Source organism: Blastomonas sp. 34TW (assembly GCF_059803595.1).
Genome location: NZ_JAPFGW010000018.1, coordinates 1 through 46,377 on the forward strand (window position 1 = coordinate 1; position 46,377 = coordinate 46,377).

Here is a 46,377-nt window from a genome sequence, read left to right on the forward strand (position 1 = left end):
ATCCGGCTGACGCCAGGCTCGTCTGCAAATTCGACAACAAACCGGGCAAAATCGACCTGAGCTTGCACGCCTGGCGGAGTCTCGAAGCGGACCTCGAATGGCTTGGGTCCATTCTCCGGTCGGATCGCAGCCAGATACCGCTTCACAGCGGTGTAGGCACCGACATAGCCCATATCCCGGATCTCCCGCGTCAGCCGTGCCGCTGTGAGATCTGGAAAGGCACTCACCCGCTCGCGCAGGTAATCCAGATAGGGAGCGATCTTGCTCGGCCGCCCTACCTGCCTCGGGCCATACACGGGCGCCTCAATGCCACGTTCGATGTATTTGCGAATGGTCTTGGGGTCTCGTCCGGTCCGCCGCGCAATCGCGGTGATCGACACCCCCTGACGGTGCAGCTCCAATATCATCATCAATTCTCCAAGTCGGACCATCCGCGCACCCTCCCTGCTCCGGAAGGATGGCACCAATGGCGGATTTGACCATTCTGCCGGGGCTCGCCCCGGCAGAATGGTCAGCGGGGACCGCCAACTAGGGAATTTTCAAAGCCCACTTTCAGGGAGAATTGCAGGACCAATGACACCGCGCTGCATGAGCTCGGTCACTGGACCGGCCATGCCACTCGTCTGGATCGCGATCAGAAGGGCAGCTTCGGCTCAGCACCGTACGCCCGCGAAGAGCTGGTCGCCGAGATGGCAGCCGCGTTCACCTGTGCATCGCTCGGCATAGCGCCGACCGTTCGCCACAGCGATTACATCGCATCCTGGCTCAGCGTCCTGCGCGACGATGACAAGGCCATCTTCCGCGCGGCGAGCGCTGCCAGCAAGGCTGCAGACTATCTGCTGAACCTGACGGGAGAGGCGCCATGACGGCGCCTCTTTCTTCCAATCCCACGAGAATGGAGGAAGTTGTCATGCACCTGCAGATGCTTCCAACTTGCCAACATGCCACCATCGCTACAGGGTGAAATCATGCGCACCGATATCGATCATCTGCCTGGCCAGAAGCAGCAGGAGCTGCAGGCTGCCGTGCGCATCCTGTTCGAGGAGTTTGCCGCTGCGATCGGCAACACGACCGCGCCGTGGAAGAAGCAGGGCCGGATCCTCAAGGTCATCCTCTACGGCAGCTATGCACGCGGCGACTGGGTCGATGATCCTGTCGGCGGCTACAAATCGGACTATGATCTGCTCGTCGTGGTCAACGACGAACGCCTGACCGATGTCGTCGACTATTGGGCCACTGCCGACGACCGGCTGATGCGCGAGATGACCATCACGCAGACGCTGAGCGCACCGGTCAGTTTTATCGTGCACAGCCTCAAGGACGTGAACAAGCAGCTCGAGCAAGGCCGCCCGTTCTTCACCGACATCGCCGCGCAGGGCATTGCGCTGTACGAGGCCGAGGGCTTTCCGTTCGCGACACCGACCAAGCTCGCGCCCGATGCTGCTCGCGAAGAAGCAGGGAAGTCCTTTGACCGGTGGTTCTCGATGGCCAGAACGTCCTTCGCCACCTTCAAACTGCAAAGGCAAGAGGGCAACGACGTCTATTGGCGGAACAAGGCGGTGTTCGAGCTTCACCAAACGACGGAGCAGCTTTACCACTGTGTGTTGTTGGTGCTGACGCTCTACAGCCCGAAATCGCACAAGCTCGGCTTTCTGCGTGGCCATGCTGAAGAAATCGCGCCCGAGCTGATCGAGGCTTGGCCGCGCGACGACCGGTTCAGCCGGCGATGCTTCGAGCTGCTGCGCCAGGCCTATGTCAACGCGCGCTACTCGCCGCATTACAAGGTCAGCGACGAAGAGCTGACCTGGCTCGGCGAGCGCGTCGCGATCCTCCAAGATCTCGTTCGCAAGGTGTGCGAGCGCCGCCTTGCGGCCGAGGATTAAGCCGGGCTTCTGGTTCCTGCTTTCGTTGCGCCATCTCCTGTCGTCTTTTCAGCCGCAAAGGCGCGGCTACCGCGCCTGCGCCAGAGCGTGATCTGTTGCGGCCCGCCGGCGTCACGCACTCTGGCCGCAGCCTCGATCAGCAGGCCGTAGATCACCGCCCGGTCATCATCGACCAGCTGATCGACGCCGGACTTCACGATGAGCCCGCCGAGCTCGATCAGCCGCCTGGTCCGTTCGCGTCGCTTCACTTGCCAGTCCCGCGTGTCATGACGAGCTCTGGCCAGCATCAGCCGGTTGCGCTGCACTTGTGTTTTGCGCATCGCCGCCCGGCTGGCCGTCAGCGCTGCCGCCAGTTGCTGCAGATGTCTGCTGTGTGGTTTTCCGTCCACGACGCTGCTGAAAAAACGCAGCGCCCCGCTTGCGCCACGCCTCCTTCCTGGCGGCATCGTCGTTGCCGATGGCGGCAAGCAGTGCACCGGCCAGCACTTCGGAGCCGAGCCCATCGGCACCGGTCGCAATCACCAACTCGCCCAGCTGAGTCAGCCGTGCCGCCTTCAGCGCCTTCGCCTTGTCGCTCAGCGCCTGAAGCTCGGCATCAAAGTCTCTCGGTCTGCGCATGTCGGTGCCCTTCATTGTGCGTGAAGGATCAACCAGCTATGCCAATCCTGGCTCTGCGCCAACAGGCTGGGGCGTTGTGAGACCCCGTCATCCCGAGAGCGATCAAATCGGTTGAGGGCGCGCTTATACGTCGTGCCGACGTTGCTTGTTTGGCGTAAATGGACGATCGCCATGGCGATCTATCACCTCTCAGCCAAGCTGATCTCGCGCAGCACCGGCGCTTCTGCGCTGGCGGCCGCGGCCTATCGCTCGGGCTCCCGGCTGGACGACCAGCGGCTCGATCGTCACCACGACTTTACCAACAAGCCAGGCGTCGTGCACAGCGAGGTGATGTTGCCCGAAGGCGCAGACGAAGCATGGAAGGACAGGGAAAAGCTCTGGAACGATGTCGAGGCAGCAGAGCTGCGCAAGGATGCGCAGCTGGCGCGGGAAATCGAGTTTGCACTGCCGCGGGAGCTGACCCAGCAACAGGCGATCGGGCTGGCTCGGGACTTTGTGCAAGCCGAGTTTGTCGCACGTGGCATGGTCGCGGATCTCAACGTTCACTGGGACATGGGCGAAGACGGGCAGCCCAAGCCTCACGCGCATGTCATGCTGACCACGCGCGCCGTTGAAATCGGTGATGATGGCAGTGTGAGTTTTGGCGCCAAGGTCCGCGCCTGGAACCGCACTGACCTGCTCACCCATTGGCGCGAAGCCTGGGCGAACATCGCGAACGAGCGCCTGGCCTCGCTCGATATCGACGCGCGTATCGATCACCGCTCGCTGGAAGCCCAGGGGATCGACCTCGAGCCACAGCACAAGATCGGTCCTGCTGCCTCGCGAATGGCGGGCGAGGGGCTGAGCAGCGAAAGGCTCGAAGAGCATCACGCCATCGCGCGATCGAACGGCGAAAAGATCATCGCCGATCCCAACATCGCGCTCGATGCCATCACGCGCGGACAGGCGACGTTCACCACGCGCGATCTTGCTATGTTCGCGCACAGGAACAGCGACGATAAGGACCAGTTTGATCGCGTGATGGCAGCGGTGAAGAACGCGCCGGAGCTGGTCGAACTGGGACGTGACGGGAAAGGCAACGAGCGCTTCACCAGCAGGTCGATGCTGGAGATTGAACGTCGCCTGGAGTTGGCCACGACCAGGCTCGATGCCAAGCGCAACCATCCGGTGAAGGACCAGCACAGGAAACGTGCGCTTGACCGCGCAAAACAGCGCGGGCTCGATCTGTCGCCTGAGCAGCGTGGGGCGCTGGAACATGTCACCAGCCCGCGCGGCATCAGCAATGTCATTGGCTATGCCGGAACGGGCAAGAGCGCGATGCTCGGCGTCGCACGCGAGGCGTGGGAACTTGCCGGATACGAAGTGCAAGGTGCTGCGCTGTCTGGCATTGCGGCAGAAGGGCTCGAGCATGGCTCGGGCATCGCATCGCGCACGATCGCCAGCCTCGAGTATCAATGGGAGCAGGGCAGGGAACTGCTCACCGATCGCCATGTGCTGGTCATCGACGAGGCCGGTATGCTGGGCACGCGGCAGCTGGAGCGCGTGATGTCCGAGGCCGAACAGCGCGGCGCGAAAGTCGTGCTCGTCGGCGATCCCGAACAGCTACAGGCGATCGAGGCAGGAGCTGCGTTCCGCTCAACTGCCGAGCGCCATGGCGCTGTCGAAATCAGCGGTATCCGACGCCAGCAAACCGACTGGCAGCGCGATGCCACGCGCGAGCTTGCAACGGGCAGGACGGGCGAGGCGCTGGCCCGGTATGAAGACGCTGGTCACATCCATGTCGCAGAAACCCGCGAAGCGGCTCGCACCGCTCTTGTGGAAGCCTGGGATCAGGATCGAAAGGCTGATCCCAAGGCTAGCCGGATCATCCTCACCCATACCAACGACGAGGTGAAGGCGCTCAACGAAGAGGTGAGGGAGCGCATGCGCGCCAGCGGGTCGCTGGGTCAGGAAATCGACATCAGCGTCGAGCGCGGTTCACGCAGCTTTGCCAGCGGTGACCGGATCATGTTCCTCAAGAACGAACGCGAGCTGGGCGTGAAGAACGGCTCGCTCGGAACCGTGCAAAGCCTGACATCGGTCCGCATGGCAGTGATGCTCGACGATGGCAGGCAGATCGCGTTCGACCTCAAGGACTATGCCCATGTCGATCATGGCTATGCGGCAACGGTCCACAAGGCGCAGGGCATGACCGTCGACAAGGTCCAGGTGCTGGCAACGCCGGGCATGGACCGGCACGGGGCCTATGTTGCGCTCTCCCGGCATCGCGCCCAGGTCGATCTGCATTATGCTCAGGATGACTTTGCCGATCGCAAGGCGCTCACCCGCATGTTGTCGCGCGAGCGGGCCAAGGACATGGCGAGCGATTACGCCCGCCAACCCGACAAAGCCCAGGACCAGCAAAAGGGTAGGGAGGGCAGACAACCGGATCGGGTCATGCCCGAGCGGACGAGGACGATCCGTTCAGCGGCGCTGGCCGATCTGCTCAAGGGAACAGAACGGACACCGCTGGAAAAGGCGGTGCAGCGCTTTGCGCGGGCGTCCGAAGACATCTTCAGGATGCGCGACCAGGGCCTTGCCCCGCTCGACCATCAGCAGACCGCCATGACGGCAGCATCGAAGGGCATGGAAGCGATGGGGCGTGGCTACTCGCATGACCTTGGTCATGCGATGATCAGGGATCGATCGCTTGTCAGTGAGGCGGCCGCCGGCAAGCTCGACCGGACCATGGAAGCGATGCGCAACGAACAGGCAATCCGCATCGAAGCCGAAGCAAGAGCCGACCGGTTTGTCCATGAATGGCAGACGCGCTCGCGACAGCTTCAGCGCCTGCGACAGGATCAGGACTATCTCACCGCCGAGAAGGTCGAAGGCCGTCTCGCGGAAATGGCACACAGCCTTGAGCGCGATCCACAGCTCGAGTCGCTGCTCAGAAGCAAGCGTCCGGAACTGGGGCTGGACGCCATGAGAGGCAGATCGCTGTCGCAGGACCTTGCAGACTGGCTCAGCCCCTCGCGCTCGCGTGGGCTCGGGCTGTAGCCATGTGTCCATGGCCGAACAGCAGACCGATGATATCCCGATCGAGCAGGCGCTGGAACTGATCGCCCAGCGTCTTGCCCGGCTCGGCACTTCGATCACTGAGCTGTCCGAGAGACAGCAGGATCTGCTTGGAGGTGATTACAGCGCTGAACTTGGGCATATCCGCAATGCGACCCGGGCGATGGGGGAAGGGATCAGGACGCTCGCTGCACGGCCTGCCCTGACGCTGACGCCTGAGGTGATCGCCCGGCAAATTGAGGTTGCAGCGACCGAGGGCCGCAGCGCCGATCAGGCCGCGTGGGCGAGCGCGCGGAAGGATATGGAGAGCGCGACCGCCAGACTTGCTGCCGTGACGGCATCGCAAAGGACGGCCCGCCAGCAGAACCGCTGGCTCGCTGTAGCCGCAGGCCTTGCGCTCGTGCTCGGATCGATCGGTGGATGCACTATCCCGCCGGCGGTCGACTGGATGGTGCCGGAAGCCTGGCACTGGCCGGAAGAAAGGGCGACATCGGCGCTGCGCCGCGATGGATGGGCGGCGGCGGAACGGCTGATGTCCGTCAGTGACCCTGAAGAGTGGCGAGACGTGCAGGCGGCGGTTCAGCTCTGGCAGGAGAACGCAGAAGCCATAGGCATATGCGCAAAGCGGGCCGGGGGGCGGAAACTGAGGAGCGTTGGCTGCGCAGTTGAGGTGCGGGGGCGCCCGAATTGAAGCGGCAGCTTTGTGCACTTTCATTGGTCTTGGCAATTGGCCCGCCCAAGCTCGAAGACGGCCATTGTTGCCAATCGACCCGGCTGCCCATTCTGGGACAAACCCGACGTTCCAAGGCCGCAGGTTGAGCGTCATCTCTTGCCGGATGCCGACGTCCAGCGCTGTTCCTTTCGCAAAGCGCAAGCCGAATTGCCCCGCGCGCTAGCAACGTGAAGACGGCTCTGCTGTTGTAGACGAAATCGCGGTTCGATCGAACCCACAATTCGCTCTCAAGAGATGAGATCGCTTCTGCCTACGCGATCCGTTGCGGTATTTCTTTCAGTGCTGTATTCATGTTGTGTCGCCATTCATTCTGGCAACGTCGCGTTGGACCACGTCGTAGATGCCCATATTCATCACGAGAACACTGCCGTCACCAAGCTGATCGAGCTCTACGAAACCAGCCCTCTCGAAGATCAGCCAAATGTTTCGTTCGCCGCGTTCCAGCCAGATCTGAATTGCGAGGAGCCGCCGGCGCATCAGGCGACATCCATTCTCGTCGAGCTCGCCTGGCCAGGCACCCTCGTGGAAGAGGCGATGTACGAAGTAATCCCGCTTATCCTTGATCCATTTCAGATATGCGATATCGGCATCATTGACCTCGTGGCGTTCGAGAATCTTGATCAATGATCCCAACGTGGAACCTTCAAGCAGAGCTTTTTTTGCTACAGATCGTTCCCAGGCACCCTGGTCCGGGCCGAGCGCCTTCTGCAACTTGACCCGGTCGCACATGTGCATTGCTGAGATCAGCATGCTCTCGAACCTGCTGACCGCGAGATAGGTTCCGGCCATCTCCTGGCAGTAAAGGAAGCGGGCAATATCAAGGTCGGACATCGATCCAATAATCGCCGATAGCTCTTTCCTGTCGACTACAGTCTTGAACACACTGGCCTCGATTTCTTTTGTGATCTGTAAGGCTACCATGCCGACGTACTTCAATCGACTCGGATCAGACCTGTCGACGAGCTGCCCTGCAGCCTGCTGGGTCCCAAACTGCATGCCCTCCCGACGGTGGCAAATACGACGAACATCGGTCCGACGAGCTGCTCGGGGGGGGATGCGAATCTTCCGCCCCGAACGACTCGAGTCGATCACTGGGTCGATAGAATCGTGGTCTCTGTCAGATATCCTTTGGGGCGTCGGCGACCGATGGGCGGACAGAGGAAATTTGCCGTTGATCCAGGTGTTTAGTGAATTTCTAGGCGATGAAAGCGCGAATATCACTCCAAAATACGTGATACTGTTGCAATTATGGTGTACCTCTCTTACACTGAATTTCATAATGGAGGCGACTCGTGGGTGATAACGAAAAGAGGACGAATTTTGTGCGCCTGGCGGAAGGGCGCACGCAGATCGCGTTGGACGCGATCCGCAAGCTTGGGAATCTTTCGAACCGTCGGGCCTACGAATTTAGCGACACCGATATCCGGAAGATCAGCAAAGCGCTGAAGGAGGCGGTGTCCGACCTCGAGAAGCGTTTCGGGTCCTCCAACGAGCCTTCGGATAGCTTCAAGCTCTAAACAGGGACGATACCATGCGGCCGGAACACCTCGGAATTGGTGACAAGACTTTCCTGATCAACCGGCTGATCCAGCAAGCGCCGATCAACACGCTCATCCGCGAGTTCTTCAAGAATGCCGATGAAAACGCGGCGCTCGCCCCCGAAGGCAAGCGGCGCGTCGACATCTTCCCGACCATGATCGAGGGCGTGAGGAAACTGACTTTCTGGAACACCGGCGTCGGAATGAGCGCGTCCGAGCTGCGGCGCGCGACAGATCTCAGCTCATCGGTCAACAAGATGATGGCGCTTGATGGAAACTTCGGCATCGGCGCCAAGGTTTCAGGGCTCGCCGCGTCGCCTGACGGCATCCGTTATAGGTCTTGCAAGGATGGCGAGGTCAACGAGGTTACGATCGGCTGGGACGAGTTAGAACAGACCTATGTTCGCTTTTCCGTGCAACTGGCCGATGGCCAGACTGATACGATCTACGATGTCACCTCTGTCGTCCAAGCCGCTGGGACACCAACCGATTTTGACTGGACGGAAGTCGTGCTGTTTGGCGAAAGCCGTGACCACGATACCGTCGCCGAGCCGATTGGCACGGGCGTCCCTGTCGATCGCAGCTTCATCGCCACTTCCATTTTTAGGCGCTTCGTTTCTTTCTCGCCTGGCGTGCAGGTCCGCATCGACGTCGCGATGACCAAGGGCGGCGGCAAGGATGAAACCGGCAGGTTTCGCCAACTACGCACGCTCAATGAAATCCTCGATCGGCTTCCACGCCACGAAGATGTCGTCGATGCAGAGACGGGCATTAGCGTGCGTTACATCCATGATCCCAAGCACGAAGGGTCCGGCCATACCTATAGTGCCCGGGCCAACGCTGCCACTGGCTCGACAACGTTTCTCGCGCTGGTCTACCGCGATGAGCGGTATGACTTTCGCACGCAGAAAGTCTGGTCCTCAGTCGCACCCACGTTCGGCATTCCGTTCGGTTCGAAGGTGCTCACGGTCGAAATCCGGCTGCCCGACGATGCGGCATTTCCAAACCAGTATCGCGATGCTTTGACATGGCGTCACGATCGTTCGCCACTGACTGCCGACCAATATGCATATCTGGTCCGCCAGCTCATGCCTGACTGGGTGAAGGACATCATTCGGTCGGAATCCCCGGACAGCGCCGATGATCTAAACGACCTTCAGTCGGACCTTCAATCGCTGCTCGATGAGCTTCGCGTGCCAACCAATGTCGCCAAGAAAGCGCCGGAGCAGATCACGCGGTCGGAAGCCAATGACGCTGGGCTTGCTGAACCTGAGCCGACAACTCTTCAATCGGAGGAGGACGAGGAGAAGATCCCTGGCCTCAAGCCCCCGCCGAAACGGACAGAACCCCGGGCATCGACTTCGCGCGTTCGCATGGCGCCAGAAGGTGCGACCGCTTCAAAGCTCGCGCGGGCGCTTGAGCGCGCTCCCGAGATCAAGATCCTCACGGAAGCCGACGAGATCGCCGACCGTGACATGAAAGGTCGGGCTGCGCGATTCTATCCGGAAGTTCAGACCTTGTTCGTCAACGGCATGTATCCGATCGTCGCAAAAATGGCGGACGAGCTGGCAAACGAGTTCTCCGACGCCGAGGATCCCGACGCAGCGCGCGCTACAGCGTTGCAGGCGTCACAGCGAACTCTAGCCTTCAGGGTCGGAAAGGCGACCTGCTTCGCCTTGGCGAAGCGGATGCTGGATGACTGGTCGACCGAGGATCTGGAGCGTGCGACTTCGCCGGAATCGCTTTCGATGGCGGCGGACGATTATCGCCAAAGCCTTGCCTCCGCACGCAAATGGATCAAGGACCGAGTCCGTATCGCCAGCGTCATCGCGCTGAGATGATCGGCATGTTGGACCAACCTCTTCGGGGCAACTTGACCGGCGCACGCTACGACCGCTGACCAGTATTCCTATGGGATCTCGGCAAGAAAAACCGTCGACACCAGTGCCAGCTCGCCGTTGCGAGAGGTGCAGGGCGCGCGAATGGCTTCCTCTATGGCGCTAAGCCGACCGGCTGGTTTGCACGACATCAATGGCGAGTTTCAGCAGGAGCCTCCGCTCACATTAACGACGCTGAATGTCTTGAGCTGGTCGCTCTCTGCCGAAACGGGGACGCCGTGTCTTGGGACTTCCCTGCACTTACAACGTGAGTCGGCAAACCGTCGGTTTTGATATAAGCGGACGTCCAGCGCTTCCCCGTTGAGCCATCGGAGGGCGACTGGAAATGCAGGTCGTCTGCCCAATAGAAGGTTGTGAAGTTCGTTGCACGACGGAGGTATGCGCCGTTTTTGCCATGAGCCAAGCGGCGACGCGGGAGCCCGCCTTTTTCAAGGTCGGTGAAGTCAGCATCAGAAATAGCTCCGTATCCATCGCTGGTATTAGTGGTTCGCCCGTCGCAATTGGTTATATTGCTAGCATGGCAAATCACGAACATCCGACCATCAACGATTTCCTCGCCCGGCTCTACACGATCCGCGACGATGCTGGCGCTCGCGCGAAGGCGGAAGCGAACGCGATCTTGACGCGCAACGCCGCGCGGGGCTTGCTCCGATCAGGAGCTACGCTGAAGGCAATGGCCGAGCTGATTGAGAAGGAGTTCGATGCGGCCCTTAGCGAGATGCTGGCGACGCTCCGTCATATGAAGTCGGTGCCGGACATCGACTATCAGGCCTGCCGGGATCAGGCATTCCTGCGGGCACGCGACCTTCTTCCCTTGCTACGCGGTGCAGCCGAGCTGGATAAATGGATCGACATGATGGGGCGCGGCACGGCCGGAGATGTCATCAACAAGCGCATAGAGGCTCTGCTTCCCAAGATCGATTACCGCTTCCGGCAATTCGAAGTCGGCCTGGATCAGGTCGGGGTTTTGAGAGCTGAGCCGCCGGCGTCGGCAGCGTCACCCGGGCTACCAGCTGACCCGCCAGTCGCCGCCCCAATCGAACATGAGCCCGGCCCTTATCAGGTGGCGCTGTCGTTCGCGGGTGAGCAGCGCGAGTATGTGCGCGAAGTTGCCCGCGCTCTAGCTGCTCGCCACGTCGCCGTCTTCTATGATGAGTTCGAGGCCAATACCCTATGGGGCAAGGATGGCGCTGAGCACTTCCACCAGATATACTCGCGCGGCACCCAGTATGTGGTGATGTTCATCTCGGCCGAGTACGTTACAAAAGCATGGACTCGCCAGGAGCGGCGCTCTGCGATCAGCCGTCAGATAAAGGACGAGGCTGAATATATCCTGCCTGTCCGCTTCGACGACACGGAGGTGCCTGGACTTCCCGATACGATCCAATACCTCTCGGCGGGACGCTACACACCGGTCGCGCTCGCAGTGGAAATTGCGAGGAAGGTCGGGGTCGGACCGACGTCGGGTAAGGCGTCCGAAGTACCCCCGCCTGCGTCCGGGGCCATGTCTGGCGAGGTGACGTTTGACTATGGCGCGTACAACGGCCGGTACGTCATCGGAAACGACGCGACGACATTCGAGACCCAATGGAGCAAGGGAAGCGACACCAGCATCCACCTCTACAACGAGCCGCAATCGATCCATGGTATCGCTGTTGCGCGCGGGGCGACCGCCATCGAGCAGATCACCGATGCGTCGGCTTATGACTTCACCTCCCGCTCCCGCGCCCTCCAGACCGGTGAAATTGCAATCCTTCGCAATACCGACGGCTTCTTCGCGGCGGTCCAGATCCTTGCAGTCGATGACATCACGCGGGGGGCTCCGAGTGATGCGCTAACTATGCGGTATTTAATCCTTCCCGGAGGGGAGCATGATTTCAGAGCGTGGATTGGCGCGGCGACGATAGCCTGAGCGGATGAGTGGAGGATCACAGGTGTCGACAGCACGCCGATCGATTGCCGAAACCGTCGCCGGCATGACGAGAAAAGCCGATGAGAGGCGTTCGCCGCCTCGCTTGAGGTCCGTCAGCTTTTAATCTCGGGCACGACTTTCTCACGCCGCTGTACGAGCAACACGGCCTCGTAAGGCGAAGACCAGTTATCAGTATTTTTGGCGAACACGATACAGCTCGCGACATCGGCGCGGTCCAATGCCTCCGCTGCGAAATGCTCCATATGCTCGCGCCGCAGGTTGGCATGCCCCGCCTTATGGACATAGAAGCCGACCGTAGCCTTGCGATTGAGCGGCGGCACGATCTCCATGAAGCAATCGTGGCCCGCTTTAGCGTTCTTGCGCGTGACCGACTGCCTGAGCCTGTTCAGTCCGCGCTCGACCTTGGGCTGCTCCTCCGGACTCGCGGAGCTGAGAATGCAAATTCCCATAGTGGTCCATCCGCCAGGCTTAGTTCGAGCCAGTTTGTCGATGATTTCTTTGTAGCTTCGGTGGATCATCGGCGCGGGCTTCTTCAGCTGCAATCCGGCGTCGCGGGCGTTGAAATACCGATCGATTATACCAGACATTCCCGACACCATCAGCCGACGGAAATCTTTTCGCTTCGCCCCGAGATTGAAGCCTGTGGACAGATAGACGCCGAGGAAATCCAGCTCGTCTCCGAAAATTTCAAAATGCTTCTGGAAGTGGAAGCGCTCCGAAAAATAATGGAGGAACGGGATTTCCTCATCGAGGATATGCGCGATGCAGCACAGGTCGGCGATATGCATCGCCGGAGCCAGATTGTGCCCTTCGGGGATGAGCCCGGCTTTGGCCAACTCTTCTTCCGATGAACTAAGAACTGAGAGGTCGTCGAGCGTCAGCGATATCCGGATGATCTGATCGACCTTTCCCGCATCCAGACTGAGAGACTCCGTAATTCTGAGGCTGTCCGCATCGCCCGCGCGCGCTGCGACGATGTGCCGAGCTAGCCGCTCGGATTGAATGGAGGGGGCGACCACCATTTCATTCAAATGGCGCTTAAGACGGTCTGGCGCGCCCCGCAGTCCTTGTGGCGTCAATCGATGAGATTTCGCTTCAGCAAGAAATATTGTTTTGTCAATGACGGCGATGATATCCGTCTCGAACTGTTGAGCGCCGACCACCCATTTGGCATTTTTCGTGATTGTTGCCGTAGGCAGGACCGACCGGATCACTGATTCCGTTTTGTCTTCGAGATAGGTTGCGCCGCGATCCGACAAATCGCTTTCGATCTTCGCTGAAGTCGCGACGTTCCACATGATCTCATTGATGTGGCTGAAGATCGCCTGTGGCATAACGAACATATACCCGTCACCCAGATAAATTCCGGGGCGGGCCCAGACTGGATTAGAGAGAAACATGTGTTCAATTCTATAGTCGGCAAGTTCTCCTGGTTCGATCGATAGCATCCGCAAAATGCGCTCGACAGGTTCTTCCTCCTTACCTGTCATAGCGGCGATCTCCGCAGCGGTAACAGACATATCCGCTGAATGCCGCAGGTCCGCATACGACATCAAGAAGCTCATAACGCCCTCGCGCGAAGTTCCTTCCGGTATCACATCAAGCAAGCCTTCTGGAGTGCCGACGCAATCAGGGAATTCACGGAAATAGCCTTTAACCATAGCCTCGATATCTCGCGCGCTGAGCACCCGCTTCAAAGCGTCCATGTGGTCGTTACCGCGCTGCTCGATCGTCGTCAGGATGCTCTCGGACACGTCGAGAATATCGCTGAAGGTATATCCCGCCGCCGCCTCCAGTTTGGTGTCCAGCGATGCGTACAACTCGCGGCAAATCTGTTTGACCTCGCTGAAGTAACCCCAGTTTCTGACCGCCTGTGTGTGCAGCCTAATTTTCTCCTGAAGCGCCAAAAGGGCCCTTTGGCCGTCATCCACTTCGTCTGCTTCAGCGATCAGGCGGCGTTTGAAAATCGTATCGGATATCTGCGGAACGCTATCGAACACGGTCTGCAAAACGTCGGCTGTGGAAGGGGCTTTGCCCCATTGTGCGACCGGTAAGGTGAGAGCCATCCCCTGAAGCAGCTCGATGTGATGCTGCTCGATACCGTTGGTAAGCGAATGGGTTTCGCCATGTTGTTTATCGCCGCGCGGGTGCCGTAAAACGCGAATGTCGATACGACGCTTTCTGGCATGCGCTCTTTCAGGACACCGAACAGTTGATCGACAAGGGCCGGATATTTTTCAACATCCTCGCGGGCGGATCTAAGGATAGCATGCTTAAACTCCTCGTGCCGCTCACCGATGCCGAAATCCATTTTCTGAAAGACTATCTTATTTGGATTGCTGGTTGGCCGGGCTGCGACCCGCTTTTTAGGCTTTCGCCCCCGCGACTTCGGCATCTCTAATCCCCCGCTACGATCGCCACCTCTTGTGCTGGGCCCCTGGAAATTTAACCCGCCTTGTGTTTAGGGCGGTGTGCAGAAATAGCACCTCGTAGCCGGGGTGTCAGCTATCGAGCTGTCGTTGCTCCAGAGCCCACCCAGCAGAATGTCCCAGTCCGGTAGTGTGGCTGCAGCCCGCGAACCTCCGCTTCGGGGCATCCAGAAACTTCAATTGAGCAGCAGCAATTGGCGCATCGCTATCGGTCTGTTTCACAGCGTTCTATGGACCGATTCTATTCGGAGCCGACCTTCAGTGAAGCTGGTCCGAGCGACCGGATTTGGGTCGATTCTGTTGAAAAAATCGGCCTTGCAATGGTGCTAAAGTATTGATTCTATGTTTTTGCGGGCAGGCGGATACGACCGATGATGGGCGAACGGACGGAGGCGCAGGAAGCGCTGTTATATAGCTTCAACCTGGAGCGGCATGTGCCGCAGGATCATCTGCTCCGCTCGATAGACCGGTTCGTTGACCTGTCCGGCATTCGCGAACATTTGCGGCCTTTCTACAGCTCGACCGGTCGGCCTTCGGTTGATCCCGAGTTGATGATCCGGATGCTGATCATCGGCTATTGCATGGGCATCCGTTCCGAGCGGTGGCTATGCGAGGAGGTGCATGTGAACCTCGCCTATCGCTGGTTCTGCCGCCTCGGGCTGGAGGGCGATGTGCCCGACCACTCGACCTTCTCGAAGACCCGGCATGGTCGCTTCCGCGACTGCGATATGCTGCGCCAGCTGTTCGAGGCGACGGTGGCGCGCTGCATTGCCGAAGGCTTGGTCGGCGGTGAAGGCTTCGCGGTCGACGGCAGTCTCGTGCGGGCCGATGTATGCCGCCAATATGCCGTCGATAGCGCTGACGCCTTGCCTGATGCGGCCACCAGCCATTCCGTTCGAGAGTATCTGGCCGTACTCGACGATGAGGCCTTTGGAGGAGCAACCCCGGTGCCGCCCAGGCAACTGGCAGTGGCCGATCCCGCAGCGCGCTGGACAGCGGCAAGCCGCGAGCGTGCCCTCTTCGCCTCTGCAACCAATTATCTGGTCGATCTCCAGCACGCGGTGATCGTCGATGTCGAGGCGACCACCGCTATCCGCCAGGCCGAGGTCACCGCGCAGCGCCGCATGATCGACCGGACGCAGGACCGCTTTGGCCTGTGGCCCGAGCGGCTTGCCGGCGATGCTGGATACGGCGATGCGAAAAACCTGTCCTGGCTCGTCGATGAGCGCGGCATCGCGACAACAGGGATGTGCGGCTCGCCATTCCAGTCGCACTTATGATAGTGCCAGAAACGCGCAGGATGTGCCGGTTGCGAACAATCAACTTTGAGATCGAATGTCGCAGGAGCACAGAATAGCCAAGCCGATTCGTCAGGAGGCTTTAGTGGCGCCGTCTGGATCACTCTAGTCCAGTTTTACCAATTGACTGCTTGCTTCATCATGCTCTGAAGTCCTAAATTTCTGAGCTTAAGAGCGATGGTAGAAGACTGATCGATTGCACCCTTTCGATGCAAGGCATCGTTGTATACAACTCCTAGCAGAAGGCATGCTTCCGGAACAAGGATACCTAAAGACTCGGCAAACTCTAGTTTGTTTGTAGTGCCGTTACACTCGAGCAAAAATTTCTCTCGCTCCGGCTGAGTCAGAATTTTGGAGTAAGTGCACTGCTCAATCTGCACTCGGACGTAGGCGCATACTGCGAAAGGGTCGTAGCTTCCGCTGCCAGCAACACATTTTTCCCACTCTTCTTTCAAAAACGCATAGAAGCCATGACTTTTACCGTGTATTTTTGGCAGGCCGTATGTAGTATTGAATATCTCTGAGATGTCATAGTTGTCGGGATGGTAGTGGAGGAAGTATCGCGACAAGTACTGTGACCAACATATATCATCCCTGTGTGAAATTACCTTTCGCATGGTCTGAGTAATTTTCTGTGTTGTATCTCCAAGGTATACGGTCTGCTGACGCTTCAGTGCGTAACCTTTGAAGTATAGTGGGTCTAAGTGGGTTAGGAGGCAAATGTAAATCTGCCTCCCCTCTTCCCGATACGCATCAATTAATTTGCTCAAAAAATATTGAGCGACAACAATGTTCGCATCATCAAGATAATCAAATACCTCATCGATAAAAAGAATACAGGGTTTCGTGCTATTTGTATCCCGCGTTCTGAGCAAATTGCAGCCGAAGTACAGTAGATCGCGCTGTCCATTTGAGAGTGATGAGGCGTCGGGGAAATTGACTAGGACACGACCTTTATTTTCCTTTATCTCAGCAGTTACCCAAGCTCCATTGATGTCTCTGATGAATTCCTTCAAAGATTGGAGGCGTCGGCAATATACGGCGTATTGCAACCATTTCTTCAGGTTCGATCTGTCGGAGCGATTCAAATCCATCAGCATGTAGCATATGATGGCATTATCAAGCCAATTATTACTTTGTACGTGCTTCATCACCACATCAAATACGGCCTTAAGATGCGGTAGTTCTTCAACTTTTTTAGCGTATACGGCCGCGACCTTGTCGCTAATTGATGCCTTTGTTCCACTTAACCCCTTTACCATCTCAATCATTTCGTCAAAAAAATCAGAAGGCTTTTTTTGGTTAAGTTTGTCAATAGAGGTGATGATATTCCATAATTCGCTTCTCAGAATTTCACCCTCACACCGTGTCGATAAATTTGGAACGACTTTGGAATTAACCCCAAATAAAGGCCTGTATTTATTTATGTCAAAATTTATTTGCTCTTTATATAATACTGGGCCAAGATCAAGTGAGGGTATCTCTAGATATGGCTTCGCAACAGTGAAGCCATTTATTTTTGGTAGCTTTGCCTTTGGTTCGACGTTTGACTTAATTACATGAATATCAAAAATTTTTGATATTTCATTTTCGTTAGAATCCGCATTAAGCGTGTTTCCATCGCACTCAATAGAAAGACGTGATGCCGCCGCCTCATTCTTCTTGTACTTTTCTTTTTCATCAACGCTGAGTTTGCCGCCTCTAGCGCAGTTGAAAGCTGTAGATATACTGCTCTTACCAAAACCATTTGGGGCAACAACGATATTAGTACAATTTGGACGAAGATTAACCGTCAAACTCACCTTTTCAAATCCACGAATATTTTCTATGTGAATTTTCGAAATCGTCATGCCGCCTCCAAGGAATCATCAGCCACTGTAACGGTTCAGGCTTAAGACGAATTGCCGTGCGTCTGCAAGTGACATGTGTGTTTTCAATGTTCCCTGCAGTAGGCCGTTGAGAGCCCTTTTGTATGCGGTTACTAAGCGTCCTCTAATATCGAATGTCGTGGTTGGATATTTAAGGGTGTGAAGGGTCGACGACCGCGTTTAGGGCGCGATGCTGCCCTTCGCTAGCGCATCGACAAACTCGCGCTCTTTGTCGGCGCCGCCGCACTCTGACCCTTGTTGAAGACTGCCGCGACGCGCATATATCGAGATATGGGGGATGGGAGTGCCTATGGATATTACATCGGAACCCACAGTCTTGAAAGAAGCGCGCCAGCGCGGGAAGAAGAATATCTTCTCGCCGATCGACGAGAGCGTTGAGCGTAAGAATTGCAAGACAACGATCATCATCGGCCGCGACGGCAAGGCGACCGAAAGGGTGCGGCTTTCGGTCAGCGATCCGGCGCATCGCGAGGAACTCATCCTCCGCCACTATATTCGCCACTACGCCAACGTTTTCGGCTTGCTCCCTGTCGGTATAAACATATGGGGCCGCGACAATCCCTGGGACTTTGACATCGAGCTCAACGACCAGTACCGTTTCTTTGTCGAGATCACCGCGCTTGGTGACAGCGTGTTCCAGTTCGAACGCGAAAAGCGCGAGGAGAGGCTCGCGAATGAATCGATGAAGCCCGAAATCCGGCTCGGTGATCTTCGCAAGGTCCACAAAATGTTCTCTCTCGACGGCATCGACGATCTCATCAAAGGCTTTGCGAAGGAACCCGCGAGCTTAAAAGTCGCGAATCCGCTTTTTGGCGACCCGTCCAGACGCTTGCTCACTGGTCCGATCATGCACCCCGACACGCGCCTCGCCGACAAGATCGTCACTGCCGTAGACGCGAAGGCCTCCAAGAAGCATGGCGGCAAGGAGAAAACTGTCCTCATCCTCGACTACCGGACCAACTTTCCGACCAAAAAGGGGCTCATCGAGGCGTTGGCCGAGCTTTCGGACTATTTCGCCGCAAGCCCGTTTCCCGAAATTTGGCTCTATCATGGCTATTTCTCGGACGACGATGGCAATAATGCCGAATTCTCCTTCGCTGCGCTGAAGCTCCAGGAGGAGCAAGCGTTGCGGTTCGGAGAGCTGGCCGTGCAACGCGGGGTCGACGAGCTCGGTCGGATCGTATGGTAAGCACGGGATAGGTGGCTTCGGAATCTGGCAATCAGTCAAGATTTGTCTGCTTTTTGGGCTTTGCTAGGTATTCCTCAAACGACTAGGAGCGGGGCGCAAAGCTGCCGCTGTGCTTTATTCGTGGATATGGGAGCTTTTGTCAGGAGCAGCCACTCCCGGCCGCTGCCGTCAATGGCCGGGTTTAGTCTGATCGCGACATTTATGGCAGGATGGAGATATCCTCGTCGAGATAGGCTCCGATCACTGTACCGGAGTTGATCCTAGCGCTTGTGCCCGTGACAAAAAATCCTGCCAGCGGAACCAAGGCGATCGAGCCAACGACACCAGCCGTACCAGTGACACCCTTATCGTCAAATGTCCCAGACAGGCGCACCTGACGGCCTGAGACAGTCGCGTAAAGCACACGTGCCGTAATGTGTCCGGACTTTCCCCACATACCCTTGTTCCGGACTGAGGTTATTTCACCTTGGACCGGCGAACCTGCGGGAATGACTATCTTTCCGTTCAACATCACCGGCTCTGCAATTTCCATGCGGAACCGTTGACCAACGCGCGCCAATTTCTTCTCTGTCGTCAGCTCCTCTAGCAAACGCACAGATACCGTCGCTCCAGCCCTCAACGTGTTGTCGGTGGCTGGCGCAAGGGTTGCGACGATCGGCTGCTGAGATGGCTGAACAGGTTGTGGGGGAGCAACAGTATCAGCTGGAGCTGGCTCAGCAGTGGTTTGTGCAAACCCTTGCGCGCTCAATAACGCTACCCCCACCGCAAGTGCGACCCTCATACCTACCCCCATTATATCCTTCGGACTCGCGCCCATGTATCGATGCTAGACGCTTCAGTGGAAAATGCCAGCCTTAACCGGGATCGGCAAGAACGCGTGGACCGATGTCATCCGAATCGACGTATTTCAGGTCAGATTTTTTGGCATTGAACTCTTCGATAGTTGAAGGAGCAAGGTTCGGTCGCCCTGCCATTATCCCCATTCTGATGGAACATTTGACGACATAGCGTTCGCCTGCATCCACTTCGAGATTGAGGACATCCTTAGCCTCACTCTTGGCGTTGAACTCGTGTGCGCCGGGTTCAATGTTTAGGATGAAGTATTTTCCCGCGCCCAGGGCACTGATGCGCTCTTTGCCAATGTTGACACCGCATCCCATTGCACCGCCCATCATGGTGCCAGAACGCCAGAAGACGATCTGGCCCTTGCCTTCGGGTGGTGCTGGCAGCTCCGCAGGTGCCGGACGCCCGGATTCAGCAACGGCCGGAACGGCAATCGTGGTCAGGGCCAATGCGGCTGATAAGACAGAAATTCGGATCATCGGAACTTTTCCATTGGCTAGTGAAACACGAAACTGGTGCGGCTACGGGGCTACGGCGAAAGGCTCGGCAGTCTCTGCGACGATGATCCCGCCCACCGGCAAATCGACGCTGGTGCCGGTGACGAAAAGGCCAATCACAGGTGCCGCAATGGTGGTGGCGATGGCAGCGCCAGCGTTGTCAGACCCGGCGGAGCTGAATTTGGTTTTGCGCAGCACTATGCGCCGCCCTCCAGCCTCAAGGTATCTGGCTGCCACGATAAGCTCACCAGCTCTCCCGCCAAAGCCTTTCGGAGATGCATGCACGACCTGAGCCATGCCCTTGGTCCCGGCCAGAATAACCGGCGTCGCACCGAGATAGATGTCATTTACCAGCTCGATTTCGAACAGGTCACCTCGCTTAGCAGTGCGTGAACTGACTGGCTGCTTGATCCGCAGAGTCACGGACGTGCCAGCCGGGATGCTGGCCTCCTGGCCTTTACCGATTACCGATGTTGGCTGCTCTTCACTGGACGGAGTCTGACCTAAGACAGGCGGCACAGACAGTGCGAAAGCAGCCAAAACATTGGCTGCAGCCCCCCTTTTAATCACGACACCCCCTGCTGCGAACTGTCAAAATCTAACATAAATTATTAAACATGCTAGCTTTTTTAGTCTCCGAAGCATCCCGCGCAGGAAGTCCAGTGTCAACCCCCTTGAAATATGGGATCGCTCCAGCAACCCAGCGATCAAGCTCCGGGAAAAGCGGCAAAGGCTCCGGCGACTGCATCGCACACCGGCAGGCGGAACTAGCCGACACCGCTATCCACCCATCTTCGATTATCAGCGTGACCGATCGCCGATCTCAATAGCAGCCTGGTGGCTTTCGGCGGAAACAGACGTTCAGCGCGGCAGCCGCGAACGACTGGGTCTGAGTCGCTTGCTGCCGGAAGCGGAACACCGCTTTCTGGGACCTGGCTCACCGGGCTCGTAGGTTTTTAACGGAATGAATACAGCACAGAAGGAACAAACTCGGTCATTTGACTGCTGACTGGTTTCCATCCCGAAGACACATCAATGCTTGAAGCAGTGCTCGCGGTGCCAGGCAAGAAAGGCAGGGTGGGGACGCTCCAGCCGTCGCAGCGGAGGGATGGCAAAGCGGGTTTCATTGATCAGCGAATGGATGCTGTCAGCGTCATTGGCTTGTCGGCTCACGAGGATTTCTAGATCGTCGTTGAAGCCGATCAGGCCTCGATCGAACATCCAGTGGACGGTCCCAGACAGAGCAATCCCGTTGGTGACGATGTCTGGTCCGCCTCGATCCACTGGGCGAATATGGGCTGCCTCGACTTCAGCACGCCCACCACCATTGATCAGCTTGAGGCCAGTCACCGCACAGCGGGCGTCATAAGCTTCTACCACCCGGCGGCGGAAGAGCCTGTCACGGACAAGTCGTGAGCCCAGGTTCGCCACACGATCCCGTTCGACTTCCAATGGTAACGGGGCAGGCACCTCAGCTTGCACGATCTCGCAGGTCGCGTCGATCCTTGGCAGGAAGCTATCATCTTCCGCCAACCCAAGGTCAATGATGCGATTAAAGTCCTCTGTCGAAAGCCGCCGGACGGCAGATTGCGCCCGACCCGAAATTTTGCCTTGCTCATTCAGAACGCCACGTTCGACAAGCCCCGCAGGGCCATTGAAAGATACCCGGTTGGGGAAGTCCAGATATGTGCCCGGTTCGATCAAGGCGAGATACATGTCCCTAGCGGTCGGGTCGGGGACGACCTGCGCGACTTTGGCTACTGCAAAGTACCCGCGCGTGTCGCGAACCTTTCTGGGCTCGTAGTAGATAATCCAGTCGCCAATGCAGGCACTGACCCTGGTCAGGTATTGTCGTGGAAACTGGTACCGCTCCGCAGGACTGTCGGCATAAATCGAGTCCGTCCGATGAACGAAAATGCCTTTAGTCATGAGGTTTTTGTCCCCGCTTTGCAGAACCATCGCTCACAGAGCTGATTGTTACGTCATCTGCTTGCATCCCTGCAATGACCGGCTCCACATCAGAAACTGTGTGTAATCCAAATCATCAGTCCATCGTGATCGTGCATTTCGAGGTCGCCGGACAAGACACCGTCACAGTCATAAACAGCCAACGGCTCTGCCGCAGTCCAAGTGGATTGCGGCTCGGGCTGGTAAGCTCAATGAGCGTCCCAACAAGGCGGTCGTTTCGTTTTGCCGAATCATCAGTTGTGCCAGTCGCTGACGCCCAGATTATAACCTTCGGGCCGGAGTGATGGGTGCCGGTTGTTCGTGCCGGCATGACGGCGACCGAAGCGTGAATTCTTGATCAAGGCGCTCAATCATGGGGGCAGGAGGGGCCACCAGGCGGATCTGTTGGCAGCATAGCTTTGGGATCATAGTCAGCGAGTCGGGATTTTCGGCAGTAGATGCTGTCGTCAATGGCATGCTCCGAGCGTAACCGCCTGGGTTCGGCAAGCGGTAGATAGAGTCCAAAGAGCTTGTGCCGTCGCGTCTCGCGATATTTGGCTCGCTTCGGCAGAATTTCGAGTGGCATCCAGGCGCGACCCAGCGAATCATGCATCAGCCCAAGCGCACTGGGCCTGACGTATTGATGCTGTGCCATTGGACCTGACGTTCGTGCGCCGGGTCTGGGCTCGCCATAGGCGAGGTGTCGATGCGTAGCAGGTGTAATGACCAAGCCAGCCTTCTTTGCTTCCTCCACCATCCAGATCAGCGGAATCTTTGAAAGCGAACTCTCGCGCTCGGGATAGCCGCCGCCGACATCAGAATGAACTCCCGGGAACCAGCGTTGTTCGATGTCCTGTGCAATCTTCTGATCTGGCTCGAAACGGTTCGGGACATGGTCCTGAGGCTGCTTCCATTCTGCGACACGAAACATCCGGCGTCGCTCATCGAGCGCCAAGGCATGCCGGAAAATTCTCACGGAAGGATTGGCATCAGTATATGGAAGAGTTTCCAGGCTCGGCAGCCACATCCGATCGGAGCGAGGCACGAGCACAGAGGCAACTGTGTCCCAGCAACCCATGAAATGGATGGTCGGCGCTCGCGTGCCCATAACCCGCGCAAAATGCCATGCGACGGGCATCGCGTTTTCTTTCGCTGCGCGCTTGTATGTAGCTAGCGCATTGTCGCACAGATTGATCTGTGACGAACGGAGAAGCCCGATCAGATGGAGCAGTCCGGCGAGCACACGCACCGTCCATGCACCGCGGCTGAACCCGAAGAGGAAGATGTGATCCCCTTCCTCCCAGTTCTCGACAAGGAATCGATAGGCACCGAGGACATGGTCATCGAGCCCGTAACCGGTCGCAAGGCCGATGACGCTTTCCGTCTTCTGGCTGAAGCGAGTCAGCCAGTTTGGGCGGCCGACGGTGCCGATGCCCTGCGCATAATAGACGAGCTGCTTTTTGCCTTTCTGCGCGATTCGGAATAGTTTCAGCACGTTCGATATTCGGAAGTCTCCGGCATCTTCAGTGAGCGCTCCGCCAAGCTCATTGCCCGTTCCGTCGCACATAATGACGATGTTGCGTGGTTTTGGCTCGCGCGGCTTCCGGGCCGTTTTCTCTGCGACAGATACATCGGGAATGCGAGCCATGTCATTCTGTCCTTTGGTTTGCGTCAGTCGACGAGACCAGAGTAGCCGGCGGTGATCGAGCCGTAACCGGTGACGCTGATCAGGATATTGTCACAACCACCAGGCGTTTCGTCCGCATCGGGTCCGATCTTGCGGTCGCGCATCTCGCAGGAACGAGCATCATCGTCGATGCGGAAGTCGTCTTCTCGGTCGGTGCGCAGTACCTGCCCGCGCCGCTCAAGCTCGTCCACGATTTCTTCATCGGGCAGGCGGACGCGATGATAGGGATATGGCCCGGAAGAGATGGCGTAGATTTTTGCGCCAACCGCATCAAGGAAGCTGGTCCGGGACGATGTCAGGCTGCCGTGATGCCCGACCACGAGCACATCGGCTTTGAGGTCGCTCGCGCAACATGCCAGAAGTTTCGCTTCGATGCTTCGGGGGCTGGGAGGGCTCGCAGGTGGTTCGCGTTCCCCACCTTCGGCATCGCCGGCGAGAAGGATGCGCCCGTCGGCAAGGTCGAGCCTGATCACCACGCTGTTGTCATTGGGATCTGAATAGGGATGAGCATCCCGAAACAGAAAATGCATGCGGGCGTCGGCGCCCAACGCAACTGGTGCGGCTGTCATCATGTCGGACTGGCGGACGGTCACAGTGCCGTTGCACCCGCTGCCGGTGAACGTCACTGCGCGACTGCTGTTGGCGGCGATAGCATCATGATAGCGCGAGCTCGGCTCGGCCATGGCCGCTTTCAGAAAGTGGCAATAGCCGTCCGTTTTGTTGACGCGCCCGGATTCCCAGACGTTATCGATCTGGAAAGCCGAGAATACGCCAGGCATAAGCTGGAGATGGTCCTTGTGCGGATGGCTGAGGATTAGGTGGTTTATCCGGGTCAGGTCGGGCCGCGCCGTGCGTATATAAGCGACGACGCGGTTTTCTTCGCCGTCATGCAGATCGTCCTGGCTACCCGCATCATAAAGGACAGTGTACCCCGGGCCTTCGACGAAAACTGCCAGGCCCGTGCCCACGTCGATTACGTGTACCTTGTGTGCCGAACCGATAAGTGGCGCGGCGCCTTCCTGAGGCAGCACGATCGTCCACGCCTTGCTCACATAGCCGCGCGTTCCGTCTGGGAGAGCGACGATATACCAACCGCTGACTTCGCCGACCAATCTCGCGCTATCTCCCGGACGGAGCCGGGCGAGAATGGCAGTATCAGTGGATGGGCCCTCGCGGACCAGTACCGCGCTGGATACACGTGAGCTTGGCGCGACATCATCGGCTTTGGCAGGCGCCGTGACCATCGACATCAGGCAGGCCAGCAGGGCGGCTATGCAGGAACGAAGATTCATAGGACCTCCTCCACCCTCCGATTGTAGTCGGTATCGTCCCGTCTGGACAGCGATGCCTCTACAAGGAGGCAGCGAGACTGATCCATTTTGGAGGCTTTGCCATCTTGGCGGAGGGCTATGGTCAGTGCCGGTAAAAGTTTGCCGTTGGTTATGCCTGTGTCAGGGGCAATCGCGAGAGAAGTGCAGGCTGTTAAAAGCCGCCGCTCGAGGACAGTGGAAGCTTTCAGCGATGACAGGTTGTCAGTCGAAATTTCCGATTCGGTTTGCCATGAGCGTCCAATCGATGTAGTGAGGCAACAAGAGATAAATAAAAATCGGGACACAAATCTTCCAATTCGTTGTTTTATGTGCCATCAATTGTGCCACTGAGAAAAATCAAATTATGTTTTAAAAATAGTATCAAATTTTTATTTGATGTTATTGTGTTCTCTTCTGGCACCAGACACCCATTCGCTGAGCGCCTCGCGAATGGGCTAAAGCCTCCGAAACCTTGCGTTTTGCCAGCCCCAGTTCGGACTGGTGCCGTCTGAGCTGCGTATTCGCGGATGCTGGTTTGGCAATCCCAACAGGCCCTTCGCAGCGGGCTGCTGACCGCCTCGATATGGGTGGCAATGGACTTTCCCGGCGTCCGAAGCTTCGAGGAATTTGTCCGCTACAGTTCGTCGCTGATCCAGATGCTGTGGCTGTCGATCAGGATGCGGGTGATGGCGCGCAGCGCCTCGGTGCGCGCCTGTATCTCTGCGCGGAACATGTCCTGCGTCTGGCGCTCGGCGAGCAGCAGGTCGGCCAGATCGATCGCCCCCAGATCATAGCCCTTGCGCATCTTCAGCACGGCGGCGACTTGCGCCCTGGCGCCATCGCGGCTGCGTTGCCAGGCGGACCAGGCAGCATCGGCCTGGACGACATCGGTATCGGCCATTTCCTTGACGTCGAACGCGACCGCCATTGCCATCGCCTCGGCCGCCGCCGCCTCGCTGCCCGCCCGGTCGGCAAGCGCGCTGCGATGCCGCCCGCCGATCGGGATCGTGGCGATCAGGCCGATCCCGGTTTCCTGGCCGCTGCGCTCGCTGAAGGCGCGAACGCCGACGCTGGGATCGGCGATGCGGTCGCGCCGCGCGCGATCGGCCAGCGCCTGCATCCGCTCGGCCTCGGCCCTCGCCGCGCCGATCTCGTGGCTGCGCGCGATGACCAGGGCGCGCAGTTCGGCAAGGCTTGCCTGCGGCATCTCGGGCAGTGGGAGGTCGTCCGGCGCGGCAGGCAGTGCCAATCCCGGGAACTGCGCCGCGATCCGCGCCCTGGCCAGCTCAGCGCGGCCCGCCGATTGCTGCATCTGCAACCGTGCCGCACCCAGCGCCGCCTCGGCCTGATCGACCTCCATCGGTGCGGCATCGCGCAGTTCTGCCCGGCGGCGGATGCTGGCCAGCGAGCGTTCCAGATTCTGCACCGCCTGCGCGTCGATCTGCTGCTCGGCCGCCGCGCCCAGCCAGTCCCACCAATAGTCGGCGAGCAGCAGCGCTGCCTGGTGGCGCGCGTCCTCCATCCGGTTTTCCGCCGCCGCGACGCCCGAGGCTCCCGCCTGCCGGTCGAGCCGCGCCTTGCCCGGCAGCCGGATCGGACGGCTGAGCGAGGCATCGAACTCGGCATAGCGGCCTTCGCGCTCAACGCTGCGCTGGATCGCGCTGGTGGTCAGCTGGAACTCGTGCGGGCCCGCGCGCAGCGCCTCCCCATCGGCGCGTGCGGCCGCGACTCGCGCCATCGCGGCGAGCACGGAAGGATGCTGATCGAGCGCCTCGCGGACCTGCGGCTCGGGCGGCAGGCCAGGCTGCGCCAGCGCAGGCATGGTGCTGGCGAGCAGCGCGGCGATCAGGACGAACCGGCGCTTCATGCAGCCTCTCCTGCGGCTGTATCGAGTGCGCCGGCGTCGCGCTCCGCCCGGCTCTCGCCGAAGCGCTGATAGAGAATGGGGAGCAGGATCAGTGTCAGCATCGTCGCGCTGACCAGCCCGCCGATCACCACGATGGCGAGCGGGCGCTGGATTTCCGATCCGGGCCCGGTCGCGAACAGCAGCGGAACCAGCCCGAACGCGGCGATCGTCGCGGTCATCATCACGGGGCGCAGCCGCCGTGCCGCGCCCTGGCGCACCGCCTGTTGAAGGCTCAGACCGTCCTCGCGCAGCTGCCGGAAGCAGGTGACCATGACGAGCCCGTTGAGCACCGCGATGCCGAGCAGCGCGATGAACCCGACCGAGGCGGGGACCGAAAGATACTCACCCGACAATGCCAGCGATATGATGCCGCCGACCATCGCAAAGGGGATGTTGACCAGGATCAGCAGCGAGGCGCGCACCGATCCCAGCGTCGCGTAGAGCACCAGGAAGATCAGCACGAGCGAGATCGGCAGCACCACCATCAGCCGCGCCGAGGCACGCTGCTGGTTCTCGAACTGCCCGCCCCAGACCAGCCGATAGCCCTGGGGAAGCTTCACATTGGCCTCTATGTCGCGCTTCGCATCGTCGACATAGCCGACCAGATCGCGCCCGCCGACAAAGGCCTGGACCATCGCGTAGCGCGATCCGTTTTCATGCTCCAGCTTCACTGGGCCCGCGACCTGGCGAACATGCGCCACATCGCTTGCCCGCACCAGCTGGCCCGAAGGCGCGCGATAGAGCTGATCGGCAAATTGCGCTGGGTCCATGCCCGCGCCGCCGGTGCCCTTGATCATTACGGGCACGCGGCGTCCCGCTTCGGTCACGGTACCTGCGCGCACGCCCTCGACATTGGCGCGCATCATGTCCTGCAGCAGATCAACGGGCATCCCGGCGCGTCCGGCGGCCACGCGGTCCATGTCGAGCTGCAGATAGTCGACGGTGTCGTTGGCGACGGTCATCGCCTCGGTCGTGCCCTCGATCTTCTCCAGCCGCCCCTGGATCTCGCCGGCCAGGCGCGAGAGCTCCTTGAGGTCGGGCCCGAACAGCTTGATCACCAGATCGCCGCGCGCGCCGGTCAGCATCTCGGAAATGCGCATCTCGATCGGCTGGGTAAAGGTCGGCTCGATGCCCGGAAAATCGTGCATCACCGCGCGGATCTGATCGGTGAGCCAGGCCTTGTCGGCCCGGCGCCACTCGTCGCGCGGCTTCAATTGCAGGAAGCTGTCGGTCTCGTTGGGGCTCATCGGGTCGAGCCCCAGCTCGTCGCTCCCGACGCGCGCGATCACCGCCTCGATCTCGGGCACATCGGCGAGCAGCGCCTTCTGCACTTTCATGTCGCCTGCGGTGCTGTGATCAAGGCCGATGCTCGGCAGCTTGCTCAGCTGCACGATGATGGAACCTTCGTCCATGGTCGGCAGGAAGGTCTTGCCGGTCAACGCATAGGCCCCGCCCGCGAGCACCAGAGCGGCGCCAGCGCCGATGAAGACCCGGCGGGGATGCGCAAAGCTCGCATCGAGCAGCCGGGCATAAAGCGGTGTCATCCACCGCATCAGGACCGGCTCATGATGCCCCTCGACGCGCTTGAGGCCATAGAAGGCGAGCACCGGGACCAGGGTCAGCGACAGGATCAGCGCGGAGAGAAGCGCGAGCACGATGGTCATCGCCACCGGCGCGAACAGCTTGCCCTCCAGCCCTTCGAGCGTCAGCAGCGGCAGGAAGACGAGCGCGATGATCGCCATGCCCGAGGCGACCGGGGTTGCGACTTCGGCCGTGGCGACGAATACCGCGTTGAGCTTGGTCGCGCCGCGATGCTTCGGATCGGACAGCCTCTCGACGACATTCTCGACCACCACCACCGCGCCGTCGACGAGCATTCCCACCGCAATGGCAAGCCCGCCCAGGCTCATCAGGTTCGCGGTCAGGCCGATCGAACGCATCCAGATGAAGGTCATCAGCGCCGCCATGGGGAGCGCGAGCGCGACGATCACCGAGGCGCGCACATCGCCCAGGAACAGCAACAGCAGGATGACGACCAGCACCGTCGCTTCGAGCAGTGCCTTTTCGACCGTGCCGACCGCGCGGCCGATCAGGTCCGACCGGTCGTAAAAGGGCGCGATGGTCACGCCTGGCGGCAGCGTCGGCTGCAGCTCTTCCAGACGCTGCTTGATCCCGGCGACGATCTTGCTCGCGTCCGCGCCGCGCAGGCCGATCACGAGACCCTGCACCGCCTCGCCCTTGCCGTTCTTGGTCACCGCGCCATAGCGGGTGAGGCTGCCCATGCGCACCGTCGCGACATCGCCGACGCGCACCACCGCACCGCCCGCGCTGCGCACGACGACCGACGCGAGATCGTCGAGCGAGGCAATCGCGCCGACCGAGCGCACGATCAGCGATTCCTCGGCGACGCTCAGCCGCCCTGCGCCATCATTGCGGTTGCTCGCCTCGATCGCGGCCTTGAGGTCCTCGATGGTCAGGCCTGCAGCGGCGAGCGCGGCCCCATCGGGCTGCACCTCATAGGTCTCGACCATACCGCCCAGCGCGTTGACATCGGCGACGCCAGGCACCGTGCGCAAGGCGGGCCGCACCGTCCAGTCGAGCAGCCGCCGCTTCTCGGTCAGCGACAGCGGCCCTTCGATGGTGAACATGAACATGTCCGACAGCGGGGTCGAGATCGGGGCCATCCCGCCCTCGACCGTGGCGGGAAGGTCCGCCGTCGCATTGGCCAGCCGCTCGGCGACCTGGCTGCGCGCCCAGTAGATGTCGGTACCGTCGGCAAAATCGATGGTGATATCGGCAATCGCATATTTGGCGACCGATCGCAGCACCGTCTGATTGGGGATGCCCAGCATCTCCATCTCGATCGGAGTGATGACGCGGCTTTCGACCTCTTCGGGGGTCATGCCCGGGGCTTTCAGGATGATCTTGACCTGAGTCGAGCTGATGTCCGGAAACGCATCGATCGGCAGGTTGACGAACGACCATGCTCCGAGCGCTGCAATCGCAAGCGCAAGCCCGGCGACAACAAGGCGAAAATGGAGCGAGGCTTCGACCAGCTTGCGCAGCATCGGATCAGTTCCCTGCCAGCAGCATCTTGAGCTCGCTGATGCCCGATACCGCGACCTTTTCACCCGGCTTCAGCCCATCGGACAGGATCGTCCGGTCGCCAGATTGGCCTGCAACTGTCACGGCGCGCGGCGCGAAGCCCTTGCCGGTCTGCAACAGCACATGCGGTTTGCCGTCGATGGTGGTCATCGCACGCGAAGGCACGCTGACGCCGGGTTGTGCGCCGTCATGATGGATCACCACCATCACCGACTTGCCCGCGACCAGCGGCGGCGTGCCGTCGATCCGCGCCTTGGCGATGATCGACCGCGTCGCCGGATCGAGCGAACTGCCCACCGACAGGATCGATCCGGTCAGTTCCGACATCGCACCCGTTGCCGGGACCGCGATGCGCATGCCGGGGCGCACCTGGCCCGCCAGCCGCTCGGGCAGCTGCAGATCGAGCGCGAAGGCGCTGCTGTTCTCGATCACGAAGGGCGCCGAGGTCGCCATCACCGGCCCGCCGACCTGCGCGGTCATGGCCGCGACGCGACCGCCGATCGGCGCGCGCAGCGTGACCTCGCCCGATGCGCTGGCGCCTGCCTGACGCAGGATGCGCGCATTTTCCGCGACATCGGTTCGCGCGACGCGGATCGCGGCGTTCATCTCGTCGGCGCGCGCGCCTGCGACAATGCCTTCATCGACCAGCTGGCGGGTGCGCGCGGCGCTGGCCTCGGCCAGGCCCAGCCGCGCCTGGGCGCGCGCAAGCTCCGCGCCATATTGCAGCGGCTCGCGGCTCTTGACGGTCGCCAGGGCTTGCCCGGCCGAAACCTGCTGACCCTGGATGACATGCAGCCGGACAATCGCGCCGTCGAACGGGGCGGTGACCGCCACCTGTGCTTCGGGAGGCAGGGTTATGGCGGCGGGGACGGTGCCCAGCGGCACGTCCATCGCGGCCTCAGCCGCTACAGTCTGGACGCCCAGGCGCCGCAATTGCTGTGCGTTCAGCATGCCGGGGGCTACCTGCATGTCGGCCGTTTCCTGACCGGCACCATCGGGCTGACCCGATCCCCCGAGCAGCCGATAGCCAGCGAAAGCGGCAACAATCGCCAGTGCCGCGAGAGTTGCGTAGAGAATCTTTGCCCTGTCCATCCCGACCTCGTGACGGGCAAAGCTGACGGTTGCCTGACAGCGGCTGCTATTGCCGGAAATCGAGGATCAGGCTGCTCGAGGCTGGATCGGTGCGGATCGATCCGCGATGCACCTGCATGATGCGGTGGACGATGGCCAGGCCCAGGCCGGCGCCATCTGGACTGGCGTGATCGGCGCGCGCCGTGCGCCGAACCATCCGTTCGAGCTGCTCTTCCGAAAGCCCCGGACCCCCGTCCGACACGCGGATGACGGCGCTGCCATCCAGGATCACCCGCACCGTGCCGGCAGGAGGCGTCACGCGCACGGCGTTGTCGATCAGATTGCGCAGGGCGGCCCCGATCGCCTCGCGGCGTCCACGCAGGCTCGGCGGCTGGCCCTCGCTGACCAGCTCGATCATCCGGCCCGAGGCGATCACCGTCGGCGCGGTGCGGGCGATCACGTCGCTGGCAAGTTGGGCCAGATCGACATGGTCGGTCGCGGTCGCCGCAGCCTCCTGCGCGTCCATCTGCGCCAGCAGCATCAGCTGGTCGATCAGCCGCCGCATCGCCGCGACATCGCCCTTCAACCGCGCCGCCGGCTCCCCCTCCATCCCGTCGAGTTCGAGCATCATCGCCGCGAGCGGCGTGCGCAGTTCGTGCGCGACATCGGCGGCAAAGGCCTCCTGCTGCGCCGCCGATTGCTCCAGCCGCCCCAGCAGCGTGTTGACCGCCGTCGTGAACGGCAGGATTTCTGCGGGCAGATGTGCGTCATCGACACGGATATTGCGGTCCTGGCCCGATACCGCGTTCAGCCTGTCGGTCGCCTCGGCGAGCGGCTGGAGCGCGCGTCGCATGACGAAATGCATCGCCAGCATCATCGGGATCGCCAGCGCCAGCACCGGTAGCACGACATGTTCGGCCATCTCGCGCAGCGCGGACCGCAGCGCGTCGGGCGCCGACATCGCGGCGAAACTGCTCCAATATTCGAGCAGCACCGCGCCCAGCAGCAGGAACGTTCCGCCGGTGACGACGACCGCCAGGCCGCGCGCGAGCGAACGGAAGATCGACGGTGTCGGCCGCTCCATCACCCGCTCCGCAGCATATAGCCGACGCCGCGCACGGTATGCAGCTGCCCGGCGAGCCCCGCGTCTTCGAGCTTGCGGCGCAGGCGCGAGACGATCGCCTCGACCGCATTGGGGGTCACCGGCTCGTTGAAGCTGTACAGCGCATTCTCGATCGCATCGCGCACCACCACGCTGCCCAGCCGCCGCATCAGCAGCTCGAGCAGATCGGCCTCGCGCCGCGACAGGTCGATCACCCGATCGTCGAGCCGCGCCTCGCGCGTCACCGGGTCGAAGCGCAGCGGACCGCTCTCCAGCACGCTGACCGCGCGCGGTCCGGGCCGTCGCAGCAGCGCCCGGATGCGCGCCGCCAGTTCCTCGATGTCCACCGGCTTGACGAGATAATCATCCGCACCAGCGTCGAGCCCGGCAATCCGGTCCTCCAGCCCACCGCGCGCGGTGAGCATCAGCGCGGGCACCAGCTGGCGCAGGGCACGCTGATGCTGCAACCAGGCGAGCCCGTCGCCATCGGGCAGTCCCAGATCAAGGATGATCGCATCGAACTCGGCGCCCGCCAGGCTGTCTTCCGCCGTGGCGAGGTCAGGCGCAATGTCGCAAATGAACCCGCGTCGTCCCAGTCCTTCGGCGATCAGCCCCGCGAGCCGCTCATTGTCCTCGACGATCAGAAGGCGCAAGGGGCAGCTCCCGGATCAGTCTTCGTCATGATCATCCTGACCGACGATGCGCAGGGCGCTGGCGGATGCATGATGTTTGGCATGTTCGGCTTCTTCGCGCGATCCAGGCATGAAGGCGTCGCGATCATAACGGGTGATGCCGAACACGGACAGGCCGACGATCATCAGCGCTGCGAGATTCGCCATCACGCGGCGCACGCATGGTTCGTGCGCGAAGCGCATCCCGGGTCCGGGCTTGCGGCCGGTGACCATCGCCCTGGCCAGATTGTCGCGCGTCAGAACCGACATCACCACCACGCCGATCACATGGACCACGATCAGCCCGAGCAGCGAGAAGGCGAGGATTTCATGCAGATCCTCGTTTCCGCCTCCCGTCGTCATCTGGATGCCTGTGCCGACGACCGTTGCCGTGCCGACAAGCAGCGCCAGCACCGCCAGACCGCCGAGCGGATTATGTCCCAGCGTGCGCCGCGGTCTTCCGGCCAGCAACTCCCGGACATGAGGCAGAACCGCGGCGGGCTTGACGAAATTTGCGAACCGGGCCTGGGCATTGCCGATAAAGCCCCAGCACAGGCGAAACACGATCAGCACCGCCGCAACATATCCGGCGGCCATGTGCCATGGGGCCAGGGGACTCGCTTCTTCCGACGATGCAAAAGCGATCGCAATCGCTGCCACCAGCGACCAGTGAAACAGCCGGATCGGGAGATCCCAGACGGGTACCGTAGAATGCGGGGGATGAAAGGTCTTTGTCATGCCAGCCTCCTGTCCATGCCGTTCTGCCCAGGCTGGCTGACGGCAGCCTGACGACATGGTGCCAGGAACCAGACTGTTCGGGGGAACGCCGCGCGTCGGAACCTACCCCCCTAAAATTTGGGGGGAGGGGCTGAACCTAAACCACTGGTTAGGCATTTGCGCTTAGTCCCATAGGTTCTCCACACTGCGACCAGGAGAACATCAATGATTCAGCATTTTACCGCCCATGCTCCCATCAGGCGGAAGTTTGACACTCTGATCATGCTGCTGGGCGTGCTCGCCGCTATCCCGCTGGCGGTGACCCTATCAGGGGTCGGAGGCCTGCTGGCCATCGAATTGGCCGAGGTTGTCGCGCTGGTTGCGGCAGTCGGTGTCATGCTGGCCGCAAAGAAGCTCATCTGCGATCCCTATGTGACCACTGTTGTCCGCATGGAGGGGCTTGCTTCGGGCGATCTCACTTCGCCGATCCCCTATGTGCATTTCGAGGATTGCGTCGGCCGGATGAGCCGCGCGATGCTGATCTTCCGCGACAATGCCAAGGCTCGTGAGGAATCGGATGCGGCACTGCAGGACGTGATCGGCGAGGTTACCTCGGCGCTTGGCCATCTGCGCGATGGCGATCTGGGCTATGCGATCAAGATCAACGCTGCGCTGGGCGAAAAGGCCAATGCCATCAGCCATGCGTTCAACGATGCGACCGCCGCGCTTTCGGCGATCCTGTCGAAGGTCGCTGAGACCGCCAGCAACGTCCTGAACGGAGCGACCGAAATCCGCTCCGCGTCGGACGATCTGGCCCAGCGGACCGAGCAGCAGGCGGCGAACCTTCGCGACAGCGCGCTCGCCATGGCAGAAGTCACACAGATGGTGCAGCAGACCGCGAAGAATGCGGGCGAAGTCGGCACCCAGGTCGCCGAGGCGCATGTCGCCGCAACCGACGGGGGCGCCGTTGTGCATCGCGCGGTCGATGCGATGCACGCCATCCAGAAATCGGCGAGCGAGATCACCAACATCATCGATGTCATCGACGGCATCGCCTTCCAGACCAACCTGCTGGCGCTCAACGCCGGGGTCGAGGCCGCGCGTGCTGGCGATGCTGGCAAGGGATTTGCGGTGGTCGCCAACGAGGTGCGCGCGCTCGCCCAGCGCTCGGCCGATGCCGCCAAAGACATCAAGGAATTGATCCAGGCTTCGACCGCCAGCGTCTCCGATGGCGTTGCGCTGGTTGACGAGACCGGATCGGTGCTGTTGCAGATCGGCGACCGGGTGGCAGCCGTGAACAGCCGCATCGCGGAAATCTCGGCCTCGGTGCAGGTCCAGGCGAGCCGTCTGCAGCAGGTGAACCTTGCCGTCGGCGAAATGGACAAGATGACCCAGCAGAATGCGGCGATGGTCGAGCAATCGACTGCCGCTTCGCGCAGCCTGGCAGACGAGGCCAATGATCTGGCGATGGTGGTGCAGCGGTTCAGCGGCACTGCTGTTGCTGCGACCGCCAAAGCCAGGCCCAGCGCTCCGACGCAGCGTACAAGGCCGCGTGCGGTGCCGCAAATGGCGGGCAATCTCGCCTTGCAGACGGTGCAGGACGAGGACGACTGGTCGGAATTCTGACCTCGACTGGTCGGGCGCTCATCAGGGGCTGCGCGCCGGTCCTGGCTGTGGCCTTGCGCGTTGTGCGACTGGCTGATTGACCGGACAGAGCCGCGTTCGCTCTCTCAGACGGTTTTGCCCGATCAGCTGTCGCCTGGCATGGGCGATGCCAGTCCGAGCCACGCGACGACGGCGATCACCGCCACCGCGAGCAGCAGCTCGACGAGCAGCGTTCGACGCATGGTCTGGAGCGCTTGCTGATCCGGGGCCGGGCCAGCGTTCCAAGCCTCCGGGATGCTTCGCGCTGTCGACCGATTGGACCTGGCGCATAGCAGCATGAGCGCGACCAGTCCGAGTTTCACAACGAGCAGCTGACCATAGCGTGTCGAAAGAACGGGCAGGGCCTGGCCGAGGCCGAAGATCATCTGGCTGTTGACGACGCCCGTCAGCGCCACCACCAGCACAAGCGCCGCGCCGACTGGTGCAAAGCCCTTGAGCGCCGCCGCAAGCGCCATGGTGCGCTCCGGATCGGATCCGGCATGGGCGCGCAGCACGAGCAGCGCGAACCAGCCGATCGCACCCAGCCAGAGCCCTGCGGCGAGCAGATGGGCTGCGTCATTCAGTCGGTGCAGCCAACCGGCAAAACCCTCGCCAACCGCGGCATGGCCACTCCAGGCCAGGGTGCCGAGCGCGGCGCCATAAAGGCTCGCGGCGATGCTGCAGCTGGCGCGCGATGGCCGGAAAAGCAACGCCGGCACCCATGCGAGGACAACCGTCAGGACACGTACAATCCCGGCCCGTCCGAAATCGGTGGCGCCGACGAGCGATGCTACCGCTGCCCCGTCAAGATCGAGGGGCGACTGCCCCATCATCGCCGCGATATCAGTGGCCAGGCTGAACGCTACGGCCACGGGGGCCGCCATGGCTGCGAAGATCACCCAGTTGCGGCGATCCTTGGTGCGCGCAAAGGCATGCGCGGTCATGGCATGGAAGGCGAAGCCGCCGAACAGGCCGAGCAACAGGGCATATTGCACGAAGCGCATGCCCGGCTGGACCAGCTCCATCGCCATGGATCATTTCACCGTGAAGCTTGTCTTGCCCCGCATGCGATGACCGTCGGCTCCGGCGGCCTGCCAGCGAACCTCATAGCTGCCCGGACGAAGCGGCTGGCGCAGGTTGAGCGTCATGGTCTTGTTTCCGTTCGACCAGGCGGTGGTGAAATTGCGGATGGTCATCTCGCCATGATCCTTGACCCCCGGCATGGCGGTCATGACGATGCTGGTGGCGGCCGTCGGCGGCAACAGCGCCTCGTTGAACGTCAAGGTGACCGTTTTGGGCTTGGCCACGACGGCATTGTCGGCTGGCGTCGAAGCGACGACCTTGGCATGGGCGAGCACGGCCGGAGCGGCGGCAATCATGGTGCAGGCGAGGGCGAGGCCGGTAAAAAGGGTTCCAAGACGCATAACAAGCTTCCTTATCGTCAAAACCAGAAACGAATGCCCAGGACGAAGTTGGTGACGCTGGGGTCTTCTCCAGCGGCGCGCGCGAAATCGGCGCTGCGCCCGGTCTTCCAGACCTGTTCGACACCGATATAGGGCGCGATCTCGCGGATGATCTCGTAGCGCAGGCGGACACCAAGCTCGAAACTGTCGATGCCTGCGCCGATCCCGAGCTCGGGCACGTCCTGCGCCGCAAGGTTCAGTTCGGCGCGCGGCTGGATAAGGATGCTCTGCGCGATGCGCTGGTCGAGCTCGGCCTCGATCCGCGCGGTCAGATCGCCCCGGTGCGAGAGGAATAATGCGCTGTCGAGCTCGAACATATAGGGCGCGAGCCCCTGGATGCCGATGACCGCATAGCTGGTGTCCGGCCCGGCGAGATCCTGTCGGAATCCGGCCTGCAGATCGAAGAACGGCGCGATCGCGCGCGAATAGAGCGCCTGGATCTCGAGCGCCTCGATCGGTTCGCCGAAAGTGCCTTCACCCTCGCTCTTGAAAAAGAACTTGTCGGTGGTGTTGCCGTAAAAGCCCTGCAGATCCCAGAGATAGCCGTTGCGGCCGTCGCGTGCCTGAAATTCGGCGCGGTCAGCCTGGAACCAGAACAGGTTGAAATCGCCATGGGTTTTCTGCAGGTCCTCGCGCGAGGCGCGCATGGCATCTGCGCCCCAGACGGCGTCGGCCGCGCGCGGCGCGCCGCTTCCGGCTTCGGGCGGGGGCGGGGTTTCCATGTCGGGGCCGGGTGAGGCTGCCGCAGCCTCCGGCGCGCCATGGCCCATGGCCGAATGATCCATGGTGCTATCGTCGGCCGCGTCCTGATCCGAAGACCCGTGATCCATCTCACCATGGTTCATTTCGCCATGGTCCATGCCCTGATGCGGATCGGCGGGCTCGGCGCTGTCCTCCACCTGCGCGCCATGGTGTCCGGCGTGCGGGTCTCCGGCCTGATGGTCGCCATGCCCCTGATGCGGCTGGGCCAGCGCCGGGCTGGCGAGCGGGATCAGCGCGGCGGCGACAAGAGCTGCGCGCCTCATGCTGATTGGTCCGGCCCGGCGACCGTCACGGTCTGCATCATCCCGCCGTGCATGTGATAGAGCAGATGGCAGTGAAAGGCCCAGTCGCCCGGCTCGTTGGCGGTGAGATCGAACTGCGCGCTCGCGCCCGGCTGCACGATCATGGTGTTCTTGCGCGGTTGCCGGTCGGGCGCTTCGCCATTGACCATCTCGAAGAACATGCCGTGGAGATGGATGGGGTGCGCCATCATTGTGTTGTTGACCAGCTTCACCCGCACGCGCTCGTTCCAGGCAAAGCGGATCGGCACGTCGCTGACCGCCGAATACATGCGCCCGTCGAACGACCACATATAGCGTTCCATGTTGCCGGTAAGGTGCAGTTCGAGCAGCCGGGTCGGCTCGCGCGCATCGGGGTTCGGTTCGGCCGCAGCCAGCATGCGATAGGTGAGCACGCGGTGCGGCACATCGCGCAGGCCCAGGCCCGGATCGCCCATCTTGTCGACCGGGGCCATCGAGACCATGTCGATGCCGGGCCCGACCTTGACGTCGGGCGGCAGCAGCGTGGTGTCGCGCATCTTCATGCCCTGCATGCTCATGCCGCCCGACCCATGGCCCATGGAACCATGGTCCATTCCAGCGTGATCCATCGCGCCATCGCCATGGTTCATGCCCATGTCGCCCATGGTCAGCAGCGGCGGGTCGCGCAGTGCCGGCACCTCGGCGCGCAGCCCCGGCGCGCTCGCCAGCGTCGCCAGCGCCATGCCCGACCGATCCATCGATTCGGCTACGATGCTATAGGCAGGCGCGGAGCCGGGCTCGAGGATCACGTCATAGGTTTCCGCTGTGCCGATCTGCAATTCGTCCACCTCGACCGGGCGCACCCGCTGGCCATCGGTCGCGATCACGGTCATCGGCAGGCCGGGGATGCGGATGTTGAAGAAGGTCATCGCCGCGCCGTTGATGATGCGCAGGCGAATGCGTTCACCGGCCTTGAACAGATATTCCATGCCCTCTTTCGGGCCGCGCCCATTGGCCAAGAAGGTATAGGTCTTGCCGCCGATATCGGCGATATCGGTGGGCATCATCCGCATCTCGCCCCACATCCGGCGCTCGTCGCCCGACATCGGATAATCGTCGGTCCATGTATTCTGCTGCCGGTTGAAAAATCCTTCGCCAGTGCGCAGCCGCTTCATGATGAAATGCGGGTCGAGCGTGGTAAAATCGCTGACCAGCAGGATATAGTCGCGGTCGATTCGAACCGTCTCGCCGCCCTTCGGCTCGATGATCATCGGTCCATAATGGCCCGACTGTTCCTGCAGCCCCGAATGGCTGTGATACCAGTAGGTGCCCGACTGGCGCACGGGAAATTCGTAGGTGAAGGTCTCGCCCGGCCTGATCCCCGGAAAGCTGATGCCCGGCACGCCGTCATACTGGAACGGCACCAGCAGCCCGTGCCAGTGCACCGAACTGTCGACATCGAGCGTGTTGGTGACGTTGAGGCGCACCGTGTCGCCTTCGGTCAGCCGGATCAGCGGGCCCGGCACGCTGCCATTGACCGCGATGCCCGGCCCGCGCCGCCCCTGGACGATGCGATGGCCGCTGCCGATCGAGAGATTGACCTCAGGCCCGCGCACCTCGTCGAACCCCGCAGGAATACGCGGTCCGCCGCGCCCGTGGCTGCCGCCGTGCATGCTGTGGCCCTGCGCCCAGGCTGGCACGGCGGCCAGACCAAGGGTGCCGCCGATGCCGGTCAGGATGGAGCGTCTGGAAAAATCTCTGCGCATGGTTCTTGCTTATCCTCTGTGGCGCACATACTATACCCCCCTATGGTATGCAACGCCATTTTGGAGGGATCAGCATGGCCAAGGACAGAACCGCAATCCTCAACCGCTTGAAACGCATCGAAGGTCAGATGCGCGGCATCGCGCAGATGGTCGAGCAGGACCGATATTGCATCGACATTCTCAACCAGATGCAGGCGGTCAAGGCGGCGCTCTCCAAGGCCGAGAGCGAGATCCTCAAGGATCACGCCGCGTGCTGCGTGTCGGAAGCGATCGCATCGGGCGATGCGGCCGAGCAGCGGATCAAGTTCAACGAGCTGATCGAGCTGTTCGAGAAGATCAAGAAATGACCGCGCGCAAGACCGCCGTGCTCCATCGCATGGTGATGGACAAGCATGTCTGCCCCTATGGCCTCAAGAGCAAGTATCTGCTCGAGAGCCAGGGCTATGCAGTCGAGGACCACTGGCTGACGACGCGCGAGGAGACCGATGCGTTCAAGGCGAAGCATGGGGTCAAGACCACGCCGCAGACCTTTATCGACGGGGTGCGGATCGGCGGGAATGACGATTTGCGCCGATATTTCGGCAAGAAAGTGAAGGACGCGGACGCGGTTTCCTATGTGCCGGTGATCGCGTTGTTCGCGATGGCCGCCCTGATGGCGGGCGCGACCAGCTGGCTGACCATGGGCACGCTCGTGTCGATGATGACGATCGAGACGTTTATCGCGGTGGCGATGTGCCTGCTTGCGGTGCCCAAGCTGCAGGATGTCGATGCGTTCGCGACGATGTTCCTGGGCTATGATCTGCTGGCCCGGCGCTGGCTGCCTTATGCCTATATCTACCCGTTTGCCGAAGGGCTTGCCGGGGTGCTAATGCTCGCGCGGGCGCTCGACTGGGTATCGATCCCGGTAGCGCTGTTCATCGGTTCGGTGGGCGCGGTGTCGGTCTTCTACGCGGTCTATGTGCAGAAGCGCGACATCAAGTGCGCCTGTGTCGGCGGCAGCTCGCGCGTGCCGCTGGGCTTCGTCTCGCTCACCGAGAACGTCATGATGGTCGCCATGGCGCTATGGATGGCCAGCGGCGGCGCCATGTGATCCGGCCTCAGGCCTCCGGCGCGTGGCCGGTGCTGACGGGTCGGTAGGCGCTGGCGATCCATTCGAGCCGGCAATTGGCGAGCGACTGCGACAGGTCCTCCGATTCCAGGATCTCGGCGATCGCGACCTGACGCTGCGCCAGCAGGTCGATGTCCTGCAGCAGCGTCAGGTTGCGGATTGCCGTTTCCTCGTCCTGGCAGAGCGACGAGCCGACCTGTTCGGTCAGATGGCCGGTAGAGCGCAGCAGATCGGCAATGACGCGCAGGGCCGTGCGGTCATGCAGCATTCTGCGTCGCCTCGTCGGGCGGGCACAGACGTGCACCGAATTCCGCCGGGGGCACGAAGTTCATGATGCCCTTGGCGATGGCGGCGCCGATCATTTCGGGGATCAGCGCGGTGTCGGGCGACTGCAACAGGCAGGTGCCTTCCGCGGCGCGCAGCGCGCCCATGCCGGCGGCGCCATCTTCACCACCGCCCGAAAGCAGCAGGCCGACGCCTTTGGCACCGACGGTCTTGGCGAGCGAGGCCATCAGCAGGTCGGCCGAGGGACGCGCACCGTTGACGGGATCGCGCTCGACCAGACGGATGCGTCCATTGGGCCAGCTGTCGATCACCACATGGTAGCGCGGATCGACCGCGACATGGATGATGCCCGGCTCGAGCAGTGCGCCGTCTTCGGCGATCTTGATCTGCGCGCGGCAATCCTTGTTGAGATTGGCGGTCAGCGAGGCCGAGAGCGCCTCGTCGATCGCCAGCGACACGATGGTCGGCGGGCAGTTGGTCGGCAGGCTGGTGACCGCGACGGTAGCCGGGTCGATCGATCCCATTCCGCCTGCGATCGCGATAACCTGGCCGTTCCAGCGATAGTTGAACGAGGCGCTGAGATCGACCGCGTCCTTGGCCTTGGCGCGCGCTTCCAGATTGGTGCGCGCAGCGGTCAGCACGGTCTTGCACAGCTTGCCCGAGATCTTGGCGAATTCTTCCGCCGTCGCCTTTTGCGGCTTGGGGAAGCAGTCGACCGCGCCCAGCTCGATCGCGCGCAGCGAGATGTCCGCGCCCTTCTGGGTCAGCGTGGAGAGCATCACCACCGGAATGGGGCGCTCGGCCATCAGTTCGGCCAGGAAGTCGATGCCGTTCATGCCGGGCATTTCGACGTCGAGCGTCAGCACGTTGGGGCGCAGTTCGGCGATCATCTCGCGCGCCTCGATGACGTCGCGGGCGGCGCCCAGCACCTCGATATTCTTGTCCTTTTCCAGCGCGCTGGTGAACAGCGCACGCATGGTGATGGAGTCATCGACGATCAGAACACGGGCGGCGGCAGTCATTGGTTTGACCCTTCAGTTACGGGAAATGAGGCTGCGATCAGGCAGCGTCGGCATATTCGATTTCATGGGTGAGGGCGACAAGGTCGAGCACCATCACCATGCGGTCGTCGAGCGAGGCAAGCCCTTCGAGGAAGGGCAGCACCGAATCGCCCGTGGTCGGCGGCGGCTGCAGCGCGCTCTGGTCGAAGGTGACGATATCGCGCACCGCATCGACGATCATGCCCTTGAGCTGGCCGTTGACCTCGGTGACGATGATGACGTGCCGCTCGCCGGGCTTGGACTTGTTCCAACCCAGGCGCGCCGCCAGATCGATCACCGGCAGCACAATGCCGCGCAGGTTGACGACGCCGGCGACGTAATCGGGCACGCGCGGCAGGCGGGTGGTGGGCGACCAGGCGCGGATTTCGCGGATGCCCATGATGTCGATACCGAAGGTCTGGCCTTCGACTTCAAACGTGATCAGCTGACGGTTCATCATTCTTCCCCCAACAACAGGCTAGCAGGATCAGTGCGTGACGCGGCGGACGGCAGCCGCGAGCTTCACAGCGTCGAACGGCTTCACGATCCATCCCGTCGCACCGGCCCGGCGCGCCTGTGCCTTCTTCTCCTCGGACGCCTCGGTCGTCAGCACCAGGATCGGGCGATTCTCGTGAATCGCGCCCTTTCGCAGGTGCTCGATCAGGCCGAAGCCGTCCATGCGTGGCATGTTGATGTCCGTAATAACGACATCGCACTCGTTCTCCTTAAGCCAATCGAGCGCGGAAACGCCGTCATCGGCCTGGTCGACATGGAATCCCTCCGCTGTCAGCGCATGCTTGAGCAGTGCGCGCATGCTGGGACTGTCGTCCACAGTCAGAATGCGGGTCTTTTCTTGAGCACAGGTCATTTTCGGGGTCCTTCTCTCAGAACAGCTCAATATCGCCGTGATCTTCACGAGGCTTGGGTGTGGGCAGGTCTTTGGGAGCCTGCGAGTTGTCGACGATGCGGCAACGCGCCTGGCCATGATAGGGGCGGAAATCGACGCGCCGGGCGGACGGACCGCCGACCGACTGGCTGACCAACGGAATCCCCTCCGCCTTGAGGAACGAGGTCGCGAATTCAGCATTGGCCGTGCCGATCCAGCTCATTCCGCTGGACATGTTGGCACCGCCATAGAGATGCGCGCGCAGCATCCGGCGGTCCGCGCCATAAGCCAGCATCTCGTTGATCAGCACTTCCATCAGGTACACGCCATAATGTTCGTCCAGCCCGGCATCATTGCTGGGGCTGGCGAGCAGGAAATGGTTCATGCCCCCGATATTGTTCGAGGCGTCATACAGGCAGCATGCGATGCAGCTGCCCAGCACGGTGGTCAGCTCGAGCCTGGGATCGCCGCTCACCCGCGCCTGGCCCTGCATGACCATCAGACGCACCCGCTTGTGCTTGGAAAAGTCGATGGTTTCCATCAGCATAGCGCAACACCTCCGAAGGCGACCTGCGCGATGCGGTGGATCGGCGCGACGACGCTGGCAGCGCCCAGCGCGATCGCCGCGCCCGGCATGCCGAACACGACCGAAGTCGCCTCGTCCTGCGCAATGGTCATCGCGCCGCTCTCGGCCATGGCGAGCAGGCCATGCGCGCCGTCATTGCCCATGCCGGTCAGCTGGATGCCGATGGCGTCCGCGCCCAGATTTTCCGCGACCGAATGGAACAGCACATCGACGCTTGGGCGATGGCCGCTGACCTTCGGACCGGGCCGCGCGCGGACATACATGCCCGAACTGCTGCTGCCGCGCACTTCCAGATGCCTTTCGGTGCCCGGCGCGATATAAACATGGCCTGCACGCACCGGCAGGTCGGGCTCGGCGATCATCACCTTGGGCGCGCAGACCGAATCGAGGCGTCGCGCGACGGCTTCGGCAAAGGCACCGTTGATATGCTGCACCACCATGGTGGGCGGGCAATCGGCCGGGAACTGGCTCAGCAGCACGTGCAGCGCTTCCACGCCGCCGGTCGATGCGCCGATCGCGATCAGCCGGGTCTGCGCCGATCCCAGCGTCTGGCGCGGGGCCGGGGCAGGGCGGGCGCGGTCATGCGCCTGCACCTTGGCCTGGGCAGCGTTGCGGATCATCTCGGCAAGGCGACCCTGGTCGGACACGAGGATATTGCCGGCCGCGCCGCTGGGCTTGGCATAACATTCGACCGCGCCGATCTCGAGCGCGCGCACCGTCATCGCCGAGCCGCTTTCCGCGAGACCCGAAACGATCACGACCGGCGTCGGGCGCAGCGTCATCAGCTTTTCGAGGAATTCCAGGCCGCTCATTCCCGGCATTTCGATGTCGAGCGTGACGACATCCGGGTTGAGCGCCTTGATCATGCTGCGCGCCTCGCGCGCATCGACCGCCGTGCCCACGACCTGGATGTCCGCGGCCGGGCGCAAAGCCTCGACCAGCAGCGCACGCATGGTGGGAGAATCATCGACGATCAGGACACGAATGCTCATGCGCCCTCCTTAAGGTAAATAGTCTTACCGATTTGCGTAAGACGGGCAGCGGCAGGGCCAATAACGCGTTCGCTATGGCCAATGTACAGATGCCCGCCGGGCAGCAGCTGATCTGCAAACCGGGCCACCAGCCGTTCCTTGGTCGGCTGGTCGAAATAGATCATGACGTTGCGGCAGAAGATCACGTCGAACTGACGCTTCATCGGCCAGTCATGCAGCAGGTTGAGCCGGTTGAAGCTCACGAGATTGCGCACCTGCGGGTTGATCGTGGTGGTGGCACCGCTCGACTGGGTCCACAACCGGCGCAGTTCGGCGGGCATTGCGGAGATATTCTCGGTCGAATAGCTCGCTGCGCGCGCGGTATTGAGCACGTTGTCGTCGAGATCGGTCGCCAGGATGCGCAGATCGGTGCCCGCCAGCGTCGCCGCCATGCGCGCGTCCTCGCCCAGGATCGTGGTGACGATCGACCAGGTTTCCTCGCCGCTCGAACAGCCCGCCGACCAGATGCGCACCGGCTGGCCCTTGCGCGCCTTGGCGATCAGCACCGGGGCCACTTCCTCGCCCAGATGCTCGAAATGATGGTCCTCGCGGAAGAAATAGGTGTGGTTGGTGGTCAGCGCGCAGATCACCCGGCGCAGCTCCTCCTCATTGCCCTTCAGCGAGGCGAGATAATCGGAAAAGGTGGTGAAGCGCGATTCGCGCACCAGCGGGGCCAGGCGCGAATAGACCAGCATCGACTTGGCAGGGACCAGCACGATACCCGCAGTTTCATGCGCCAGCCGCTGAACGGTGGCGAAATCCTCCGGCGAGTAGACGGCCCGGCTGATCCCCGGCAGCGTCTCGAAAGAGAGGGCTTGCGCGTTCACGCAACCTCCCGGTAGCTCTGCGTGCCCGCTTCGGCAGCGACAAGGCCATCGACATCGACGATCAATGCGACGCGGCCATCGCCCAGAATGGTCGCGCCTGCGACGCATTCGACCGAGCGGTAATTGGCGTTGAGGCTCTTGATGACGATCTGGCGCTGGTCGACGATCGAATCCACCAGCAGCGCAGCCTGGCCTGCCAGCTCGGTATCGACGATGATCAGCACCGCCTCGGTCGGATCGTTGATCTCGCCGTCGAGATCGAGCGCGCGGGCGATGTTCACCACCGGGATGAACCGGTCGCGTGCCTTGAGCATCAGGCGGCCGTTGCCCAGGCGGTGGATCTCGCCTTCGCCCGGACGCAGGTTCTCGACAATGTGCGACAGCGGCAGCACCAGCGTTTGCGAACCCACCGTGACGGTCATGCCATCGGCGATGGCGAGCGTCAGCGGCAGCGTCAGGATGAAGCTGGTGCCGGCGCCCGGCTCGGTCTTCACCGTGATGCGGCCGCCCAGATCCTTCACGTTCTGACGGACGACGTCCATGCCGACGCCGCGTCCCGAGATGCTCGAGACGGTTTCGGCCGTCGAGAAGCCCGGGGCGAAGATCAGGTTGTTGATCTCGTCCGCCGACAGGTTGGCGTCGGGTGCGACCAGACCCTTTTCGACGGCCTTCTTGAGCACCTTGGCCTGATCGATGCCGCGACCGTCATCCTCGATGCGGATGAGGATGCGGCCCGAACGCTGCTCGGCCGAGAGCTTGAGCGTGCCATCGGGCGACTTGCCGTTCGCGGTGCGGGTGGCGGCGTCCTCGATGCCATGGTCGGCTGCGTTGCGGATGAGATGGGTGAGCGGATCGCCAAGGCGTTCGATGATCGTCTTGTCGATTTCGGTCGTCTCGCCCGAGACTTCCAGGTTGATGTTCTTGCCGGTGCTCGCCTGCAGGTCGCGCAGCAGACGCGGCACGCGGCTGAACACGGTGCTGATCGGCTGGGCGCGGATCGCCATCGCGCGTTCCTGAACGTCGCGGGTCAGCGATTCGAGCATGGCGAGTTCGCTGCTGTTGCGCATGCCATAGGTCGACATCTGCTGGCCCAGCATCGCCTGCGCGATCATCATCTCGCCGACGGTGTCGATCAGCTGATCGAGCTTGCGCAGATCGATTCGCACCGATTGCGAAACCGGGGCGGCAGGCGCTGCCGGAGCGGGCTGCGACGACACCAGCGCAGGCTTGGGCGTTTCTGTCTTTTCGGCCGGAGCAGCAGCGGTTTCCACAGGCGCCGGAGCCGGAGCCGGAGCCGGAGCCGGGGCTGCTACGGGTGCGGCCGGCGCGCCGACCGCCAGGATCTCGCCGCGCAGCGCCACCGCCGACCCGAAAAGATCGCCATTGTCCAGCACGGGC

General features: G+C 61.4%; 40 protein-coding genes and 2 pseudogenes. 12 read left to right on the forward strand and 30 right to left on the reverse strand.

Annotated elements, in window-relative coordinates; all coding sequences use genetic code 11:
• A partial coding sequence (locus OPU69_RS17785; protein WP_498512854.1) for a helix-turn-helix domain-containing protein occupies positions 1-431 on the reverse strand: 431 nt, incomplete at its 3' end.
• A gap of 111 nt (positions 432-542) precedes the next feature.
• Between OPU69_RS17785 and OPU69_RS17790 the strand changes: the two are divergent.
• Together OPU69_RS17790 and OPU69_RS17795 are read left to right on the forward strand one after the other, a co-directional pair.
• Positions 543-866 (forward strand): annotated as a pseudogene (locus OPU69_RS17790) (zincin-like metallopeptidase domain-containing protein); the annotation flags it as partial.
• 102 nt (positions 867-968) lie between these two features.
• Entirely contained in the window at positions 969-1,883 is a 915-nt protein-coding gene (locus OPU69_RS17795) for a HEPN domain-containing protein (RefSeq protein ID WP_498512856.1), read from the forward strand.
• Here the strand turns inward: OPU69_RS17795 and OPU69_RS17800 are convergent.
• Together OPU69_RS17800 and OPU69_RS17805 are read right to left on the reverse strand one after the other, a co-directional pair.
• On the reverse strand, positions 1,880-2,131 hold the full coding sequence (locus OPU69_RS17800) for a conjugal transfer protein TraD (RefSeq protein ID WP_498512858.1): 252 nt from the start codon (positions 2,129-2,131) through the stop codon (positions 1,880-1,882). The genes OPU69_RS17795 and OPU69_RS17800 overlap by 4 nt on opposite strands.
• 16 nt (positions 2,132-2,147) lie before the next feature.
• Positions 2,148-2,501, reverse strand: coding sequence for a conjugal transfer protein TraD (locus OPU69_RS17805; protein WP_498512916.1), 354 nt, complete (start codon positions 2,499-2,501; stop codon positions 2,148-2,150).
• A 171-nt stretch (positions 2,502-2,672) separates the two neighbouring features.
• Between OPU69_RS17805 and traA the strand changes: the two genes are divergently transcribed.
• Positions 2,673-5,540: a Ti-type conjugative transfer relaxase TraA gene (gene traA / locus OPU69_RS17810; protein WP_498512860.1), complete on the forward strand. Its 2,868-nt coding sequence runs from the start codon at positions 2,673-2,675 to the stop codon at positions 5,538-5,540.
• A gap of 10 nt (positions 5,541-5,550) precedes the next feature.
• Positions 5,551-6,249: a DUF6118 family protein gene (locus OPU69_RS17815; RefSeq protein WP_498512862.1), complete on the forward strand. Its 699-nt coding sequence runs from the start codon at positions 5,551-5,553 to the stop codon at positions 6,247-6,249.
• Positions 6,250-6,579: 330 nt separating this feature from the next.
• Here the strand turns inward: OPU69_RS17815 and OPU69_RS17820 are convergent, their stop codons facing one another.
• Complete coding sequence (locus OPU69_RS17820; protein WP_498512864.1) at positions 6,580-7,287, reverse strand: hypothetical protein; 708 nt, start codon at positions 7,285-7,287, stop codon at positions 6,580-6,582.
• Between the two features lie 296 nt (positions 7,288-7,583).
• Between OPU69_RS17820 and OPU69_RS17825 the strand changes: the two genes are divergently transcribed.
• The 3 genes from OPU69_RS17825 (at position 7,584) to OPU69_RS17835 (ending at position 11,639) form a co-directional block, all read left to right on the forward strand.
• Positions 7,584-7,808 (forward strand): hypothetical protein, encoded by a 225-nt coding sequence (locus OPU69_RS17825; RefSeq protein WP_498512866.1) that lies wholly within the window; start codon positions 7,584-7,586, stop codon positions 7,806-7,808.
• A 14-nt stretch (positions 7,809-7,822) separates the two neighbouring features.
• Positions 7,823-9,670 carry a hypothetical protein gene (locus OPU69_RS17830; RefSeq protein WP_498512868.1) on the forward strand — a complete coding sequence of 616 codons (1,848 nt, stop codon included), beginning with the start codon at positions 7,823-7,825 and terminating at the stop codon, positions 9,668-9,670.
• Positions 9,671-10,121: 451 nt separating this feature from the next.
• Entirely contained in the window at positions 10,122-11,639 is a 1,518-nt protein-coding gene (locus OPU69_RS17835) for a toll/interleukin-1 receptor domain-containing protein (protein ID WP_498512870.1), read from the forward strand.
• A gap of 113 nt (positions 11,640-11,752) precedes the next feature.
• On the opposite strand, the gene OPU69_RS17840 is transcribed toward OPU69_RS17835, so the two are convergent.
• Positions 11,753-13,726, reverse strand: a complete 1,974-nt coding sequence (locus OPU69_RS17840; RefSeq protein ID WP_498512872.1) for a hypothetical protein — start codon at positions 13,724-13,726, stop codon at positions 11,753-11,755.
• Positions 13,727-14,460: 734 nt separating this feature from the next.
• On the opposite strand from OPU69_RS17840, the pseudogene OPU69_RS17845 reads away from it, so the two are divergent.
• Positions 14,461-15,324, forward strand: a pseudogene (locus OPU69_RS17845) (transposase); the annotation flags it as partial.
• Between the two features lie 179 nt (positions 15,325-15,503).
• Here OPU69_RS17845 and OPU69_RS17850 read toward each other — a convergent pair.
• On the reverse strand, positions 15,504-17,237 hold the full coding sequence (locus OPU69_RS17850; RefSeq protein ID WP_498512874.1) for an AAA family ATPase: 1,734 nt from the start codon (positions 17,235-17,237) through the stop codon (positions 15,504-15,506).
• A 328-nt stretch (positions 17,238-17,565) separates the two neighbouring features.
• Between OPU69_RS17850 and OPU69_RS17855 the strand changes: the two genes are divergently transcribed.
• Complete coding sequence (locus OPU69_RS17855) at positions 17,566-18,465, forward strand: hypothetical protein (protein ID WP_498512876.1); 900 nt, start codon at positions 17,566-17,568, stop codon at positions 18,463-18,465.
• 199 nt (positions 18,466-18,664) lie between these two features.
• Here the strand turns inward: OPU69_RS17855 and OPU69_RS17860 are convergent, their stop codons facing one another.
• The 12 genes from OPU69_RS17860 to OPU69_RS17915 all read right to left on the reverse strand — a co-directional run bounded on the left by OPU69_RS17860 (position 18,665) and on the right by OPU69_RS17915 (position 33,342).
• Positions 18,665-19,246, reverse strand: coding sequence for a hypothetical protein (locus OPU69_RS17860; RefSeq protein ID WP_498512878.1), 582 nt, complete (start codon positions 19,244-19,246; stop codon positions 18,665-18,667).
• A 73-nt stretch (positions 19,247-19,319) separates the two neighbouring features.
• The gene (locus OPU69_RS17865; RefSeq protein ID WP_498512880.1) at positions 19,320-19,787 is read right to left on the reverse strand and encodes a DUF2846 domain-containing protein; all 468 of its coding nucleotides are present in this window, start codon (positions 19,785-19,787) and stop codon (positions 19,320-19,322) included.
• Positions 19,788-19,829: 42 nt separating this feature from the next.
• A complete protein-coding gene (locus tag OPU69_RS17870) occupies positions 19,830-20,228 on the reverse strand; it encodes a hypothetical protein (protein ID WP_498512882.1) in 399 nt (132 codons plus the stop codon).
• Positions 20,229-20,837: 609 nt separating this feature from the next.
• Positions 20,838-21,764 (reverse strand): HNH endonuclease, encoded by a 927-nt coding sequence (locus tag OPU69_RS17875; RefSeq protein WP_498512884.1) that lies wholly within the window; start codon positions 21,762-21,764, stop codon positions 20,838-20,840.
• A gap of 355 nt (positions 21,765-22,119) precedes the next feature.
• Entirely contained in the window at positions 22,120-23,400 is a 1,281-nt protein-coding gene (locus OPU69_RS17880) for a T6SS phospholipase effector Tle1-like catalytic domain-containing protein (RefSeq protein ID WP_498512886.1), read from the reverse strand.
• A 23-nt stretch (positions 23,401-23,423) separates the two neighbouring features.
• The gene (locus OPU69_RS17885) at positions 23,424-24,731 is read right to left on the reverse strand and encodes an MBL fold metallo-hydrolase (protein WP_498512888.1); all 1,308 of its coding nucleotides are present in this window, start codon (positions 24,729-24,731) and stop codon (positions 23,424-23,426) included.
• Positions 24,732-25,383: 652 nt separating this feature from the next.
• On the reverse strand, positions 25,384-26,616 hold the full coding sequence (locus tag OPU69_RS17890; protein ID WP_498512890.1) for a TolC family protein: 1,233 nt from the start codon (positions 26,614-26,616) through the stop codon (positions 25,384-25,386).
• Positions 26,613-29,723, reverse strand: a complete 3,111-nt coding sequence (locus tag OPU69_RS17895) for an efflux RND transporter permease subunit (RefSeq protein WP_498512892.1) — start codon at positions 29,721-29,723, stop codon at positions 26,613-26,615. Before OPU69_RS17895 ends, OPU69_RS17890 begins: the two co-directional genes overlap by 4 nt.
• 4 nt (positions 29,724-29,727) lie before the next feature.
• Complete coding sequence (locus tag OPU69_RS17900) at positions 29,728-30,852, reverse strand: efflux RND transporter periplasmic adaptor subunit (RefSeq protein ID WP_060980202.1); 1,125 nt, start codon at positions 30,850-30,852, stop codon at positions 29,728-29,730.
• A gap of 46 nt (positions 30,853-30,898) precedes the next feature.
• Positions 30,899-31,915, reverse strand: coding sequence for a sensor histidine kinase (locus tag OPU69_RS17905; protein ID WP_498512894.1), 1,017 nt, complete (start codon positions 31,913-31,915; stop codon positions 30,899-30,901).
• Positions 31,915-32,586: a response regulator transcription factor gene (locus OPU69_RS17910; protein WP_498512896.1), complete on the reverse strand. Its 672-nt coding sequence runs from the start codon at positions 32,584-32,586 to the stop codon at positions 31,915-31,917. The genes OPU69_RS17905 and OPU69_RS17910 overlap by 1 nt, the downstream gene beginning before the upstream one ends.
• A gap of 15 nt (positions 32,587-32,601) precedes the next feature.
• Positions 32,602-33,342: a cytochrome b/b6 domain-containing protein gene (locus OPU69_RS17915; RefSeq protein ID WP_060980199.1), complete on the reverse strand. Its 741-nt coding sequence runs from the start codon at positions 33,340-33,342 to the stop codon at positions 32,602-32,604.
• 261 nt (positions 33,343-33,603) lie between these two features.
• Here OPU69_RS17915 and OPU69_RS17920 point away from each other — a divergent pair, with 261 nt between their 5' ends.
• Positions 33,604-34,947: a methyl-accepting chemotaxis protein gene (locus OPU69_RS17920; protein WP_498512899.1), complete on the forward strand. Its 1,344-nt coding sequence runs from the start codon at positions 33,604-33,606 to the stop codon at positions 34,945-34,947.
• 122 nt (positions 34,948-35,069) lie between these two features.
• Here the strand turns inward: OPU69_RS17920 and copD are convergent, their stop codons facing one another.
• From copD to OPU69_RS17940, 4 genes are read right to left on the reverse strand one after another with little or no spacing between them, the layout of a single operon-like run.
• Complete coding sequence (copD, locus tag OPU69_RS17925) at positions 35,070-35,996, reverse strand: copper homeostasis membrane protein CopD (RefSeq protein ID WP_498512901.1); 927 nt, start codon at positions 35,994-35,996, stop codon at positions 35,070-35,072.
• A gap of 3 nt (positions 35,997-35,999) precedes the next feature.
• Entirely contained in the window at positions 36,000-36,389 is a 390-nt protein-coding gene (copC, locus tag OPU69_RS17930) for a copper homeostasis periplasmic binding protein CopC (RefSeq protein ID WP_498512903.1), read from the reverse strand.
• A 17-nt stretch (positions 36,390-36,406) separates the two neighbouring features.
• Complete coding sequence (locus OPU69_RS17935; RefSeq protein WP_498512905.1) at positions 36,407-37,453, reverse strand: copper resistance protein B; 1,047 nt, start codon at positions 37,451-37,453, stop codon at positions 36,407-36,409.
• Entirely contained in the window at positions 37,450-39,216 is a 1,767-nt protein-coding gene (locus tag OPU69_RS17940) for a copper resistance system multicopper oxidase (RefSeq protein WP_498512907.1), read from the reverse strand. Before OPU69_RS17940 ends, OPU69_RS17935 begins: the two co-directional genes overlap by 4 nt.
• A 74-nt stretch (positions 39,217-39,290) precedes the next feature.
• Here OPU69_RS17940 and OPU69_RS17945 point away from each other — a divergent pair, with 74 nt between their 5' ends.
• The gene (locus OPU69_RS17945; protein WP_060980195.1) at positions 39,291-39,563 is read left to right on the forward strand and encodes a metal-sensitive transcriptional regulator; all 273 of its coding nucleotides are present in this window, start codon (positions 39,291-39,293) and stop codon (positions 39,561-39,563) included.
• The gene (locus OPU69_RS17950; RefSeq protein WP_498512909.1) at positions 39,560-40,306 is read left to right on the forward strand and encodes a MauE/DoxX family redox-associated membrane protein; all 747 of its coding nucleotides are present in this window, start codon (positions 39,560-39,562) and stop codon (positions 40,304-40,306) included. Before OPU69_RS17945 ends, OPU69_RS17950 begins: the two co-directional genes overlap by 4 nt.
• 7 nt (positions 40,307-40,313) lie before the next feature.
• Here the strand turns inward: OPU69_RS17950 and OPU69_RS17955 are convergent, their stop codons facing one another.
• From OPU69_RS17955 to OPU69_RS17990, 8 genes are all read right to left on the reverse strand, one after another.
• Positions 40,314-40,592, reverse strand: a complete 279-nt coding sequence (locus OPU69_RS17955) for a hypothetical protein (RefSeq protein WP_498512911.1) — start codon at positions 40,590-40,592, stop codon at positions 40,314-40,316.
• Positions 40,582-41,631: a chemotaxis protein CheB gene (locus OPU69_RS17960; protein ID WP_060980192.1), complete on the reverse strand. Its 1,050-nt coding sequence runs from the start codon at positions 41,629-41,631 to the stop codon at positions 40,582-40,584. The genes OPU69_RS17955 and OPU69_RS17960 overlap by 11 nt, the downstream gene beginning before the upstream one ends.
• Positions 41,632-41,668: 37 nt before the next feature.
• Positions 41,669-42,106: a chemotaxis protein CheW gene (locus tag OPU69_RS17965; RefSeq protein ID WP_023836565.1), complete on the reverse strand. Its 438-nt coding sequence runs from the start codon at positions 42,104-42,106 to the stop codon at positions 41,669-41,671.
• A gap of 30 nt (positions 42,107-42,136) precedes the next feature.
• Positions 42,137-42,517: a response regulator gene (locus tag OPU69_RS17970; protein WP_081096883.1), complete on the reverse strand. Its 381-nt coding sequence runs from the start codon at positions 42,515-42,517 to the stop codon at positions 42,137-42,139.
• A 16-nt stretch (positions 42,518-42,533) separates the two neighbouring features.
• Positions 42,534-43,076 (reverse strand): chemotaxis protein CheD, encoded by a 543-nt coding sequence (locus OPU69_RS17975; protein WP_060980205.1) that lies wholly within the window; start codon positions 43,074-43,076, stop codon positions 42,534-42,536.
• Complete coding sequence (locus OPU69_RS17980; protein WP_060980191.1) at positions 43,076-44,113, reverse strand: protein-glutamate methylesterase/protein-glutamine glutaminase; 1,038 nt, start codon at positions 44,111-44,113, stop codon at positions 43,076-43,078. Before OPU69_RS17980 ends, OPU69_RS17975 begins: the two co-directional genes overlap by 1 nt.
• Positions 44,110-44,979: a CheR family methyltransferase gene (locus OPU69_RS17985; RefSeq protein ID WP_060980190.1), complete on the reverse strand. Its 870-nt coding sequence runs from the start codon at positions 44,977-44,979 to the stop codon at positions 44,110-44,112. Before OPU69_RS17985 ends, OPU69_RS17980 begins: the two co-directional genes overlap by 4 nt.
• Positions 44,976-46,377: chemotaxis protein CheA (locus OPU69_RS17990; RefSeq protein WP_498512914.1), on the reverse strand; the 1,402-nt coding region annotated here is incomplete at its 5' end. The genes OPU69_RS17985 and OPU69_RS17990, both read right to left, overlap by 4 nt.

Excerpts from the sequence above, each read along its gene's own strand:
- OPU69_RS17795 (WP_498512856.1), top strand. The coding sequence starts at position 969 with ATGCGCACCGATATCGATCATCTGCCTGGCCAGAAGCAGCAGGAGCTG.
- OPU69_RS17805 (WP_498512916.1), bottom strand. The coding sequence starts at position 2,501 with ATGCGCAGACCGAGAGACTTTGATGCCGAGCTTCAGGCGCTGAGCGAC.
- traA (WP_498512860.1), top strand. The coding sequence starts at position 2,673 with ATGGCGATCTATCACCTCTCAGCCAAGCTGATCTCGCGCAGCACCGGC.
- OPU69_RS17815 (WP_498512862.1), top strand. The coding sequence starts at position 5,551 with ATGGCCGAACAGCAGACCGATGATATCCCGATCGAGCAGGCGCTGGAA.
- OPU69_RS17820 (WP_498512864.1), bottom strand. The coding sequence starts at position 7,287 with ATGCAGTTTGGGACCCAGCAGGCTGCAGGGCAGCTCGTCGACAGGTCT.
- OPU69_RS17830 (WP_498512868.1), top strand. The coding sequence starts at position 7,823 with ATGCGGCCGGAACACCTCGGAATTGGTGACAAGACTTTCCTGATCAAC.
- OPU69_RS17835 (WP_498512870.1), top strand. The coding sequence starts at position 10,122 with ATGAGCCAAGCGGCGACGCGGGAGCCCGCCTTTTTCAAGGTCGGTGAA.
- OPU69_RS17840 (WP_498512872.1), bottom strand. The coding sequence starts at position 13,726 with ATGGCTCTCACCTTACCGGTCGCACAATGGGGCAAAGCCCCTTCCACA.
- OPU69_RS17850 (WP_498512874.1), bottom strand. The coding sequence starts at position 17,237 with ATGACGATTTCGAAAATTCACATAGAAAATATTCGTGGATTTGAAAAG.
- OPU69_RS17855 (WP_498512876.1), top strand. The coding sequence starts at position 17,566 with ATGGATATTACATCGGAACCCACAGTCTTGAAAGAAGCGCGCCAGCGC.
- OPU69_RS17860 (WP_498512878.1), bottom strand. The coding sequence starts at position 19,246 with ATGAGGGTCGCACTTGCGGTGGGGGTAGCGTTATTGAGCGCGCAAGGG.
- OPU69_RS17865 (WP_498512880.1), bottom strand. The coding sequence starts at position 19,787 with ATGATCCGAATTTCTGTCTTATCAGCCGCATTGGCCCTGACCACGATT.
- OPU69_RS17875 (WP_498512884.1), bottom strand. The coding sequence starts at position 21,764 with ATGGTTCTGCAAAGCGGGGACAAAAACCTCATGACTAAAGGCATTTTC.
- OPU69_RS17880 (WP_498512886.1), bottom strand. The coding sequence starts at position 23,400 with ATGGCTCGCATTCCCGATGTATCTGTCGCAGAGAAAACGGCCCGGAAG.
- OPU69_RS17885 (WP_498512888.1), bottom strand. The coding sequence starts at position 24,731 with ATGAATCTTCGTTCCTGCATAGCCGCCCTGCTGGCCTGCCTGATGTCG.
- OPU69_RS17890 (WP_498512890.1), bottom strand. The coding sequence starts at position 26,616 with ATGAAGCGCCGGTTCGTCCTGATCGCCGCGCTGCTCGCCAGCACCATG.
- OPU69_RS17895 (WP_498512892.1), bottom strand. The coding sequence starts at position 29,723 with ATGCTGCGCAAGCTGGTCGAAGCCTCGCTCCATTTTCGCCTTGTTGTC.
- OPU69_RS17900 (WP_060980202.1), bottom strand. The coding sequence starts at position 30,852 with ATGGACAGGGCAAAGATTCTCTACGCAACTCTCGCGGCACTGGCGATT.
- OPU69_RS17905 (WP_498512894.1), bottom strand. The coding sequence starts at position 31,915 with ATGGAGCGGCCGACACCGTCGATCTTCCGTTCGCTCGCGCGCGGCCTG.
- OPU69_RS17915 (WP_060980199.1), bottom strand. The coding sequence starts at position 33,342 with ATGACAAAGACCTTTCATCCCCCGCATTCTACGGTACCCGTCTGGGAT.
- OPU69_RS17920 (WP_498512899.1), top strand. The coding sequence starts at position 33,604 with ATGCTGCTGGGCGTGCTCGCCGCTATCCCGCTGGCGGTGACCCTATCA.
- copD (WP_498512901.1), bottom strand. The coding sequence starts at position 35,996 with ATGGCGATGGAGCTGGTCCAGCCGGGCATGCGCTTCGTGCAATATGCC.
- copC (WP_498512903.1), bottom strand. The coding sequence starts at position 36,389 with ATGCGTCTTGGAACCCTTTTTACCGGCCTCGCCCTCGCCTGCACCATG.
- OPU69_RS17935 (WP_498512905.1), bottom strand. The coding sequence starts at position 37,453 with ATGAGGCGCGCAGCTCTTGTCGCCGCCGCGCTGATCCCGCTCGCCAGC.
- OPU69_RS17940 (WP_498512907.1), bottom strand. The coding sequence starts at position 39,216 with ATGCGCAGAGATTTTTCCAGACGCTCCATCCTGACCGGCATCGGCGGC.
- OPU69_RS17945 (WP_060980195.1), top strand. The coding sequence starts at position 39,291 with ATGGCCAAGGACAGAACCGCAATCCTCAACCGCTTGAAACGCATCGAA.
- OPU69_RS17950 (WP_498512909.1), top strand. The coding sequence starts at position 39,560 with ATGACCGCGCGCAAGACCGCCGTGCTCCATCGCATGGTGATGGACAAG.
- OPU69_RS17955 (WP_498512911.1), bottom strand. The coding sequence starts at position 40,592 with ATGCTGCATGACCGCACGGCCCTGCGCGTCATTGCCGATCTGCTGCGC.
- OPU69_RS17960 (WP_060980192.1), bottom strand. The coding sequence starts at position 41,631 with ATGACTGCCGCCGCCCGTGTTCTGATCGTCGATGACTCCATCACCATG.
- OPU69_RS17965 (WP_023836565.1), bottom strand. The coding sequence starts at position 42,106 with ATGAACCGTCAGCTGATCACGTTTGAAGTCGAAGGCCAGACCTTCGGT.
- OPU69_RS17970 (WP_081096883.1), bottom strand. The coding sequence starts at position 42,517 with ATGACCTGTGCTCAAGAAAAGACCCGCATTCTGACTGTGGACGACAGT.
- OPU69_RS17975 (WP_060980205.1), bottom strand. The coding sequence starts at position 43,076 with ATGGAAACCATCGACTTTTCCAAGCACAAGCGGGTGCGTCTGATGGTC.
- OPU69_RS17980 (WP_060980191.1), bottom strand. The coding sequence starts at position 44,113 with ATGAGCATTCGTGTCCTGATCGTCGATGATTCTCCCACCATGCGTGCG.